Annotated in this window: 63 protein-coding genes and 1 tRNA gene (2 of these 64 running past the window's edge); 24 read left to right on the top strand and 40 right to left on the bottom strand. The window is 69.3% G+C overall.

Features of this window, described 5'->3' with window-relative positions; all coding sequences use genetic code 11:
- Positions 1-104 carry the final stretch of a PhoX family protein gene (locus tag DKG75_RS19645; RefSeq protein ID WP_109922851.1) on the top strand. It extends 1,855 nt beyond the left edge of the window, so 104 of the gene's 1,959 nt are visible here — the last part of the coding sequence; its start codon lies off the left edge, out of view; its stop codon occupies positions 102-104.
- A gap of 67 nt (positions 105-171) precedes the next feature.
- Here DKG75_RS19645 and DKG75_RS19640 read toward each other — a convergent pair whose 3' ends face one another.
- The 6 genes from DKG75_RS19640 to efp form a co-directional block, all read right to left on the bottom strand.
- Positions 172-2,256: a PQQ-dependent dehydrogenase, methanol/ethanol family gene (locus DKG75_RS19640; protein WP_208111896.1), complete on the bottom strand. Its 2,085-nt coding sequence runs from the start codon at positions 2,254-2,256 to the stop codon at positions 172-174.
- A gap of 100 nt (positions 2,257-2,356) precedes the next feature.
- Positions 2,357-3,103: a DUF6065 family protein gene (locus tag DKG75_RS19635; protein WP_109922850.1), complete on the bottom strand. Its 747-nt coding sequence runs from the start codon at positions 3,101-3,103 to the stop codon at positions 2,357-2,359.
- 41 nt (positions 3,104-3,144) lie between these two features.
- Positions 3,145-4,329 carry an MFS transporter gene (locus DKG75_RS19630; protein WP_133636732.1) on the bottom strand — a complete coding sequence of 395 codons (1,185 nt, stop codon included), beginning with the start codon at positions 4,327-4,329 and terminating at the stop codon, positions 3,145-3,147.
- A 6-nt stretch (positions 4,330-4,335) separates the two neighbouring features.
- Positions 4,336-5,490, bottom strand: coding sequence for a serine hydrolase domain-containing protein (locus DKG75_RS19625; RefSeq protein WP_166646283.1), 1,155 nt, complete (start codon positions 5,488-5,490; stop codon positions 4,336-4,338).
- 403 nt (positions 5,491-5,893) lie between these two features.
- The gene (locus DKG75_RS22800) at positions 5,894-6,220 is read right to left on the bottom strand and encodes a hypothetical protein (protein ID WP_133636730.1); all 327 of its coding nucleotides are present in this window, start codon (positions 6,218-6,220) and stop codon (positions 5,894-5,896) included.
- 375 nt (positions 6,221-6,595) lie between these two features.
- A complete protein-coding gene (efp, locus tag DKG75_RS19620; protein WP_109922847.1) occupies positions 6,596-7,165 on the bottom strand; it encodes an elongation factor P in 570 nt (189 codons plus the stop codon).
- Between the two features lie 94 nt (positions 7,166-7,259).
- Here efp and epmA point away from each other — a divergent pair, with 94 nt between their 5' ends.
- Positions 7,260-8,318 (top strand): EF-P lysine aminoacylase EpmA, encoded by a 1,059-nt coding sequence (gene epmA / locus DKG75_RS19615; protein WP_109922846.1) that lies wholly within the window; start codon positions 7,260-7,262, stop codon positions 8,316-8,318.
- On the opposite strand, the gene DKG75_RS19610 is transcribed toward epmA, so the two are convergent.
- The 25 genes from DKG75_RS19610 to DKG75_RS19490 all read right to left on the bottom strand — a co-directional run bounded on the left by DKG75_RS19610 (position 8,315) and on the right by DKG75_RS19490 (position 27,178).
- Complete coding sequence (locus DKG75_RS19610; RefSeq protein WP_133636728.1) at positions 8,315-9,175, bottom strand: lysozyme family protein; 861 nt, start codon at positions 9,173-9,175, stop codon at positions 8,315-8,317. The two genes, epmA and DKG75_RS19610, sit on opposite strands and share 4 nt — an antisense overlap.
- 140 nt (positions 9,176-9,315) lie before the next feature.
- Positions 9,316-9,498, bottom strand: a complete 183-nt coding sequence (locus DKG75_RS19605; protein WP_243746410.1) for a hypothetical protein — start codon at positions 9,496-9,498, stop codon at positions 9,316-9,318.
- A 12-nt stretch (positions 9,499-9,510) separates the two neighbouring features.
- Positions 9,511-9,996, bottom strand: coding sequence for a cell wall hydrolase (locus DKG75_RS19600; RefSeq protein WP_109922844.1), 486 nt, complete (start codon positions 9,994-9,996; stop codon positions 9,511-9,513).
- On the bottom strand, positions 9,993-10,307 hold the full coding sequence (locus tag DKG75_RS19595; RefSeq protein ID WP_133636726.1) for a hypothetical protein: 315 nt from the start codon (positions 10,305-10,307) through the stop codon (positions 9,993-9,995). The genes DKG75_RS19600 and DKG75_RS19595 overlap by 4 nt, the downstream gene beginning before the upstream one ends.
- Positions 10,307-10,588, bottom strand: a complete 282-nt coding sequence (locus DKG75_RS19590; RefSeq protein ID WP_109922842.1) for a hypothetical protein — start codon at positions 10,586-10,588, stop codon at positions 10,307-10,309. The genes DKG75_RS19595 and DKG75_RS19590 overlap by 1 nt, the downstream gene beginning before the upstream one ends.
- Positions 10,589-10,596: 8 nt before the next feature.
- Complete coding sequence (locus tag DKG75_RS19585) at positions 10,597-11,778, bottom strand: DUF2793 domain-containing protein (protein WP_109922841.1); 1,182 nt, start codon at positions 11,776-11,778, stop codon at positions 10,597-10,599.
- 29 nt (positions 11,779-11,807) lie between these two features.
- Positions 11,808-15,797, bottom strand: a complete 3,990-nt coding sequence (locus DKG75_RS19580; RefSeq protein WP_109922840.1) for a baseplate multidomain protein megatron — start codon at positions 15,795-15,797, stop codon at positions 11,808-11,810.
- Between the two features lie 2 nt (positions 15,798-15,799).
- Entirely contained in the window at positions 15,800-16,240 is a 441-nt protein-coding gene (locus tag DKG75_RS19575) for an NlpC/P60 family protein (protein WP_109922839.1), read from the bottom strand.
- Positions 16,218-17,093, bottom strand: coding sequence for a DUF2163 domain-containing protein (locus DKG75_RS19570; protein ID WP_109922838.1), 876 nt, complete (start codon positions 17,091-17,093; stop codon positions 16,218-16,220). Before DKG75_RS19570 ends, DKG75_RS19575 begins: the two co-directional genes overlap by 23 nt.
- Positions 17,090-17,719, bottom strand: coding sequence for a DUF2460 domain-containing protein (locus DKG75_RS19565; protein ID WP_109922837.1), 630 nt, complete (start codon positions 17,717-17,719; stop codon positions 17,090-17,092). Before DKG75_RS19565 ends, DKG75_RS19570 begins: the two co-directional genes overlap by 4 nt.
- An 8-nt stretch (positions 17,720-17,727) precedes the next feature.
- A complete protein-coding gene (locus DKG75_RS19560; protein WP_109922836.1) occupies positions 17,728-18,366 on the bottom strand; it encodes a tail tape measure protein in 639 nt (212 codons plus the stop codon).
- Between the two features lie 82 nt (positions 18,367-18,448).
- Positions 18,449-18,637: a phage tail assembly chaperone gene (locus DKG75_RS19555; protein WP_109922835.1), complete on the bottom strand. Its 189-nt coding sequence runs from the start codon at positions 18,635-18,637 to the stop codon at positions 18,449-18,451.
- Positions 18,638-18,642: 5 nt separating this feature from the next.
- Entirely contained in the window at positions 18,643-18,975 is a 333-nt protein-coding gene (locus tag DKG75_RS19550; protein ID WP_109922834.1) for a gene transfer agent family protein, read from the bottom strand.
- Positions 18,976-18,985: 10 nt separating this feature from the next.
- On the bottom strand, positions 18,986-19,390 hold the full coding sequence (locus tag DKG75_RS19545; protein ID WP_109922833.1) for a phage tail tube protein: 405 nt from the start codon (positions 19,388-19,390) through the stop codon (positions 18,986-18,988).
- An 11-nt stretch (positions 19,391-19,401) separates the two neighbouring features.
- A complete protein-coding gene (locus DKG75_RS19540; protein ID WP_109922832.1) occupies positions 19,402-19,827 on the bottom strand; it encodes a DUF3168 domain-containing protein in 426 nt (141 codons plus the stop codon).
- Complete coding sequence (locus tag DKG75_RS19535) at positions 19,817-20,092, bottom strand: hypothetical protein (RefSeq protein WP_109922831.1); 276 nt, start codon at positions 20,090-20,092, stop codon at positions 19,817-19,819. Before DKG75_RS19535 ends, DKG75_RS19540 begins: the two co-directional genes overlap by 11 nt.
- On the bottom strand, positions 20,089-20,415 hold the full coding sequence (locus DKG75_RS19530; protein ID WP_166646282.1) for a phage head closure protein: 327 nt from the start codon (positions 20,413-20,415) through the stop codon (positions 20,089-20,091). The genes DKG75_RS19535 and DKG75_RS19530 overlap by 4 nt, the downstream gene beginning before the upstream one ends.
- Positions 20,412-20,993 carry a head-tail connector protein gene (locus DKG75_RS19525; protein WP_109922829.1) on the bottom strand — a complete coding sequence of 194 codons (582 nt, stop codon included), beginning with the start codon at positions 20,991-20,993 and terminating at the stop codon, positions 20,412-20,414. The genes DKG75_RS19530 and DKG75_RS19525 overlap by 4 nt, the downstream gene beginning before the upstream one ends.
- A 2-nt stretch (positions 20,994-20,995) precedes the next feature.
- Positions 20,996-21,388, bottom strand: a complete 393-nt coding sequence (locus DKG75_RS19520; protein WP_109922828.1) for a hypothetical protein — start codon at positions 21,386-21,388, stop codon at positions 20,996-20,998.
- A 14-nt stretch (positions 21,389-21,402) separates the two neighbouring features.
- Entirely contained in the window at positions 21,403-22,623 is a 1,221-nt protein-coding gene (locus DKG75_RS19515; protein WP_109922827.1) for a phage major capsid protein, read from the bottom strand.
- A complete protein-coding gene (locus tag DKG75_RS19510) occupies positions 22,620-23,183 on the bottom strand; it encodes an HK97 family phage prohead protease (protein WP_109922826.1) in 564 nt (187 codons plus the stop codon). The genes DKG75_RS19515 and DKG75_RS19510 overlap by 4 nt, the downstream gene beginning before the upstream one ends.
- A gap of 4 nt (positions 23,184-23,187) precedes the next feature.
- Positions 23,188-24,420: a phage portal protein gene (locus tag DKG75_RS19505; RefSeq protein WP_208111895.1), complete on the bottom strand. Its 1,233-nt coding sequence runs from the start codon at positions 24,418-24,420 to the stop codon at positions 23,188-23,190.
- Positions 24,421-24,425: 5 nt separating this feature from the next.
- On the bottom strand, positions 24,426-25,748 hold the full coding sequence (locus DKG75_RS19500) for a DNA-packaging protein (RefSeq protein ID WP_109922825.1): 1,323 nt from the start codon (positions 25,746-25,748) through the stop codon (positions 24,426-24,428).
- The gene (locus tag DKG75_RS19495; RefSeq protein ID WP_109922824.1) at positions 25,651-26,220 is read right to left on the bottom strand and encodes a hypothetical protein; all 570 of its coding nucleotides are present in this window, start codon (positions 26,218-26,220) and stop codon (positions 25,651-25,653) included. Before DKG75_RS19495 ends, DKG75_RS19500 begins: the two co-directional genes overlap by 98 nt.
- Before the next feature lie 61 nt (positions 26,221-26,281).
- Positions 26,282-27,178: an alpha/beta fold hydrolase gene (locus DKG75_RS19490; protein ID WP_166646281.1), complete on the bottom strand. Its 897-nt coding sequence runs from the start codon at positions 27,176-27,178 to the stop codon at positions 26,282-26,284.
- A gap of 129 nt (positions 27,179-27,307) precedes the next feature.
- On the opposite strand from DKG75_RS19490, the gene DKG75_RS19485 reads away from it, so the two are divergent.
- The 6 genes from DKG75_RS19485 to DKG75_RS19460 all read left to right on the top strand — a co-directional run bounded on the left by DKG75_RS19485 (position 27,308) and on the right by DKG75_RS19460 (position 31,450).
- A complete protein-coding gene (locus DKG75_RS19485; RefSeq protein WP_133636722.1) occupies positions 27,308-27,835 on the top strand; it encodes a hypothetical protein in 528 nt (175 codons plus the stop codon).
- Between the two features lie 87 nt (positions 27,836-27,922).
- Positions 27,923-27,997, top strand: a tRNA-Thr gene (locus DKG75_RS19480).
- A gap of 143 nt (positions 27,998-28,140) precedes the next feature.
- Entirely contained in the window at positions 28,141-28,551 is a 411-nt protein-coding gene (locus DKG75_RS19475; protein ID WP_109922821.1) for a DUF4332 domain-containing protein, read from the top strand.
- Positions 28,552-28,567: 16 nt separating this feature from the next.
- Positions 28,568-30,208, top strand: a complete 1,641-nt coding sequence (locus DKG75_RS19470; RefSeq protein ID WP_109922820.1) for a DUF2491 family protein — start codon at positions 28,568-28,570, stop codon at positions 30,206-30,208.
- Between the two features lie 21 nt (positions 30,209-30,229).
- Entirely contained in the window at positions 30,230-30,643 is a 414-nt protein-coding gene (locus tag DKG75_RS19465) for a DUF350 domain-containing protein (protein ID WP_109922819.1), read from the top strand.
- Positions 30,644-30,679: 36 nt separating this feature from the next.
- Entirely contained in the window at positions 30,680-31,450 is a 771-nt protein-coding gene (locus tag DKG75_RS19460) for a hypothetical protein (RefSeq protein WP_109922818.1), read from the top strand.
- Positions 31,451-31,510: 60 nt separating this feature from the next.
- Here DKG75_RS19460 and DKG75_RS19455 read toward each other — a convergent pair whose 3' ends face one another.
- Positions 31,511-31,828 carry a hypothetical protein gene (locus DKG75_RS19455; protein ID WP_109922817.1) on the bottom strand — a complete coding sequence of 106 codons (318 nt, stop codon included), beginning with the start codon at positions 31,826-31,828 and terminating at the stop codon, positions 31,511-31,513.
- Positions 31,829-31,958: 130 nt separating this feature from the next.
- A complete protein-coding gene (ftrA, locus tag DKG75_RS19450; RefSeq protein WP_109922915.1) occupies positions 31,959-32,966 on the bottom strand; it encodes a transcriptional regulator FtrA in 1,008 nt (335 codons plus the stop codon).
- A gap of 83 nt (positions 32,967-33,049) precedes the next feature.
- Between ftrA and DKG75_RS19445 the strand changes: the two genes are divergently transcribed.
- Positions 33,050-33,463, top strand: coding sequence for a rhodanese-like domain-containing protein (locus tag DKG75_RS19445; protein WP_109922816.1), 414 nt, complete (start codon positions 33,050-33,052; stop codon positions 33,461-33,463).
- A 46-nt stretch (positions 33,464-33,509) separates the two neighbouring features.
- Here DKG75_RS19445 and leuA read toward each other — a convergent pair whose 3' ends face one another.
- Positions 33,510-35,216, bottom strand: coding sequence for a 2-isopropylmalate synthase (gene leuA / locus DKG75_RS19440; protein ID WP_109922815.1), 1,707 nt, complete (start codon positions 35,214-35,216; stop codon positions 33,510-33,512).
- 402 nt (positions 35,217-35,618) lie between these two features.
- On the bottom strand, positions 35,619-36,290 hold the full coding sequence (locus DKG75_RS19435) for a hypothetical protein (RefSeq protein WP_109922814.1): 672 nt from the start codon (positions 36,288-36,290) through the stop codon (positions 35,619-35,621).
- Between the two features lie 754 nt (positions 36,291-37,044).
- Between DKG75_RS19435 and DKG75_RS19430 the strand changes: the two genes are divergently transcribed.
- Together DKG75_RS19430 and DKG75_RS19425 are read left to right on the top strand one after the other, a co-directional pair.
- Complete coding sequence (locus DKG75_RS19430) at positions 37,045-38,100, top strand: zinc-binding metallopeptidase family protein (RefSeq protein ID WP_109922813.1); 1,056 nt, start codon at positions 37,045-37,047, stop codon at positions 38,098-38,100.
- 17 nt (positions 38,101-38,117) lie between these two features.
- Positions 38,118-38,276 carry a YqaE/Pmp3 family membrane protein gene (locus tag DKG75_RS19425; RefSeq protein WP_109922812.1) on the top strand — a complete coding sequence of 53 codons (159 nt, stop codon included), beginning with the start codon at positions 38,118-38,120 and terminating at the stop codon, positions 38,274-38,276.
- Between the two features lie 29 nt (positions 38,277-38,305).
- Here the strand turns inward: DKG75_RS19425 and DKG75_RS19420 are convergent, their stop codons facing one another.
- Positions 38,306-39,139, bottom strand: coding sequence for a crotonase/enoyl-CoA hydratase family protein (locus tag DKG75_RS19420; RefSeq protein ID WP_109922811.1), 834 nt, complete (start codon positions 39,137-39,139; stop codon positions 38,306-38,308).
- A gap of 159 nt (positions 39,140-39,298) precedes the next feature.
- On the opposite strand from DKG75_RS19420, the gene DKG75_RS19415 reads away from it, so the two are divergent.
- From DKG75_RS19415 to DKG75_RS19365, 12 genes are all read left to right on the top strand, one after another.
- Positions 39,299-40,429 (top strand): succinylglutamate desuccinylase/aspartoacylase family protein, encoded by a 1,131-nt coding sequence (locus tag DKG75_RS19415; RefSeq protein WP_243746409.1) that lies wholly within the window; start codon positions 39,299-39,301, stop codon positions 40,427-40,429.
- Positions 40,430-40,456: 27 nt separating this feature from the next.
- Entirely contained in the window at positions 40,457-41,311 is an 855-nt protein-coding gene (locus tag DKG75_RS19410; RefSeq protein ID WP_109922810.1) for a MaoC family dehydratase, read from the top strand.
- A gap of 4 nt (positions 41,312-41,315) precedes the next feature.
- Positions 41,316-42,104 carry an NUDIX hydrolase gene (locus tag DKG75_RS19405; protein WP_109922809.1) on the top strand — a complete coding sequence of 263 codons (789 nt, stop codon included), beginning with the start codon at positions 41,316-41,318 and terminating at the stop codon, positions 42,102-42,104.
- A gap of 26 nt (positions 42,105-42,130) precedes the next feature.
- Positions 42,131-43,621, top strand: a complete 1,491-nt coding sequence (locus tag DKG75_RS19400) for an acetyl-CoA acetyltransferase (protein ID WP_109922808.1) — start codon at positions 42,131-42,133, stop codon at positions 43,619-43,621.
- A gap of 7 nt (positions 43,622-43,628) precedes the next feature.
- A complete protein-coding gene (locus DKG75_RS19395; protein ID WP_109922807.1) occupies positions 43,629-44,570 on the top strand; it encodes a CE1 family esterase in 942 nt (313 codons plus the stop codon).
- An 86-nt stretch (positions 44,571-44,656) separates the two neighbouring features.
- Positions 44,657-45,244 (top strand): DUF1989 domain-containing protein, encoded by a 588-nt coding sequence (locus DKG75_RS19390; protein WP_109922806.1) that lies wholly within the window; start codon positions 44,657-44,659, stop codon positions 45,242-45,244.
- A gap of 65 nt (positions 45,245-45,309) precedes the next feature.
- Positions 45,310-45,453, top strand: coding sequence for a hypothetical protein (locus DKG75_RS23070; protein ID WP_166646280.1), 144 nt, complete (start codon positions 45,310-45,312; stop codon positions 45,451-45,453).
- Between the two features lie 145 nt (positions 45,454-45,598).
- The gene (ssuD, locus tag DKG75_RS19385; protein WP_109922805.1) at positions 45,599-46,783 is read left to right on the top strand and encodes an FMNH2-dependent alkanesulfonate monooxygenase; all 1,185 of its coding nucleotides are present in this window, start codon (positions 45,599-45,601) and stop codon (positions 46,781-46,783) included.
- A gap of 146 nt (positions 46,784-46,929) precedes the next feature.
- Positions 46,930-47,919 (top strand): aliphatic sulfonate ABC transporter substrate-binding protein, encoded by a 990-nt coding sequence (locus tag DKG75_RS19380; RefSeq protein WP_109922804.1) that lies wholly within the window; start codon positions 46,930-46,932, stop codon positions 47,917-47,919.
- Positions 47,920-47,930: 11 nt separating this feature from the next.
- Positions 47,931-48,740, top strand: a complete 810-nt coding sequence (locus DKG75_RS19375) for an ABC transporter permease (protein ID WP_109922803.1) — start codon at positions 47,931-47,933, stop codon at positions 48,738-48,740.
- Positions 48,740-49,507 (top strand): ABC transporter ATP-binding protein, encoded by a 768-nt coding sequence (locus DKG75_RS19370; RefSeq protein ID WP_109922802.1) that lies wholly within the window; start codon positions 48,740-48,742, stop codon positions 49,505-49,507. The genes DKG75_RS19375 and DKG75_RS19370 overlap by 1 nt, the downstream gene beginning before the upstream one ends.
- 1 nt (position 49,508) lies before the next feature.
- Positions 49,509-50,921 (top strand): FAD/NAD(P)-binding protein, encoded by a 1,413-nt coding sequence (locus tag DKG75_RS19365; protein ID WP_208111894.1) that lies wholly within the window; start codon positions 49,509-49,511, stop codon positions 50,919-50,921.
- Here DKG75_RS19365 and DKG75_RS19360 read toward each other — a convergent pair.
- The 4 genes from DKG75_RS19360 to DKG75_RS19345 all read right to left on the bottom strand — a co-directional run bounded on the left by DKG75_RS19360 (position 50,891) and on the right by DKG75_RS19345 (position 53,894).
- Positions 50,891-51,355 carry an SRPBCC family protein gene (locus tag DKG75_RS19360; RefSeq protein ID WP_109922800.1) on the bottom strand — a complete coding sequence of 155 codons (465 nt, stop codon included), beginning with the start codon at positions 51,353-51,355 and terminating at the stop codon, positions 50,891-50,893. The genes DKG75_RS19365 and DKG75_RS19360 overlap by 31 nt on opposite strands.
- A gap of 71 nt (positions 51,356-51,426) precedes the next feature.
- Positions 51,427-52,692 (bottom strand): RNA polymerase sigma factor, encoded by a 1,266-nt coding sequence (locus tag DKG75_RS19355; protein ID WP_109922799.1) that lies wholly within the window; start codon positions 52,690-52,692, stop codon positions 51,427-51,429.
- Positions 52,689-53,060, bottom strand: a complete 372-nt coding sequence (locus DKG75_RS19350) for a YciI family protein (RefSeq protein ID WP_109922798.1) — start codon at positions 53,058-53,060, stop codon at positions 52,689-52,691. The genes DKG75_RS19355 and DKG75_RS19350 overlap by 4 nt, the downstream gene beginning before the upstream one ends.
- A gap of 84 nt (positions 53,061-53,144) precedes the next feature.
- Positions 53,145-53,894, bottom strand: a complete 750-nt coding sequence (locus DKG75_RS19345) for a TerB family tellurite resistance protein (protein ID WP_109922797.1) — start codon at positions 53,892-53,894, stop codon at positions 53,145-53,147.
- An 80-nt stretch (positions 53,895-53,974) separates the two neighbouring features.
- Here DKG75_RS19345 and DKG75_RS19340 point away from each other — a divergent pair, with 80 nt between their 5' ends.
- Positions 53,975-54,107, top strand: the 5' portion of a protein-coding gene (locus DKG75_RS19340; protein ID WP_109922796.1) for an SDR family oxidoreductase. It continues 539 nt past the right edge of the window; only the first 133 of its 672 coding nucleotides appear in the window; the start codon lies at positions 53,975-53,977; its stop codon lies off the right edge, out of view.

Below are 54,107 nucleotides of genomic sequence, written 5' to 3'. Positions count from 1 at the left end.
ACGACAAGCCCTCCACCCGCTGGCCCGACTTCAAGGACGGCATGCCGCCGCGCCCCGCGGTCGTGGTCGTGGTCAAGAAGGACGGCGGCGTCATCGGTTCGTAACCGGACATAGGGCACAAGAAAAGGCCGGCCGCGAGGGATCGCGGCCGGCCTTCTCTTTCACTCCGCCTTACTGCGCCTTCGGGGTGCCCGGTACGTCGCCCTCGTTGGCGCGGTGGATGACATAGGCGTGGATGGCGTCGGCATCCGCCTCGGTCAGGACATCGGCGAAGGAGACCATGCCGTTGTCGTTCAGCATGCCGCCGAGCACGATCTCCTTCCACGACTGATGCACAGCCGGCCCGGAATGGCGCAGGTCCGGCAGCACGCCGCCGGAAACCGCACCGGCGCCATGGCAGGCGAGGCAATAGTTGGCGAAGAGCGCGCTGCCCCGGGCCACCACCTCCGCCGGGGCGGTGTTGGGCGGCGGCGGCGGGACGGCGGCGGTCAGGTCGGGCACCGGCAGCTTGGCCTTGCCGCCGATCTTGAAGGTCAGCACCCGGCCGATCACCGGAAATTCGGTCGCCCGCGCCGCCCGCCCGAAGGCCAGGGCGAAGGCGCCGCCGTAACCGACCTCGACCGTGACATATTGCTCGCCGTCGACCGTATAGGTGACGGGCGCCGCCTGGATGCCGGTATAGGCGGGCGCCGACCACAGGCGCTCGCCGGTCTTCGCGTCATAGGCGACGAATTTGCCGTCGCTGGTGCCCTGGAACACCAGGCCCCCGGCGGTCGAGAGCACGCCGCCGTTCCACGGCCCCCAGAGCTTGGCCCGCCAGACTTCCTTCTGCGCCACCGGATCCCAGGCGATCAGGGCGCCGGCGACCAGCGACGGATCGACGTCGGTGATCAGGGCATTGTCGCCGCCCGTATTCCATTGCTTGCGGTGATAGGCGAATTTGCCGTCCGGGGCATAGAGGCCGGCGATTTCCTGGATCGGGATATAGACGAGGCCGGTCTCCGGGCTGAAGGACATGGGCTGCCAGTTGTGGCCGCCGAAGGGCGACGGCATCACCACCTTCGGTTCCTTGTCCCAGAGCGCGTCCGGGTTCTCGATCGGGCGGCCGGTCGCCATGTCGAAGCCGGTGGCCCAGGTGATCGGGATATAGGTCTTGGCCGAGATCAACGCGCCGGTCTCGCGGTCGAGGACGTAGAAGAAGCCGTTCTTCGGCGCCTGCATGATCACCTTGCGCGGCTTGCCGTCGATGGTCAGCTCGGCCAGGATCATGTGCTGGGTCGCGGTGTAATCCCAGGTATCGCCCGGCGTGGTCTGGTAGTGCCACTTCAGGCGCCCGGTGTCGGGATCGACCGCCAGGATCGACGACAGGTAGAGATTGTCGCCGCCGCCCGGGCTGCGGATATGGCGGGCCCAGGGCGAGCCGTTGCCGGTGCCGACGTAAAGCGTGTTCAGCGCGGGATCGAAGGCCATGGAATCCCAGGCCGAGCCGCCGCCGCCCATCTTCCACCATTCGCCGGTCCAGGTCTTGGCCGCGGCTTCCAGTTCCGGGCTTTCGAACGGCTGCGACGGATCGCCGGGGACGGTGTAGAAGCGCCACGATTGCTTGCCGGTCGCGGCGTCATAGGCGGTGAAGTAACCGCGCACGCCGTATTCGGCGCCGCCGTTGCCGATGATCACCTTGCCCTTGATGACGCGGGGCGCGCCCGTGATCGTATAGGGCCAGGGGCCTTCCTTGGTATCGACCGACCAGGCCGGCTTGCCGGTCGCGGCGTCGAGGGCGATCAGGCGGCCGTCCAGGGCGCCGAAGATCACCTTGCCCTCCCAGACCGCGACGCCGCGGTTGACCACGTCGCAGCAGGCGAATTTGCCGTATTCCCGCGGCACTTCCGGATCATAGGTCCAGAGTTCCTTGCCGGTCTTCGCGTCGAGCGCGGTGACGATCGACCACGGCGCCGTCACATACATGGTGCCGTCGACGACGATGGGCGTGGCGTGATGGCCGCGATTGCCCCCGGTCTCGTAGGACCAGGCAAGGCCGAGGTCCTTCACGGTGTCGCGGTCGATCGCCTTCAGCGGGCTGAAACGCTGTTCGCCATAGGTGCGGCCATGGCTCAGCCAGTTGCCGGGCTCCGTGTCGGCGGCGGTGATGCGGGCGCCGTCGACCGTGGCCGGACCTTCGGCGAGCGCGGCGGACGAGAGGCATAGCAGCGCGAGCGCGGCAGCAAGGCCGGCGCGCGGACGGATTCTGGGCAGCAAAGGTTCCCTCCCCAATTGGTAATTCTTATTTGGGTGGGCACAGGCTAACCCCAGGGCGCAGCCCCGTAAATAGTGAACGGGGCGTCAACTTCGTACCGGCTCAGGGCTTCGGCTTCGGCGGCGCGGCGGGGAAGGGCTTCAACTTCAATTTGGTCTGGTGATCGGGCACCGGGGCGGCGCCGTCCGCGGTCCGGCCCTGGAAGTAATTCTTCTGCCAGCCGCGTTTGTTGGCGGCCGAGCCCTTGACCGGCAGGTCGGCCAGGAAGCGGCTCCGCCCCTCGGACCATTCCTTGTAGGCGGCGTCGAGGTCCGGCTCGTCGGAGAGGCGGCGGACCTCGGGTTCCACCGCCTCGACCTGGCCACGCGGCACGGGGAAGAGGAAGGCGAAGGGCTCGCCCTGCTCGAAGGTGACGGGGGTATCGGGCGCGGTGAAGCGCCAGTTCATGGTGAAGGTCGCGGGCGACCAGTCGGTCTCGATGATGCCGGTCAGGGGCGCGATGCCGTGCTTCGCGCTGTTGGGCGAGCCGGTGACGTAAAGGTTCCAGCCGGGATCGGTGACGAACAGGGCCTGGACGTGAAAGGTCAGCACGCCCGAGCCGAAATGGCCGATCGCCGCCTGCCCCGCCCCCGGCCCCGCCACGGTGACCGATTTCGGCGCCACCCCGCCGTCCCAGATCGCGGTCACCCGCGCCGGGCACAGCAATTCCCAGCCATGGGCATTGGCGATATTGAGCGGCAGGCAGCGATAGGCGAAACCCTGGGGCGTCTGGTCCATCCAGTCGCGCGTGGCCGGGGCCACCCGCATCGGCGGGACATAGTCGCCGAAGGTGTAACAGGTCAGACGCATGGCACCGATTCCCCCGCGGACTTCACCGGATTAGAGCGAAATCAGGCCCGGAAGTCGATCAGCCGGCCGTCCCAGCGCCGGTCGAGGGCCAGGCCGAAACCCGCCGAAAGCAGGCAGAACCCGGCCATCACGGCAAAGATCAGCCCGCCGATCGAGGCATAGAGCGGCCCCATGGCAAAGGTCGCCGCCGCCACCGCCACCGAGATCCCGAGGGAGGCATAGAGCCCCTGGGCGGTCGCGGTCATGCCTTCAGGAATGGCGCGGGGAATGAAATGCATGGCACCGAGATGGGCGAAGGCAAAACTTGCCGCATGCAGCCAGTTGACCGCCAGCAGGGCCCAGACATCGGTGGTCGCGGCGATCACACCCCAGCGGATGATGCCGCCGGCCGCCCCGATCAGGATCAGCTGGGTCGGCCGGATGCGGTGGACGAAGCGCGACGAGACGGCGAAGAGCAGGATCTCCGCCAGCACCCCCTCGGACCAGATGATGCCGATGGTCAGGTCGTCGAGCCCGGCCGCCCGCCAGTGCAGGGTGCTGAAGGTATAATAGGCGGCATGGCTGGACTGCACGAAGGCATTGGCGCCGAGGAACAGCAGGAACACCGGATTGGCCAGGAAGCCGCGGATGGTGCCGTGGCGCGACGCGCCCTTGTCCGGGCGGACATCAGGCAGCAGGAAGGCGGTCGCCGCGGTCAGGCCCAGCAGGGCCAGGATCAGCCACAGCACCCCCTCGGGCCCCGCCAGCGGCATGATGCCGCCGACCGCCAGCGTGCCGCCGATGAAGGTGACCGAGCCCCAGAGCCGCACCCTTCCATAGTCGTAACCGCGCTGGTAGGCGGCCAGGACGCCCAGGTTCTCAGTCAGCGCCACCTGGGCGGGGTAGAACAGGCTGGCGATGAAATAGCCGATCAGGATGGCGACAAAACCATCCGCCGGCACCAGCACGAGGAAGGACAGGAAACTGGCGACGGTCAGCCCCATCAGCACGCGGCGCCGCTCGCCCCAGTAGTCCGCCAGCCGGCCGAAGCCGGTATTGCCGAAGATGCGCACCAATTGCCCGGTCGCCAGCACGATCGAGATCTCGACCGCGCTCAGGCCCCGATGGGCCATCCAGACCGGCAGGAAAGGCACGAGCACGCCCAGCCCCGAATAGGAAATGGCGTAGAACAGCGCCATGCGCAGCGCCACCGGCAGGCGCCGGCGCAAGGGTTCGGGGGCGGTCAAGATGGCTCAGCGTTCGAGGGCGGCGTGGACCAGATCGGCATAGCGGCGGTGACGCTCCACCGAGGCCCGTTCCTCCAGCAGCCCGGCCGACAGGAAGAGGTAGGTGAGGTCATGGGCGGGATCGACCCAGAACACATGCGACCCGGCCCCCAGGCCGCCGAAAGTGCCGGGCGAGGCCAGATGACCGAAAGCGCTGGCATGCACGCCCTCGCCGCGCAGCCAGAAGCCGTAGGAAAAATGGGAGGGGGTCGGCCGGCCGGGGGTCAGGTCGAAGAATTCGTTCGGCATGGTGCCGGTACGATCGGCCAGGGCGAAGCGTGCCAGGGCCGGCGACAGCACCTGGCGGTGCAGCCCTTTGCCCCGCAGGCGCCAGCATTCCGCAAAGCGGAAGAGATCGATGGCGGTCACGGTGCAGCCGCCGCCGGGCATTTCGCTGTCCGGCTTCAGGCGGTCGGAGGATTCGAGCACGCCGGGCGGAAACAGGCCCGGGGTCGGATCGCGGACGACGACCGGGACATAGCGCGGGCGCAGGTGGTCGGGAATGCCGAGTGCGGTCTCGGTCATGCCGATCGGCTCGAACACGTCTTCCGCCAGGATGCGGGCGAAACGCCGGCCGCCGCCGTCCAGCCGGCGGACGATCTCCGCCAGCAGGCCATGGGCGAGGACCGGGCTGTACATGACCTTCTCGCCCGGCGGGCACAGCGGCACGGCCCGCGACAGGGCGGCGGCGACCGAGCCGATGTCGGCCGCATTCAGGCTGCGGTCGCCCAGGATGACCGGCGGCAGGCCGCTGGCATGGGTCATCAGGTGGCCGATGGTGATGCTGTCCTTGCCGTGTTCGGCGAATTCGGGGACGACCGCGGCGACCGGGGTGTCGATCGCGATCTCGCCCCGCTCGATCCGTTGCAGCACGCTGAGATTGGTAAACTGCTTCGACAGCGACATGGACATGAAGACATCGTCCAGCGCCATGGCGCGCCCGCTGTCGCGGTGGGCATGGCCGAAAGCCCGGTGCAGGACGATCTTGCCGCCCCGCGCCACGATCACCACCGCGCCATCGATCAGGGCGGCTTCCACATCCGCCTCGATCGCCCGGGGCAGGCGCGCAAAGCGATCGGCATCGAAACCCTGGCTATCGGGGCTGTAGATCGGGGGGGACATGGGTGCGGCTTCTCCCGGCGGCTTGACCGGGCGGGAGTGTGCGCAAAACGCCCGCCGCATTCAACACGGCAACCATGAAAAAGGGGCCCGTAGGCCCCTCAGGCACCGTCTCTTCCGAAACTCAGATCGTTAGACAGTTTACGTTAAGCCGCTTTACGATCTATTTCCGATCGAATTTTATGGTTCCGACCGAACCAAGAAAGAGTCTTGAGACGAGCCCCCATCTCTTCCGCTACCCTAAGGCAAGCGTCGTACACTGCCTTTTTGGCTTCGGCTTCGGTCATGAGTTTCTCCCGCTCGATTGGCTTCTCAATATAATAGATCTCTGGCATCGAAATCATCCGTCCGGATTTCGTATACCAGATTGGCGCATATGCATAGGGCACAAACGCTGAACGGGAGCTTAAAACTCGATGGCTTGATGTCTCGTTAAACGTTCAATTTGAAGCCAATTCCCCGCAATTTTAGCGCTTCCCGCTTGCGACAAATTTTCGAGCGTCGAGGCAACGCCATTGAAAAACTCCCTATCCCCCAAACCACCAAGGTGTATTTTTAGATGATCCGCCTTGAACTCATTTGCCGCGAGATTTTTCGCGCCAAAGACAATCTTTGTAGCCAGTCCCGCAAATTTTGAAGGTGATATATCTCCAAAGTCGTACTCCGGAGAGGTCAATATCCACAAGACTCGCAACGTCACGCCGAATGATTTTGGAAGCTTGGCAGCATTCACGTGCATAATTGATGCGATAGCATCACCCTCCCATAGTGCAAAAATACCGTAATTTTTGTCTTGAGGAACCTCGCAGCAGATTTTGCGTGCATGCTCAATTTGAGGGCTGCATAGTCGCTAAAGCCTTCCCCGTAACGCGCGCACTCATCACTCCATTGCCGCTCCAGGCTCTCGTACCCGCCTTCAGAGCAATCAAGCCGCTTTAGCATTCTTTCCTCACCATATGAACAGAATTTAGTCATTTTAAATGCAAACAATAAATAAATACAATCTCTAATCATCATCTTGGAAATTCAGATTGCCCTCCCCCTCCAATATCCAGCCATGAAAAAGGGGCCCTGAGGCCCCTTTCCAACGCATGGCGCGCGGGGACGGTCAGTCCTTGGCGCGTTCCATGTAGCTGCCGTCGGCGGTGCCGACGACGACGCGGGTGCCCGACTCGATATGGGGCGGCACCAGGATCTTCTGGCCGTTCTCGAGGATCGCCGGCTTGAACGACGAGGACGCGGTCTGGCCCTTCACCACCGGGTCGGCCTCGACGATCTTCAGGGTCACCGTCTGCGGCAGTTCGGCCGCGACCGGCGAACCTTCATAGGTGCGGATATAGCAGACCATGCCTTCCTGGAGCCACACGGCCGGATCGCCGATGACGTCGCCGGAGACGATGATCTGCTCGAAAGTCTCGATATCCATGAAGGCATAATTGTCGCCTTCCGGATAGAGATACTGGTACTCGCGGTCTTCCAGCGAAACGCGCTCGACCTGTTCCGACGAACGGTAGCGTTCCTGGGTCTTCACGCCGTCGCGGATGCCGCGCAGCTCGAACTGGGCGAAAGCGCCGCCCTTGCCGGGCTGCACCATCTGGGTCTTCAGCACCGCGAACAGCTTGCCGTTGATTTCAACGACGTTGCCGACGCGGATGGAGTTCGCGTTTACCTTGGGCATGGGGAATACTCTGTTGCCTGTCCGAATGGCGGCGGACCCTATCAGACACGCCCGCAATGGACAACCTGCGCCTTGACTGATAGGGCCATTCCCCATGAGCCGTGATTCCCTGCCCCCCTGGTGGCGCCCCGACCGCTTCGCCCGCCGGCGCCCCTTCCTGCACCAGCGCGCCGCCGTGATCAGGGCCGTGCGCGCCACCTTCGAAGCCCGCGACTTCATCGAGGTGGAGACCCCGGCACTCCAAGTCAGCCCGGGGATGGAACCCCACCTGATGGCCTTCGCCACCGATCTGGAGCCGGCGGACGGCGGCGCCGCGCGCCGCCTCTATCTGCACACGTCGCCCGAATTCGCCATGAAGAAACTGCTGGTGGCGGGCGAGCCGCGGATCTTCCAGCTGGCGAAGACCTATCGGAACCGCGAGCGCTCCCCCACCCATTCGCCCGAATTCACCATGCTGGAATGGTATCGGGCGGGCGCGGACCTCGACGAGCTGATGGCCGATTGCGAGGCCCTGGTCCGGGCCGCCGCCGCCGCCTGCGGCCGCGACACCCTGTGCGTGAACGGCAGGGACATCCCCATCGACCAGGATTTCGAGCGCCTGTCGGTGGAGGAAGCCTTCCTGATGCATGCCGGCATCGACCTGTTCGCGACGATCGACGATCCCCGCGCCCCGACGCCCGCCAGGCTGCGGGAAGCGGCGACCGAGATCGGCATCGCCACCGGCGACGACGACAGCTGGGAAGACATCTTCTTCAAGATCAGCCTCGACCGGATCGAACCGCACCTGGGCGAGGCCCGGCCGACCTTCCTGACCGACTGGCCGATCTCCATGGCCGCCCTGTCGCGGCCGAACCCGGCGGATCCCCGGGTGGCGGAACGGTTCGAGCTTTATGCGGGCGCGGTCGAACTGGCCAATGCCTTCGGCGAATTGACCGATGCCGCCGAGCAGCGCCGCCGCTTCGAGGCGGATTGCGCCTTGAAGGAGCGGCTCTACGGCTTCCGCTACCCGATCGACGAGGATTTCCTGGCCGCCCTCGCATGGGGCCTGCCGCCCTGCGCCGGGATCGCGCTCGGCATCGACCGGCTGGCGATGGTCGCCGCGGGCGCGGCGACGATCGAGGACGTGCTCTGGGCGCCGGTCGCCGGCGCTTAAGAGCCGGGCTTGCCCTCCGCCTTCTCGCCCGGCATGGGCAGGGCGGCCAGGGCCAGCACGGTATCCGCCGAGAGCCCCGGGCCGAAGGCGCGGCCGATGCTGCCGGCGACCGAGGCAAGACCGCGGCCGATCTGGCTGCCGATGGCGACCGCGGTATCGACCGTCGCCTCGGCCTGGGCGGTGATCACCGCGCTGGCGGTCGCCCCCGCCGCCTCCAGCTTGCCGGCGAAGCGGGCGTAGATATCCTTCACCGAACGGGGCTTGCCCGCCTTGTCGTAGAAGACATTGGGGTTGGAGGCGGCCGCTTCCGGCAGCAGGGCAGCAGCGGACGACGCCGGCGAACGGTCGAGCGCGGCCAGGAAGCGGGAGGCGCCGCCGGCCCCGAGGAAATGCGCCATATAGAGGTCGGTCGAATTCACCGGCCTGGTCAGCCGCCGTTCGAGATAGGCCTTGTTGTCGCTGGCGAATTCCGCCCCCATCAGGGCGGACAGGGTGGGATCGTGGCGGAGATCCAGGATCGTCTTCCGGGTCGCGGCATCCGCCACCTTCATCCGTCCGTCGGCGCCCTTCGTGATGGCGTCGGCAAGATTGCCGACGCCATGTTCGGCGCCATGGTCCTTCACCATCTTCAGCCAGGTCTGCTCGATGAACTGATAGAGCCCCCGGGCGCTGGAGGTCGCGGCCTTGGCCCCCGCGTCATAGCCCGATTCCAGCTTGGCCTGGGCCAGGAGATAGCTGAAATCCATGCCCGTCCGGGCCGACGCGGTCTGGATGCCGGTCAGGATATCGGCCGGCACGCCGGCATAGGTGCGGCGCTGGGCGGTGGCGGTCATCTCGCTCGGCACACTAAGGCTCATCCACGGGTCCTCCCGGCAATCCGGTCCTGGCGATCCGGCAATTCTTGCCGGCCGCCCTGCCCCAAAGCGCCGCGGAACCCCGGATTCCCGTCCGCCCACGCCCTGGGACAGGCCGTAACTGGCAAAAGCCGTGCCAAGTGTCAGGGCCCGCGCCGGGCATTGCCGACATTGAGCGCCAGCACTTCCACCACCCGGCGCAGCAGACGGACGATGCCGTCGTCGACCGGGGTCGGCGTCAGGGCCGCGATGGCCGATGCCGCCGCGATCACGCCGCTGGCCGCGGCCAGCAGGGTGTCGCCGTTGTCGATGATGAATTCGATCATGCTTTGTTCCCCTCAATTGCCGAGCTTGTAGAACAGGTGCCGGCCGATGGCGACGACCGGCCGGCGCCCGCGGGCCCAGGCCGGCAGCACCCCGCGGGCGTGATAATGGTCGGCGCCGAAAGTGGAATCGCCGAGGCGGCCGTCCAGCGCGGCATCGGCGATGGTCCGCGCGGGCAGGAGCACGGCGCCGTCCGCGGCCAGGGCCTCGATCCTGCCGCGGTTGGGATCGCCCAGGTTCCAGCAGGAAAACTGCCACGGCGCCCGGCACACGGAGACGGCGTCGGGCCCGCACCACCACGCGGCCTCGCGCCCCGCCGCGACCAGCCGGGCGCTGGCCAGCATGCGGTTGACGACGACGCCGGCGACCGCCGCCATGCCGGGCACGCCCTCGCCCCTCGCCTCGCCCCAGAGCGTGCGGGCCAGCGTATCGCGGTCCGCCTCGCCCGGGGCCGGCAGGGGCGCCACCCGGGCGGCAAAGGGGGCGCGCGGCGGGCTCATGGGTTGCCCCCCGGCACGGCGCGCTCGATACGGCGCAGGCGGCCTTCGAGATCGGCCAGGCGGCCGTCCAGGCGGCCGAACTCGCGGCGCGCCTCCTCGGCGGCCAGGGCGTCGCGGCCGCCGGCCTTGAGATCGCCGACCTGTTCGCGCAGGCCCTCGATCTGCACCTTCAGCCCGGCGATGACCGCCGTCGTCTCGCTGACGCTGCCCGCCAGCCAGACCACGCCCGCGGTCAGCAGGGCGCCGATGACGATCGCCGCCTGGCGTTCCATCTCACTGCGCCGCGATGGCGCCAGCGATACTGCATCCATTACACACCTCCCTCGTCCCGGTTGCGGTCGGTCGCGGCGTCGCGGGCGGCCACCGCCGCGCGTTCCTGCCGGATGGCGTTGGCGGCGATCTCGCCCAGCACGAGATCGAGGGGGTAACCCGCGGCCTCGGCCTCTTCCGGCGTCAGCGGGCCGCGCAGGATGTACCGGGCCTCGCCGGCGAAATCCGTCGAGGCGCGCAACCAGATCGCGTAACTGTTGCCCGCGGCATGGTCGAGCGGCCGGGTCTGGATTTCGATGCGGTCGAGAGAGATGATCGACATGGCTTTCCTCACGCGATAGCGACGGCGCTGCCGTCGATGTAGGTCCAGGCCGCGCCGTCGCATTTCACGAGGGCCGATTTGCCCGTTTCCGGGTTGGACACCTCGGCCCATCCGACAGTGCCGGCGGAAGGGGTGGGGAGAGTGCCCCTGGTATGGACGCGATAGCGCACCGGGCCGTTGCTCGTCACATTCGACAATGTGACTGAACCTGTTCCTCGATCGATGAATACCGGCGTTCCGAGGTAAGCGCCCGTGTCGGAGAAGCGGTTGATGCCGAAATCGGAACCGACGCTGGCGCCGCTTTCCGCGCCGGCGTTCGCCGAAAAGGACCACCGAAGAACCCCGTCGGTCTGAAGGCCGAAAACACGATTCGTGCCGGGGCCTTTGGAAACATTGATATCGCCTGCCGAGCTGATCTGCCCGCCGTGACCGAACTGGATAATATTCCTGACGTAGGAGCCATTGTCGGCAATCGCCTGAAGGGCCAGAACGCTATTGTTCTGATCGACAACCAGCTTGAACGCGCGCTGATCCGGCGTGCCGCTGACGGTCACCATCATTTTGATTTCAGGATACGCCTCCTTTTTCACGGTCAGCGGGCCGGTGAATTCCGGCTCCTCCGTGACCGCCGCCGCTATCGCCGCCCTGACCGCCGCCGCATCGGCGGCGCCGAGCAGCCCCCTCATGAAACCGCTAAGGTCATAGGTCGCCGGCGCATCGGCACCCGTGAAATAGAGGCCCTTGCCGGCCGCCGTGGCCAGCGCCGCCAATGCCGTCAGCATGGCCCCCGAAGGCTGCTTGCCCGCCAGGGCCGCCGCCAGGCCGGCGACATCGCCGACGGCCGTCCCCGCGGCGGCCGACGTCGGCACCCACCCGGCGCCGTCATGCAGCAGCAGCAGGTGCTCGTCGACGACAAGGATCTGAAACCCCGCCCGCGGCGCCACGAACACCCAGTCGGTGCCGTACCAGCAGGCAAGCTCGCCACCGTGCCCCGCCCAGGCGCCGTCGGCACCGGCCGCTACCAGATGGCAGTCGCCGGCCGCCGGCGCCGCCGGGGCGGCCGTCCTGGTCCGGTCGAGAACCGCGGCCTGCACCAGCATATCCAGCGTGTTCAGTGCCTCGTTATGGGTGATTTCCTTCTGTGCCTGGTACTGGGCGATATAGGGCAGCGCCAGCCGCGGGGTCGTCATGGCAAAAGGGCTCCTTCGACAGAGGCCGATCAGATGGTTGCCGTCGCCGCCAACCCGCGGCCGAACAGGGCTGAAACCTGGTAGACCCGGACCACCACGGCCGCGGGGATCCAGCCGAAATCCGCGACCGCGCTGGCCGCGCCATAGGTGGCGTGCGGCACGGTCGCATTCAGGGTGCGCTTCACCGCCGGACCGGCGCCGTCGAGGATTTCAATGTCGTAACGCTCCTGTTCCTCGGACAGGGGCACATCGGCATGGTCCGACCATTGTCCGCCGATGCGGGTCCGGCGTATCCAGGTGATCTCCAGGTTGCCGGCCGCATCCCGCCGGCCCCGGACATGAACCGGGGCATAGGGACGCAGGCCGATCCCGCGCGCGGTGAAACGCCGCTCTTCCCACGACGGATCGCCATGGCCGGCAGCGGCGGCGGGACCGAAGCGATAGCGCATCTCGACCTGCCGCAAGGACAAGGGCAGCGGCAGGCTGCGCAGCGCCCCGGTCAGGGCCACCACCCGCGCCCCCGCCGCGACCGGCGACCGCATCGCCTGTTCGGTCCCAAGGCGCCCGCGCAGCAGGCCGCGCAGGTCGTAACGCCCGGGCCCGACCGGCGCCGCAGCCGCGAACTGAAGGATTTCCCAGTCGCCGTCCGCATTCTCGATCGCCAGGGCATTGGCGTCGCCCGCCAGCAGCCGGTCCCGCGGCCGGCTGCTCAGGCTGCCGCTGACCAGGGCGACGCCCAGCACATTGCCCTCGTCCCAGAATGCCGTCGGCCCGTTGTAGAGGGGGTGGACGGTAACCCCGAACGTGGCTGCCACCGGCAGCACGGCCCAAGTCTCGTAACTGTCGCCGGTCGCGGAAGCGGCGACGGCGACCTCGACCGCGGGCACGCTGCCCGCCGCCACCCAGGGCCGGTGGGGCGGGACCGTCTCGTCGATCACCGGCAGGTCGAGAAAGGCGAGCGAAAGGCCGGCCGGCACCGGCAGCCGGCCGATCGCCTGCGGCGCGGCAAGGCTGAGCACGGGCCCGTGGGCCGCGGGCTCGACCACCCTGGCCTCGACGTCGCGCCGGCCCGTCTCGCTGATCCGCCCGATGCGCAGCGTCAACCGCCCCGCCGCGGTGACGAGATCGAGCGTATCGCCGGGATCGAAGGCCAGCCGGGACGGCGGCAGGGCGAAGCGAACACTTTCCCGGCCGATCCAGGCCTCGGTCAGCAGCCGCTCGGCCATGCGCAGGGCCTGTTCCTCGTCCAGGGCCAGCGGCAGCGACAGGATATGGCGCCCGACCGCGCCCCCGGCCTGGCGCCGGCTGACCACCGCCGCGGTCCGGTAGTCCCGGGCGAGGTCGGTAAACCTGATGGTCACATCGCCCGGCAGGTCGGTTTCCTGGGCCCGGGTTATGCTCAGGTCGCCCCGTTCCTCCTCGCCGGCGGCGATATCGTCGAGCGTCAGCACCGCCGCCGGGCCGCCACCCTTGGGGCGGAAGCGCAGCCGGCCGTCGCCTTCGGCCGCATCGAAGTCGAAGGCTTCCATCAAGGCTTCGATTTCGCCGCGCGGGCTCAGCACCCGGTCCCTCAGGTAACCCGGAACGATGCCGCGCAGCGCCGAAACATCGATTTCCCCGGGCCCGAGCCCGGCGCGGCCGCAGATCGCGGCCACGAGCCCGCCGAGATCGGCCAGCGCCACCTTGCCGTTCAGCCAATGCCCGGTCGGCCAGAGATCGGTATCGCCCCAGAGATCGGCCCGCGCCGGCCAGGCCGGATAGGGCCGGGCATCCCAGGTCCAGACGGCGATTTCCGTCACCATCCGGCCGCCGTAGACGGGCGAGACCGGATTGGTGGCGGCCGCGGGCCCGAAATGGTCCAGCCAGGCGGCAAGCCCGGCGCGCTGCACCAGATCGTCCCGCGTTCCGGCCGAAAAATGCGGCAGCGCCGATTCCGCCGACTTCGGATCGAAGAAGACATTCGGCTGGTTGCAGCCGCGATCGATGCTCGGGATGCCGAGTTCGGTGAACCAGATCGGCTTGCCGGAAGGCACCCAGGCGGTCGGCGCCGGCTGCTCGATGCCGCCGATCCGCTCCACATGCGCCTCGGCCCACCAGCGCCGCAGGTCCTTCGGCCGATAGACCCAGGGCTTGCCATAGGCGCCGTCGGTGATCGGCGTGCGCCGCTGCTCGCGGCGGTCGGCCGCGCTGGCGTAATACCAGTCGTAATATTCGCCGCCCTCGATATTGGCGCGCAGATAGGCGCCGTCATGCGGCCCGGCCCAGCCCGCCGCGGCATCGAGGTGATCCGTGCCGTCCCGCCAGTCCGCCAGCGGCAGGTAATTGTCGATGCCGACCGCATCGATATGGGCGTCGGCCCACAGCGGGTCGAGGTGATAGCGGAGGTCGCCCGAACCATCCCCCGGCTGGTGGCCGAAATATTCCGACCAGTCGGCGGCATAGGTCAGTTGGACCGCCGCCCCCATCACCGCCCGGCAATCCGCCGCCAGGGCGCGCAGGGCCGCGACGAAGGGATAATGGCCGCCGCCGTCCCGCAATGTGGTCAGCCCGCGCAATTCCGATCCGATGACGAAGGCCGACACGGCCCCCGGCGCGGCGGCATTCACCGCCGCGGCAAGCCGCGCGTAATGCAGCACCAGCCGGCGCAGGGACCATTCCGCCGGACCGGCATAGGAGGACGTTACCGTACCGGTTCCGGCATCGACGGCGGCGCCGAAATGCGCCGGCCCGGCCGTGCCGACGAAGGCGGCGATTTCGGCGGCAACGGCGGCGGTTCCGTCCGGCGAGCCGCCGTATCCCGGTGCGATGCCGGCGGTGATCCGGCCACGCCAGGGATGGGCCGGCTGCCCGGCCGCCGTACCGCCCGCCGAATAGGGGTTCGGCAAGGTGTTGCCCGCCGGAATATCCATGAACAGGAAGGGATAGAGCACGACCTGATAACCGCGCGCCCGCAGTTCCAGGATCGCCCGGACCACCGAGGCATCCGACGGCGTGCCGCCATAGGCCCGGTGGCCGCCGTCGGGCCGCAGGGACACGACCGGCACCTCGCCGCGCGCCAGGCCCTGCACGCTCCAGGCGATCGGCGTCCGGCCCTCGAAGGTCGCCTTCGCCCCGTGTTCCACCCGGGGCTGGATCCGGCATTGCGCGGCCCGCAGGTCGTCGCCGAACCAGCCGACGACGAGTGAGACCCGGCGCACCGCGGGCAGGCTGGCGGCCAGATCGTCAAGCGCGGGCAGCAGGTCGGCGCGGCCGTCGCCGGCGCTTCGGTTCTGCGGCAGCTGCAGGCCGGCGGCCGTCGCCTCGCTGCCCGAGGTGACGACATGGGTATCATAGGCGAATTCGCCGCCGCCGGGGATCAGGGTGATGCCCTCGATCCTGGTCTCCAGCGCCGGCCCGGAGACCGGCCCGACGCGGCGGAAGACCTCGAAAGTCAGTTGCGGCAGCCGGTTGCCGAAGCGCTCCAGCGGCAGATTCTCGAACACGACATAGGCCGTGCCGCGATAGGCGGGGGCGCGGCCCGCCCCTTCGATCGCCTCGATCAGGGGATCCGGGTCCTGGATCCCATCGCCCGGATAGACCCGCATGACGATGCCGCTGAGATCCAAGGGCTTGCCGTCCGCCCAGACCCGCCACAGGCGGTCGATCGCCCCCTCGCACAGGGCGACGGCGAAATTGGCGAAATAGCGGTAGGAGGTCACGCTGGTGGAGCCGCCGCCCCCGCCGCCCTTGCCGCCGCCCGTGGTCTCGGTGGTCGCTTCCTCGCGAAAGCGCGTCGCCCAGATCACCTGGCCGGACAGGCGCAGCCGCCCCGCCATCTCGGGCACCGGCGCACCTTCGGCCGAGGTCTGGACCTGAAGATCGGCAAGGCGCGGCCCTTCCCGTTTCACCGTGCCCGAGAACAGGCGCTGGTCGACGAAGGCGCCCACGGTCGAGGCGGCAAGCGCCGCCGCCGTCGCCGCCCAGGCGGGGGCGCCGGCGGTCAGCGCGGTCGCGGCCACGGTCAGCAGCAAGGTCGCCATGGTCAGAGATCCGTCGGAAAGCGAAAGGCGAAGCGCAGCCGCGCCCGCCACCAGGGCACCAGGGCAACCTCGGCCACCGGGTGCAGGTTATAGGCATGGATCATGCGCGCCGGGCCGGTCTGGACCGCGCAATGTTTCGCCGGCCAGCCCCGCCCGTAGGAGAAGAGCAGGACGTCGCCCGGGCCCGCTTCCCCGGGCGCGATTTCGGTCAGATGGCGGCGGGCCGCGAGCGCCAGGGTCTCGCGGCCGCTCGCCTCCGCCCAGTCGGGACCATAGGCGGGCGGGAGTTCCGGTTCGTGGCCGTAAAGATCGCGGTAGATCCCACGCACGAGACCGAGGCAGTCGCAGCCGACACCGGGCACCGACGCCTGGTGCAGATAGGGCGTGCCCAGCCAGAGGCGCGCCGATGCGACGATCCGTTCAGGCCAGGCTGGCGCCGTCATTGCCATCTCCCTGGTTCGGATAGGACAGGACGAAATCCGCCCCCGGCATATGGGGGAAACCGCCGAAGTTCACCGCATTGCCGAACCGCGCGCCGCAGGTGGCGAAGCGCCGGTCGCAGCCCGCCGTCAGCACGCCCGCGTCGCCGACGGCCGGCATGCCGGGCAGGGGCAGCAGCAGGCGCAGCCGGGCGCCACGCTGTTCCGCGACCTCGATCGCGAGGCCGGCATTGACCCCGGCGGTGAACGACAGGCGGCCGTGGCTGTAGGTGCCGTCCGCGGCATCGTCGATCCCGCCGACCCGAAGGCCGAGACGGCCCTCGACGGCGGCCACGGTCACCGCCGCCCTGAAGGCCGGCGCCGCCAGATCGATGCCGCAGCGGGCATCGCCCAGGGTCCAGGCGCAGCGCCGCTCGAACAGGCGCCCGGCCGGCTGGTCCAGCCGGTGGGCAAGACCGCGCAGTTCCGCGCTATAGCCGCTGCGCCCCCGCGTCACCTCGCCGATATGGCCCCGGCGGAGCAGGACACGCTGCCCCGCATCCTGCCAGTTGACCAGATAGAGCCGGCATTCCGCATCGTCGTAGCGCCCGGCGGCGAGATCCGCCTCGGTGATCGCATCGGAGCGGAGCGCGCCCTCAAGATCGACATTCGAGACGGCGAGGCCCGGCTGGCTTTCGAGGGCGCTGGCGGTGAAGCCGGAATCGGCGTGAAAGGTCACGCCGTCGAAGTCGAGGTCGACATCATGGTCGGTGAAACCGAGGCTGACGCCGTCGCGCCGCTGGATCAGCCAGCAGCGGGCCAGCGTCGTCACCCCGCCCGCCAGATGGGCGGCCAGGGCCGGCGGCAGGGTCTTCACGAGAACACCTCGATCAAGGGAATGGAGGGGACCTGCCCGGCGCGGAAATCCGCCAGCGACAGGGACAATTGCTCGACATCGAAGCGGACGGGAACGTCGAATTCGAAGCCGGCGGTGACGATCGCGCCCGCGGCCGGCGGCGCCGCGAATGTCACCAGGCCGGTATCGTGATCGACGGCGACGTCGAGCGCGGCGACGGCGACGCCGTCGAGCGCCACCTCCACCGTGCCGGCGACCGGCCGGCGGATCAGGCGCCGATAGGATTGCGCCCCCGAGGCATAGAGTTTCGACAGCGGGAAGCCGGTGGTTTCACCGTCGCCGGTGCCGATCGCCTGATCGGTCGCCGCCGGCGGGCGCAGGGGCGGGCAGCTTTTCCAGTCCTGCCAGTCGCGAAAGCGGAACCCGTGCAGCCGGCCGCGCCGGGCCTTGAAGAAGGCGATCAGCTCATGCAGGTCGTCGTCCGAGCGCAGGCCGAGGCCGACGTCATAGCGGTGACGCGGATGGGCCCAGAGCGCGTTGCGTTCCTCGTGCCCGCTGGCCAGGGTCACGACATCGACCCGGAACCCCGGCCCGCCTGCCGACCCGAAGGCGATATCGAGGGGAAAGCGGACGTCATGAAAACTCATGGCTCACCTCAGGAATAGCGCTGCGCGGCGGCAAGCGCGCGGGACATGGCGGCGGCGATCTGCCCCTGGCTGCGGCGGAAGCTGCCGGCATCCGCCGTCGTCACATTGATCGTCACCGAGGGCGCGGGGGTGGTGGCCGCCGCCTGCCGGGGCACGATCTCGCCGGTGCCGTCGGGCACGAACAATTCCGGCCCGGCCTCGCCGACCACATAGGCGCGGTCCGGCCGCACCGGCCCGCCGCCGGCCCGGAAACCGCCGAACAGCGAGCCGAGCAGGCCGGCCAGCCCGCCGCCGGCCGAACCGCCGCTGTCGCCGCCGCCGCCACCGCTCGCCGCCGCCAGGGCGGCATTCAGCGTATCGTCGAGGACGAGATCGGACAGGCGCAGCGCCATGCGCGACAGCACCTCGTTCCATTCCACCTCGGCCCCGGAAACCGCATCGACCAGGGCGCCGCGAATGGCCCGCGCCGCGACCGACGCGCCATCGGAGAGCAGGGCGAAAACCCCCTCTCCCGCCCCCTCGCCGCCGAGAATTTGCGAAAGGTCGGCGACGGCGGTCCCGGCCATCTGTTCCGCCTCGGCAAAGGCCTGGCGCAAGGGGTTGAGATCCGCGGCCAGTTCCACGGCCAGGCGGTCGACGGTCGGCATGTCGGCACCTCTATCCCCGGTCCAGCCGGGCCTTTAGAGTTTCGTAATCGGCCCGGTCCAGCCGGGCCTTCAGGGGGGTTTCTCAATCGGCCCGGTCCAGCCGGGCTTTCAGGGTTTCATAATCGGCCCGGCTCACGGGCGCCGGCTGCAAGGCCCGGCGCAGCGCGACGCGGGCCCCGAGCACGAGCAGGAGATCGCCCGGGGTGGCGGCCCAGGCCGCCGCCGGCGGCCAGCCGGCCAGCGCCATGGCAAGGCCCGCGGCCTTCGCCACCCCGACTAGGGTAAAGGGTTGGGCAGGTCCCCCGCCGGGCGCAGGGCCGCGGTCAGCAGGCGGGCGCAGACGGGGGCAAGCGACAGCAGCCCGCCCCCGATCGGCAGGTCGTCGATCCCCGCCGGCCCACCAGCCCGGCGCAGCGCCGGCAGCAGCACGGCGACGACATCCCGCACGCCATAGGTGCCGTCGAGAAAGCGCCGGGCCAGGGCCAGCAGGGGGCAGCCCGCCATCTCCTCGGTCTCGGCCAGGGCGGCGAAGGTGGGGCGCAGCACGAAAGCCCGGCCGCCGAGGCGCAGCACCACCTCGCCCCGGGCCGGATTGGCGGCAGGTTCCATGATCCGCCCCTCAGGCAAAGGCCGGCGCGCCGGCGGATTCGAGCGTGATCGAGAAGGTTTCCTCGCCGTCGTGCTCGCCCGCATAGTCGAGGGCGGTGACGAGGCAGGGCGCGGTGATGGTCGAACCGTCGCCCCGGGTGATGCGCCAGTTGCGCCGGGTCCGGCCGGTGAACAGGCTGCGCACCGTTTCATGGGCGGCGCCGCTGTCGAACACGCCCGCGCCGGTGAAGGTGAAGGATTGGATGCCGGCGCCGTCCAGCAATTCCCGCTGGCCGCCGGAATCCTTGCTGGTCGTCTCGACCGGGCGCAGGCGGGCGCGAAACCCGGTCGAGCGCAGGCCGGCGACCGTGGCATAGGCGCCGCTGCCCGTGGTATCCACCTTCAGCAGGAACAGGTCCCCGCGTTGCTTGGCCATGCCGTCGCTCCTCAAGTCGTGTGGGGGGTAATCGCTTCGGTCACCACCCGCAGGCGCAGCACGCCATGGGTGGTGACGCCGTCGCCGTCGTCGAGCACGGCGCCATAGGTCACCCTCGCCTGCACGCAGGCATGGGCGCCGCCGAGCACGGGCACCTGGCGGTGCAGGGCCGCGGTCATGGCCGCCAGGATGCGCTTCGCCTCCGCCCGGCCACGATAGCGCGACCAGGCATGCAGGGTCAGGACATGGACCTGGCCGGCCCGGGTGCAACTGTCGTCCGGCAGGCAGCTCGCCTCGCCGATCACGACATGGGGAAAGCCGGCGCCCTCGGGCCGGCGGTCGTGCAGCCGGGGGCCGATCAGCGCACCGAGGCCGCTGTCCGCGGCCAGCAGGGCGAAGACCGCCCCCTGAACCGCGAGGGATGCATCAGGGCTCAAGGCGCAGAGCCTCCGTCAATCGGGTTTCAAGGTCGCTGCGGGTTTCGGCCAGGGCCGCCGCCAGAAACGGCTCCGCCGGCACACGGGCGGTGCCGAATTCACGCGCCGCCGCCCCTTCGTCGCGAAGGGTAAGGCGCCGGAGGCCATCCGCCGTCTCGACGGCCACGCCGCCCTCGACACCGGCATCGAGCGCGGCCACGGCGGCATCCAGCGCCTCCTCGACCTGGGCCGCGATCCGGCCGAGGGCATCGCCGAGCCCGCTCACTGGCCCGCCCCGCTGCGGGCGAGCAGGGTCAGATAGGCCCGGCGCGGCTCGGGCAGGATGCCCAGGATGTCGAGCGGCTGGCCGCGCCAGACGATCCGCCATTCGGCCGACAGGTCGTCGCGGGCCCGGATCGTGACTTGCCACATCACCTGGGCCTGGCGCTGGTCGGCGGCCACGGGCTCGCTGCCCGTCGTCGCGGTGACGGCGGCGAAGACCTCGGGCGTTTCGGCGATCGGCGCCCAGCCGAGAGGGCCGCCGCCCGCGCCGTCGTCGCCGATCACCGGCCGCTCGAAGCGGATGCGTTCGCGCAGCCGGCCGATCACAGCCGCACCACCCGGTAAGGCGACCACAGTGCCTCGACACCCAGCGGCAGGGGGCGGGCACCGCCGCCCGCCCCCGCCTCGCGGCTTTCGAACAGATGGCCGAGCAGCAGGGCCATGCCCCGGCGGACCGGTTCGGGCACATCCGTGCCGGCCGGGCCATAACCGGCGGTGTAATCGACCGCGATCGCATTGGCCGCCCGGCTGCCGACGGGCGGGGCGCTGCCCGCCCTGAGCACCAGGCGCCCTGGCGTCGCCACCAGATCGGCGAGATAGCGGCCGGGCTCGAGCACCGTGGCGAGGCCGTCCTCGTCATAGGTCGTCACCGCTTCGACCGCGGCCAGCGGCGGCCTGGGCAGGTCCAGCGCCCGCCGCCCGGCCGGCCAGGCGTCCAGCCACAGGCGGAACCCCTGGGTGATCAGGGCCCGCCCGAGATGCCGTTCCGCCAATTGCCGCGCGGCGACGATCAGGGCGGCGACGAGGCCGTCCTCCGCCGTATCGTCGAGGCGGAGATGCAGCCGCGCCTCCGCCAGCGACAGCGGCTCGACCGTCGGCGCCAGGATCCGTTCCAGGCCGGCCATGGTTACACCCCGGCCCGCGCCGTGCGGTGGCGCAGGATGGTGATGCCGGCCGCCGCCCCGCCGGTGGCGCCGGCGATGGTCAGCTTGGCGCGGAGATAGCGCGCCGGCCCGGCATAGCCCACCTGCTGCACCGTATTGGCCCCGGCGCCCGACGAAATGGCGGCAAAGGCACCGATCAGGTGCCCCGCCGCCACATCGTCATAGGCGATGCCGTCGGCCGAAGCCTCCAGGCCCGGGGTATGGGTGCCGTCGGTATAGGCGCCGGCATGGACCAGCACGCTGGCGGCATCGAAACCGCGCAGGTCTACGGCGCTGCCGGTGGCGCCGGCGGTCCGCACCGCCGGCGCCAGGCTGTGCGCCGGGTCCAGATTGCTCTTCAGGTCACGCATGGTCATGTTTCGTTCCCCCATCAGGCCGCGAATTTCAGGAGTTTGACGGCGTCGAAATCGAGGACGTCGCCGCCGACCCGCCGGGTGGTGTAGAATTTCACCTGGGGTTTCGCCGTATAGGGATCGCGCAGCGTGCGGATGCCCTGGCGATCGACGACGGCATACCCCTCGCGGAAATTGCCGAAGGCGATGGACAGGCTGCCGGTGGCCGGTGCCGGCATATCCTCCGCCTCGATCACCGGATAGCCGAGCAGGGTGGCCGGCTGGCGGGCGCCGAGGGCGGGCTGCCACAGGTATTGGCCGTCGCCGTCGCCCTTCAGCTTGCGCACTTCGGCGACGGTGGCGCGGGCCATGACGAAGCAGGCCCCCGGCCGGTAGCCGGCTTTCAGGGCATAAGTCAGGGCGATCAGGGCATCGCCGGGGTCGCTGGCGGCGAAAGCGCCGTTGGCCCCGGTCAGGACGTGTTGCAGCGTGCCCCAGGCGCGGCTGCCGTCCGCGGTCGCCGCCGTGCCATAGGTGGTGAAGCCGCGCGGCATGCCGACGCCCGACCCCCCGACGAAAGCGGCATTTTCCGCCCGGCCGAACTTGTCCGCCACCTTCTGCGCCAGCCACGCCTCGACATCGAAGCCGGCATCGTCCAGCAGCTTCTGCGACACGCGCGGTTCCGCATAGAGCTCGTGGGCGGGAATGCGCCAGAGGCCGACCTGGGGCGATGCGGTCTCGCCCCGCCCCTCGGTTTCGGCGACCCAGCCGGCCGCGGGCTCGCCGAGGTCGAGCATGCCCTCGGCGGCATCGGCGGTGATGGTCAGGACCGAGGCGATGGCGCGGATCGGGCTGGCGTCGTGAAGGCGCGAGACGATGCGGTCGGTCACCTCCGCCGCGACCAGATAGCCGCCGTCCGGATCGGAGACGACGCTCATCGCCTTTTTTTCGAGGCCCGGCAGCTCGTGGTCGATACCCTTGCGCAGGAACAGCGAGAAGGCGGCGGCATGGGCGGTTTCAGCCGGGTTGCGCGCCTTGGCCGCGCGGCCGGGGCGGGCGAGCGCGGTTTCCAGGCTCGCCACCGTCTCGTTCAGGCGGCCGACCTCGGCATTCAGGCGGTCGACCTTTTCCGTGGTCAGGACGTCGGCCCGCCCCTTGGTTTCGATCTCGGCGAGGCGCCGGTCGTTCTCCGCGCGGAAACTGCCGAAGACCCGGGCGAGGTCGTCGGTCGCGGATTGCAGGGTGGCAAGATCGGTCATGCAAGGTCCTTTCCAGGGGCAAGCGCATCCGCCGCGCGGCGGAGATTGGCGATGATGGCCGCATTCAGCCCCGTCTCGTCCGGCCGGGCGGCCTTGACCCAGGCGATCCGCGCCGCCTCGTTGGCGGGCAGCGTGACAAGGCTGATTTCATGAAGGTCGAGGCCGGTCAGCAGGCGGGCGCCGTCGCCGTCGATCCGGGCGGCGACGGTCGAATAGCCGATGGAGAGGCCGTTGACGGCGCCGAGGCGCATCAGGGCCTGGGCCTCGCGCCCCCGGACGGTTTCGAGGGCGAGACGCCCCTCGACCCGAAGCCCGCGCTCGTCCTCGGCGACGAGGTCGAAGCGGCCGATCGGTTCCGCCATGTCGTGCTGCCAGAGAAACGGCGGCATCTGGCCGAGGCCGCGCCAGCGCTCCAGGCTGCGGCGAAAGGCGCCGGGGGCGACACGGTCGCCCTGGGCATCGGTCACGCCGAAGACGCTGGCATAGCCGGCGAAAACGCCCTCTGCCCCGGCCCGTTTCAGGGCGATGGCGACCGGCGCGCTTTGCTGCGTGAGGATCATCGCGTTACACCTTGCCTTTCTGGACCTCCAGAGGTCCGTAACCGAGGGCGGCCCGGCGCTCGTCCCGGGTCAGGTCGGCGGCGGCGCGGACCTTGGCCCAGCGCTCCGCCCGGCGCGGTTCGAGCGCCGGGATCTCGTCGAGATCGGGTTCGAGCACGGCAATGCCGAAAGCGGTGCCGAAGGCGCGGGCGAAGGCCCTGGCCACCGCCTGCGCCAGGGGCACCACCGTGTCCTCGTAAAGGGCGAGGCGGGCCTCGGCGTAATTGGCATAGGTCTGGGCATCGGGCACGCCGACCAGTTGCGGTGGCACCCCGAAGGCGAGCGCGATTTCCCGCGCCGCCGCATTCCGCCCCGCGATCCAGTCCATCTCGGCCGGCGACAGGCTGAGCGGCCGCCAGTCCAGCCCGCCGTCGAGCAGGAGGGGACGCCCGGCGTTGCGCGCACCCTCGAATTGTTCGGCGATCTCGGTCTTCAGGCGGTCGAACTGGTCGTCGGCCAGCGCCGCCGGCCCGTCCTTCGGCTGGTAGACCAGGGCGCCGGAAGGGCGGGCGGCATTGTCGAGCAGCGCCTTGTTCCAGGCCCCGGCGGCATTGTGCTGGTCGATCGCCTGGGCCGCCGCCTCCAGGGCGGGCAGGCCGTGCCAGTCGTCCAGCGGGTGGAACGTCTTCAGGTGCAGGACGGCGGAGGCCCCGGTCAGGGCATCGACCGGGATGAAGCGGCCGTCCTCCCCTTCCCGGTGCTCGTAGCCGGCGGGAATTCCGCCCGGGCCGGGGCGCACCGTCACGCGGTCGGGCCGCAACAGGTGCAGTTCCCGCGGGCGCGGCCCCGGCCCCACCGCCTCGACATAGGCATTGCCGGCGATCAGCAGATGCGCCGCCACCGCCTCGCGGAAGGCGCTGCCCTCGTCGCGCGGGTTCGGGCGGCGCATCAGGGCATCGAAGGCCGGCACCCGGATTTCGCTGCCGGCGGCATCGCGCGCGATCCAGGGAATGGCGGCGACGCTGCGGGCGACGAGGCCGACCGCCCGATGGACGACGACATTGCGGACATAGCCCTCGTCCGCCAGCGTGGCATAGCGCCGGGCGGTCCAGCGCGCGCCCGGCGCCTCGCCCCAGGCGACGGCACGGCCGCGGGCCCTGGTCTCGGGTACCCTGGTTTCGGGTGTGGGCCGGACCAGGCGGCGCAGGCGTGCCATCAGGCCCGGCGCCGGCGCCGGCCCGTTCTTGTTTCTGTCCATGGTCCTTAAAGCCTCCGCAGTCTCGGCACGCTGGGCTGGGGCCCCGCCGCCAGATCGGTCAGCACCCAGACGAGGGCATCGACCCGGTCGCACAGACCGTCCGGCCCCTGGGTGGTAAAGCGGCACATCTGGTCTTCGAGGGCGGCAAGGCCGGGCCCGTGAAAGACCTGGCCTTGCTCGTAAAGGGCGGCGACCGGCTCCGCCCGCACCGCCTTGCCCCGGGTCGCGCGCAGCCCGCGATAGGCGACGCCAGGATCGAGCGCGCGGACCAGGGATTCGACCAGATCGCCGCCCTGGTTGACCTCGGCCACCAGCCGGTCGGCCTGATGGCGGTGATAGGCGTCGATCGCGCGCCGGGCCCAGCCGGTGGGCGGCAGGCGGCACGACAGATCCTCGATCACCGCCAGCGTGCCGTCGGCCCGGCGCCCGGCGACGACGATGCCGGTTTCCGCCCCCTCGTCCTCGCCGGTGGTGCCGACCGCGGGATCGACCCCGACGACGATGCGCAGGCACGTCTCCGCCGGCGCCGCCACCCGCTGGCGGTCCAGCAGGGCGCGGGTCCACAGGGCGCCCGGCACGTCGTCGACCACTTCCGCATGCAGTTCCTGGCGGCCGAGGCGCGTGCCCTGATAGCGGCGCACCACCTCGGCCAGGAAGGCCGGCGCCAGATTGGCCCAATTGTCGAAGGTGGAGCCCCGGGTGATCCGCACCTGCGGGTCCTTCAGCAGGTCCTTGATCAGGGGCACCGGGCGCGGCGTCGTCGTCGCCAGCCAGCGCGGCGCGGTGCCCAGGCGCAAGCCCAGCAGAAGCTGGTCCCAGGCATCGGCATCGCGCCATTTGCACAATTCGTCGGCCCAGGCGAGGTCGTGCTGGGGCCCGCGCAACTGCCCCGGCCGCTCCGCCGAAAAGGCCGTGGCGACGGCACCGTTCGGCCAGGTCAGCAGGCGTTTCGACGGTTCCCACAGCGGCCGATGGCCGGGCGGCGAGACGGCGAGAAGGCCGGACTCCCCCTCGATCATCACCTGGCGGGCATCGGCGGCGGTCGCCCCGACCAGGGCGATGCGCCGGGCGCGGCCGGCCTCCACCTCCATGCGCACCCATTCGGCGCCGGCCCTGGTCTTGCCGAAGCCCCGCCCGGCCAGCACCAGCCAGCCCTGCCAGTCGAAGCCCGGGGGCGGCAATTGCTGGGGCCGGGCCCAGAAGGCCCAGTCATGGGCCAGGACCTCGGCCTCAGCCTTGCTCAGCCCCGCCAGGAAGCGGGCCTGGATCGCCGGGGACTGCGAGGCGAGCCAGGCGCTGTTGTAAGCGCTCGCGGATGTCGGCGGCATCGCTGTCGTCATCCGTTCCGCCATCCATCGCGTTTTCAAGACCGAAGGCCTGCCGTTCCAGGCGGATCAGGCGATCGGCGGTGGTGCCCAGCGCCCTGACCAGACCGGCCACGGTTTCCGCCTTGCCGGCAAAGGGCCCCTCGTCCGGCGGGCCGGTCGGGGCCGACAGGTGATCGCGCAGGGATTGCTGGACGAGGCCCAGCGTCTCGCGCAGGCCCGCCAGCAGGCGGCGGTGGGCGCGGGCGACCTCCAGCCCGCGGCGGGCGGCGAGATCGGCCTCGTCCGCGCCGGATGCCGCGCCGGATGCCGTGCCGCGTTCCCAGCCCTCGGCCCGGGCGCGGCGGCGGATGGCGGCTTCACCGACGCCGAAGCCGGCGGCGATCTCCGCCAGGAACAATTGGCCCAGGCGATACTCCCGCTCGATGCCGCGCCAATCGGGCGTATCGCGGGCGGGGGGATCGGGGGTGATCATCGCCGGGCCATTTCGGATCACATCGACTATGTACCCATAATGTGCACATTGCGCACAGAAGTCAAGAGATTGTTCTCAACTTGTTCTCGACGAGCGCATCGATAGCCTGCTCGACCACGGCCGGGAATTCCATCGGGATGAAATGCGTCGATTCAGGCACGCGGGTCACCGCCGCCGCCGGCAGGACCTTGGACAGGCTGGCCGCCCCGCGCCGGCCGAGGGTGGAACCCTTGTCGGCGTAAAGCACGCCGACCGGACAGACGAGCTTGGGTACGCGGCGCCAGAAGCTCAGGCCGATGGTGGCGAAGGTCTGCGCCTCCCAGGCCGGGGCGCAGGCCAGGGCAATGGTGCCGTCGGGTTTGTCGGTGGTGCCGCCTTGGACATAGGCGTCCAGGAATTCCGGCCGCCAGGTCTTGAAGGCGCCGCGCCCGGTATAGGCCTTCAGCATGACCTCCCGGCCCGGCCAGTCGGCCCGGCGCTTTGCCGCCTGTTCCGCCAGGGGAAAGCGGCGCATCAGCCCGGTCACCCGGCCGAAGGCGAGCGCCGGCACGGCCCGCTTCGGCACCACGGCGGGATCGATCAGCAACAGCCCGGCGGCGAGGCCGGGATGCAGGGCCGCCACTTCGGTGCTGATCGCGCCGCCCATGGAATGGCCGACCAGAAAGGCCGGCTGGCCCCAGCCTTCGAGAATGCCGGCGAGATCCCGGGCATAGCGGCTCCACGAGCGCAGCCGGCGCGGATCGGCCGGCACCGTGCTGAAACCGTGGCCGCGCAGGTCGAGGGCGCGCACCGTATAGCGCCGGGCCAGCGCCTCCAGGATCGGCCGATAGGTTTCCGCATTCATGCCCGTGGCATGGGCCAGATGGACCAGGGGCGCGCTGCCGAGCGGCGGGCCGCCGGCGAGGCCGGAGAAAAAACCGCCCTCGGCCGGGATCTCGATGCGAGCAAGCAGGGACACGCGACACTTCCTTATCGTTATGGCGCCATCCTGGGCCAAGCCATGCAGCGCCGTCCATCGACAGCATGTGCTGCGATGCATTAGACTTCGGCCATCTTACCGCCACAAAAATGAAGTCTGGTGCCGGCCATGGTACGCCGCCTTACCGATGAACCCCCGATGATCCGCGGCCTTGGCGCCGACCCGCAGCGCCCCGGCGCGCTCGGCGGGGTGGAGCCCGTCTCGCCGCGCCCGCAGCACCGCCGCGCGGGGCCGGACTGGGGCCTTGCCCTCATCACCGTCGCCTTTCTCGGCGGCGCGGCCGGGCTCTTCTATTTCGGCTACATGAAAAAGAATCAGGATGATTCGCTGGCCGCCGGCGAAACCCGAATCATCACCGCCCGCCCGGAAACCGTGATTCCCGACGGCGGCACGGCCGCGACCCCCGCCGCCTCGACCGGCGGCCAGACCGCCGGCACCGCATCCGGCAGCGGGGCAGCGCGGCCGCCGGCCGGGGGCGGCGGCTATTCCATGGGCGAGCAGGCGACCGGGGGCGACGTCTCGACCCGGCCGGCGGCCCGAACGGCGCCCGAACCCGCGGGTCGCGAGAAGCCGCGCCCGACTTCTTCCGCCCCCGGCGTGCTGCAGGCACCGCCCGGCGTGAAGCCCGTCAAATAGGGCGCCAGGGGCCGCGGCAAAAAAAGCGCAATCGGACGCTTGCACATCGCCCGACCCTGTGGCAGGTTCCGCGCCCTGAACGGAGCCGCTGCCGTAGCTCAGTGGTAGAGCACTCCCTTGGTAAGGGAGAGGTCGACAGTTCAATCCTGTCCGGCAGCACCATCAGCCTCCGTTCCCCATCTTCCCCCGATCCCGTGTTTCACCCGGCAGGTTTTGCCGGTTGCCTTGGCTGTTCCAGGCTGTAACCTCGCCTGCGACGGACGTCGCGGCGCGTGGCCCGCACGGAAACGAGGGGAGAGGGAAGCATGTCGTCCTATCCGATCGAGAAGATCGAGGGCATCGGCCCGGTCTTTGGCGCCAAGCTGAAGGCGGCAGGCATCGATTCGACCGGCGAACTGCTGCAGGCGGCCGCCGGCCCGGCCGGCCGGGACGCCCTGGCCGAAAAGACCGGCCTCACCACCCATCAGATCCTCGAATGGGCCAACCGCTCCGACCTCATGCGCCTCAAGGGTGTGGGCGAGGAATACGGCGACCTGCTCGAAGTCGCCGGCGTCGACACGGTGAAGGAATTGAAGCACCGGGTGCCGGCCAACCTGCACAAGAAGCTGGCCGAGGTGAACGAGGCGAAGAATCTCGTCCGCCGCCTGCCGAGCGAGGCCGATGTCGCCGACTGGATCGAACAGGCCAAGTCCCTGCCGGCCATCCTGACCTATTGAGCCTGCGGGCCCCGCCATGACCAGACCCGCGGTCCCGCCGCGCCGGGGACGGCTGGCGGCCCTGGCCCTTTCCGCCCTGCTGGCGCTGGGACCGGGGGCCGCCCCTCTGTCCCAGTCCCTGTCCCTGGCGCGCCTCGCCACCGGTGGCGCCGTGGTCGCCGCCCTCGTCGCCGGCCCGCCGGCAGCGGCACCGGCGGAGGCGCTCTCGCGCAGCGGCGGCAGCGGCGGCTACAGCCGGCCGGGCAGCAGCCGCACCCCCTCGGTCGGCAGCGGCAGCGGTTCGTCATCCTCCTCGTCCTCCGGCGGCTACGCCCGGCCGCGCAGCGGCGGCAGCGACAGCGGCGGCCGCTCGTCGGGCAGCAGCAGCGGTTCCGACCGCGATGCCTCGCGCGGGGCATCGCGCAGCGCGCTCGACGATTTCCTCAGCCCGCCGCCCAGCCGCACCCCCTCGACCCGGGAGCGCGCCGACTCGGGCAGCGGCCGCAGCGCCGACAGCGTCGCCCCCCGCCGCCCGCGCACCGACCCGGACGATCCGAGCGGCTATTACCGCGATCGCGGCTATCGCATGCCCGATGCCTATGGCGGCCGCTCCAGCTTCGGCATTTTCGACGCCATCACCCTGTGGTTCCTGCTCGACACCCTGACCGACAGCAGCCACGCCGATTTCTTCCGCGACAACCGGGACGATCCCGGCTATCGCGAATGGCGCGCCGAGGCGGAGCGCATGGCGGCAAGCGATCCGGACCTGAAGGCGAAGCTCGCCGCCCTCGACCGGGAACTGGCCGCGGCCCCCGGCGATCCCGGCCGGGCCGGCCAATTGCCGGCGGATGTCCCGGGCGGGGCGGGCGGGGGCGGATCCCTCGGCCTTGTGATCGCCGTCATCCTCGTCGCCGTGGTTCTGTGGTTCTTCATCAGCACCCTGCGCCGGCGTTCGGCCAAGGGCCCGCAAGGCAAGGGAGGCGACGGCGTGGCACGCACCAAGGGCGGCGACGGCACGGCCCTGGGCCAGGCTGCCGCGATCCTGCGCAACAAGATGGCGGGCGCCACCTATACGCCGGATTTCTTCCGCGTCGGCATGCCCATCACCCTCGACCCGGCCCCCTTCGTCCTGGCGGAAGGCCTGACCAAGGTGACGCCGCCCGCCGCCCTGTCCGACAGCGGCACGGTCGGCGTCGACGCGGTGGGCACAGCCGCCGACCGCTCGGGCACCTATCACCGCCTCTATCTCGACGACGAGGCGGCCTTCTTCCAACTGGTGCTGAACGCCGAGGGCTATCCCGCCGAATGCCGCTATTTCCGCCGCATCGACGAGGTGCAGCCGGCCAATCGGGACGAATGGGCCTTCTGGCTCGACAAGGGCGAGGGCATGATCGGCTGGCCCGACTTCGAGACCAAGGACGGCCAGCTCTACCAGCGGGCATGGTCGCCGGGCAGCACCAAGGTCCAGCCCCGGGCGCTGGAGGAAACGGTCGAGACGCTGCGCGGCGAAAGCCGGCGCAAGCTCGCCACCATGCTCTACGCCCGGGCCACCGGGGGGGCCAGCCCGGCGCCCGAAACCGAATACCTGCTGGTGACCGCAGTGCAGGCAGAGGCAGAGGCCTATGTCGAGCTGCATGCCGGCGTCGACATCAATCCGACCGCGCTTTCCCTCAGCTGACGGCAGCATACGGACAGAGACATGAGCCAGATCCTGACCACGCTCGGCACCGGCCTTCCGGTTCTCCTGCCCCAGCTCGGCGTCACCATCGCCCTGCTGATCATCGGCATCCTGATCTATCAGGCGATCACGCCGTTCAATGAGCGCGAATTGGTCGACCAGGGCAATACGGCGGCGGGCATCGTGCTCGGCGGCTCGGTCCTGGCCCTGGCGATCCCCCTCGCGGCGACGCTGGCGACCTCGAACGTGCTGATCGACATCATCGTCTGGGGTGTCGTCGCCCTGGTCATCCAGCTGCTGACCTTCGTGGTCATCACCCTGGTGTTCCGCGGCCTGAAGGCCGGGGTCGAGGCGGGCAATGTCGCCGCCGGCCTCGGCCTCGCCTCGGCCCAGCTGGCGATCGCCCTGCTCAACGCCGGCGCCATGGCCGGCTGATTCCCACCCCCAGCCTTCTGCTTTGACGAGGAAACCATGTTCACCTTCATCAAGAATCTGCTCGGCGTGAAGACGGACCAGGCAGTGCAGTCGGGCCTCGAAGCCCTGGTCCGCTGGGATCCCAAGGCCGCGACCGAGGCGGAACTGCGCACCATGGAACAGCATCTCGACCAGCTCGGCACCGAGGTCGCCCGCGCCCGCGTCTCGCTGACCAAGGAGCGGAAGGAAGCGGACGCCATCAAGGCGCTCAGCGAGCAACGCCTCGCCGCCGCCGAAAACCTGCAGTCCCAGGCGCTGGCCGCCAATGACCCCGACCGCAAGGCCAGCCTGGAGAAGAGCCTGAACCAGCTTCTCAAGCTGCTCGAGGACATGGCGCCGGAAATCGACCGCGAAGTGAAGGACGCGGAAGACGCCCAGACCTTCCTCACCCAGCTCGAGGAAGCCTATAACGCGGCCGGCACCAAGCTGAAGGAAGCGCGCAGCGACCTCGAACGCGCCCAGCGCCAGATGACCCGCGCCGAACAGCAGCGCGACATGGCGGAACGCCAGGCCGATGCGGCCAAGCGCGCCGCCGGCCTTGCCGGCACCACCTCCAGCCTCAATGTCGCGCTGAAGGCGATGCAGGACGCGGCGGAAAAGGATCTGGTCGCGGCCGAGGCCGCCAATGCCAAGGCCAGCCTGCTGAAGCCGACCAAGCCCGAGGAAGACGACGCCAATATCGCCGCCGCCCTGGCCGCCGCCGCCGGCCCGAAGCCGACCACGGTCACCGACCGTCTGGCCGCCCTCAAGGCCAAGATCAAGTCCTGATCGGGGATGAACAGGCGCCGGCGTGAGGCCGGCGCCTGTTGCCCGTTACCTCTGTGCCCGTCACTTCACGGCCGAACTGCCCTCGACCGTGACCGGGCGCCGGGTCGCCGAGGGCGGCACCACTTCCGGCGGATAGTCGCTGAGCGCCTGCGACAGGAAATCGTCATTGCTGCCGGGCTGTGCGGTGCCCGGGGGCAGCGGCGTGCGCCGGGCCGCGGCGGCGGCCCCGGTCGGTGCCGGCGCCGGCGGCGGCGGGGCGGAGAGCAGGGGCGGACGATCATCCTCGGCCGCCGTCTGGGCCGGGCTGACGGCCGGTATCAGTGCCACGGCAAGGCCAAGGGCCGCGCCCAGGGCGGAAACAACGAGATTGCGGGTCATGGATCAGCTCCTCGCGCGGGCGGCCCGGGGCACGCCCTGACGCAGAATCCGGGGGGTATCCTTCAGAGAAGGTAGGACCCCGGCGGCCGCACCGCAAGGCGGGTGGTCGAGAAAGCCCCGCCCTTCCCTCTCAACTGTTGCGCGCCGGCACCGCCACCGGGGCGGCGAAACGCGCCCGATAGGTCGCGGGCGCCACGCCGAAGCGGCGGCGGAAATGATGGCGCAGGCTCGCCGCCGCGCCGAAGCCGCAGGCCGATGCCACCTGCTCCACCCCGGCGCCGCCCTGTTCCAGCAGGTCGCGGGCCCGGCTCAGGCGCTGTTCCAGCAGCCATTCCCCCGGCGCCATGCCGGTCGCCGCCTTGAAGCGGCGGATGAAGCTGCGCAGGCTCATGCCCGCTTGCGCCGCCAGGTCGCCGACCGCATGGGGCCGGTCCAGGCTGGCCAGCACGCGGTCGATCAGGGGGCCGAGGCGCGCCTCGGCCGGCAGCCGCGGCACCGGGCGCTCGATGAACTGGGCCTGCCCGCCGTCGCGATGCGCCGGCAGCACCAGGCGCCGCGCCACCCGGTTCGCCGCCTCCGGCCCGAAATCGCGCCGCACCAGATGCAGGCAGAGATCGAGGCCGGCCGCCGATCCGGCCGAGGTCAGCACCTGCCCCTCGTCGACATAGAGCACATCCGGATCGACCGTCACGGCCGGATAGCGCTCCGCCAGCCGCGCCGCGTGGCGCCAATGGGTGGTCGCCCGCCGCCCGTCGAGAAGACCCGCCGCCGCCAGCACGAAAACGCCGGAACAGATCGACAGCAGCCGCGCGCCCCGGGCCGCCGCCGCCCGCAGCGCCGCGATCAGATCCGCCGGCACCGGGACATCGGCGCCGCGCCAGCCGGGCACGACGACGGTGCCCGCCCGGGCGATCAGGTCGAGGCCGCCATCGACCAGCAGGGCAATGCCGCCGGTCGCGCGCAAGGGGCCCGGCTCGATTCCGGCGACCGCGAACCGATACCAGCCGGCCCCCATTTCCGGCCGGTGCAGGCCGAAGATCTCGACCGCCAGACCGAATTCGAAGGTGCACAGCCCGTCATAGGCCAGGACGACGACCAGCCGGTCGGCCGAAGGATCGGGGGCGTCGTGTTCTGGCATGATCTGCACGATAATTGGCAATCGTGCCAGCTACCAGCCCGATCGCGCATCGCCGATCATGGCGGCGACCAGGAGAGCCCGCCATGCCCAATACCGTTACCAACAGTACCGTTACCGAAATCCCTGCCGCCGCCCCTGCCGAGGCCGAGGTCCATTTCCGCCGGAAACTGGCCTTCGAGACCGATTGCGCCGATGTCCACGCCGCCCTTGCCGCCGGTGCCGCGGATTTCGTGCTGCTCGACGTCCGCGGCCGCAAGGCCTATGCCCACGCCCATGTCCCGGGCGCGGTCAGCCTGCCGCACCGGGACATCGGCGAGAAGCGCCTGGCCGACTATCCGCCGGCCACCGTCTTCGTCGTCTATTGCGCCGGGCCGCATTGCAACGGCGCCGACCGGGCGGCGCTCCGCCTCGCCCAATTGCGCCGTCCGGTCAAATTGATGATCGGCGGCATGACCGGCTGGGCCGACGAAGGCCTGCCCTTCGCCGAAGGGACGTAAGGCGCGGCGGGCCGCAAGGGGTCCCGCCGCGCCCGCGGTCCTTAGCTTACTTCGCCCCGATGCCGGCCTCGGCCCGGGCGGCCGCGGCATGCAGGCGGTTGGCGGCGCTCGCCACCGCCTTCAGCGAGGCGATGGTGACATTGCGGTCGCGGCCGACGCCGAACAGGGTGAGGTTGCCCGCCCCCTTCATCTCGACATAGGTCACCGCCTCGGCATCGGCGCCCTTGCCGACCGCGTGCTGGCTGTAGTCGACGACTTCGAGGGCGATGCCCAATGCCTTGGCCAGGCTGTCGCAGAAAGCGTCGATCGGGCCGGTGCCGATGCCATGGGCTTCCTTCGCCTGGCCGTAGAGCTTCACATGGGTCGTGATCGTGCTGCGCTCGGTCGCATGGGTGTCGGGCAGGGTTACGTGGTCGACGAATTCGAGGGGGTATTTCGCCTCCAGATATTCCTTGCGGAACATCTCGAACAGGTCGCCGGCGGTCACTTCCTTGCCGGTGGTGTCGGTGTGGCCCTGGACCACGCGGCTGAATTCGATCTGCAGCTTGCGCGGCAGGTGCAGGCCGTAGTCCTCCTCCAGCAGATAGGCGACGCCGCCCTTGCCGGACTGGGAATTGACGCGGATCACCGCCTCGTAGCTGCGCCCCAGGTCTTCCGGGTCGATCGGCAGATAGGGCACTTCCCAGATCACGTCGTTCTGCTTGCGCCGGGCCCCCAGCCCCTTCTTGATCGCATCCTGATGGCTGCCCGAGAAGGCGGTGAAGACGAGGTCGCCCGCGTAAGGATGGCGCGGGTGCACCGGCAGCTGGTTGCAATATTCCGCCGTGCGGCGCAGGTCGTCGATGTCCTCGATCTCCAGCTCCGGATCGACGCCCTGAGTGAACATGTTGAGGGCGATATTGACGACGTCGACATTGCCCGTGCGCTCGCCGTTGCCGAACAGCGTGCCTTCCACCCGGTCGGCGCCGGCCATCATGCCCAGTTCGGCGGCGGCGACGCCGGTGCCCCGGTCGTTATGCGGGTGCAGCGACAGGATATAGCGCTCGCGCCACTTCACATTGTTGATGAACCATTCGATCTGGTCGGCATAGATGTTCGGCGTCGCCATCTCCACCGTTGCCGGCAGGTTGATGATGATCGGCTTTTCCGCCGTCGGCTGCCAGACGTCCATCACCGCCTCGCAGACTTCCTTGGCGAAGTCGAGTTCGGTGCCGGTGAAGCTCTCGGGCGAATATTCGAGGACGATCTCGGTCTCGGGGATCGTGTGCACCAGGCTCTTCACCAGTTCGGTGCCCTTCACCGCGATCTCGACGATGCCGGCCCGGTCCAGGCCGAAGACCACCCGGCGCTGCAAGGTCGAGGTCGAATTGTAGAGATGGACAATGGCCCGCTTGGCGCCGCGGATGGCGTCGAAGGTGCGGGTGATCAGTTCCTCGCGCGCCTGGGTCAGCACCTGGATGGTGACATCGCCCGGGATCTCGCCGTTCTCGACCAGGAAGCGGGCGAAGTCGAAATCGGTCTGCGAGGCCGAGGGGAAGCCGATCTCGATTTCCTTGAAGCCCATCTTCACCAGGGTGCGGAACATGCGCAGCTTGCGCTCGTGGCCCATGGGCTCGATCAGGGCCTGGTTGCCGTCGCGCAGATCCACCGAGCACCAGATCGGCGCCTTGGTGATCACTTTCGACGGCCAGCTGCGGTTCGGCAGATCGATCGGCTGGAAGGCGCGGTATTTCTCGATCGGCATGCGGGACATGGGGGTATTCCTTGGAATTTCGTGTCGTTAATCCGGTGTCGTGGTGTCAAGCGCGGGCGACGGCAGCAACCGCCGCCGGCCTAAGTCGCGCCAAGGCGCGCGACACGGCCCCGAGGATGGAGCGAGGCACGGCCAACGATCGGCATGAGAACGATCGACAGGCGCCGGATATACAGGAACAGGACATGGGAGAAACTTCGCGTAGATGGGACCATAGCACGATGTGGAACGAGGCGTTCCGCCCGACGCCGCAAGGCGCCGGTCAAATAAGTCGGCTAAGAAGGGTCCGGATCACGCTGGTCATCATGGCCACACCATGGACGCGCCCGGGGCCAAAGGTCAAGCGCGGATTTGCCGCCGGTCCCTTGACAAGCCGCAGGCGAAAGCCGGCCTCGGCGCTGCTCAATCGTAGAATATCGGTCCGATCCCGATCAACCTCATCCGCCCGTCATGAAAATCAAAACAAACACCATAATGCATCACGCCGACCACGACAGAAATATAATAAAAATAATTCCCATCAATATATGATTCTCCATAGCCCACTTCATAGGCCAAAGCCCTCACGCCATCTTTCCTTAATTCGAAAAAAAACGCATCGACCCACTCTTGATCGTTATGAGCGTAAGAGGCGCTCAAGTATTCTGAATTTTCCCGGCTGATCAGCAAATCGCTCCAAGCCGTGACGACCTCGCGGAAGACCCCGGTCGACACCCCCTCGACACGCAGATAGCCGCGATCCCCCAATGGCGGGCAGGCCCCGTCACGCGCCAGGGCCATCTCGGTGATTCCCCTGCCCAGCACCAAGACTCCCTTCGCGATGTCGACCTCGTCGCCAAGGACGACGCAGACGTCGCCCCGGACGAGTTTAGGCCGCGCCACCACTCGATATCGGGGCGCACCATCCATGATGGGACAACGTTCGACCACCGCCCCCGCGTCTTCGGCAAAGATCCAGGCAATTTCCGGCGGGTGTCGTGCTGCCTCATAATAAAGGCACGAAGCGGCTATGGCAGGCCGCAAAGACCAGACGGCGATCGGCAATAACAGTCCCAGCACCACGCGCTTGAACATTTTCGCCCTTTCGCCCTCCCGCCACTGGATATTGGCAGAATACCGCCACGATCTTACCCACATGCCCCACGGGCATCGAGCACGATTGCGCCTTCCGTCGACATCAAGCCACGGTCGAGGTTTCGCAGCCCGCGAAAGCTACAAGGATATCGGCGGCGATGCGGTCACCGGAAGCACCGCGGGGAATCCCCCTATGAGTTAAGCTCTTCATGAAATCGATATCAGAAGGGGCAGATCATATCCACTCGCCCCCCTGCCCCGGGTGCCGGTGGTGGCCCTATTGAGTCAGCGGCGCGGCTGAAACGGCGGGAGCCGGCACAGCGGGGGCCTGAGCGGCCGGGGCCGGCCCCGGGACCAGGGTGATGCTCACCGGCGAGTCGTATTTATTGTCCGCCCCCGCTCGCCAAGGCGAGGCTGACAACGGAAATTTGTGCGATACGCTTCATTTGTCCCACTATCCCGAATCAAGATCAAAAACATATTCGTTTGATAAATAAATACTCCATATTGACTACTTTTAAGGGAATTTCGGCACGGGCAGGGTCTATGCCGCCTCTTCCGTGGTTGGCAGGGCGGGCGCAGACGAGGACAGATCGACCCCGATCAGGATAAACCCGTCACCAAAAACAGCCGAAGGGTGCAAGAAACAGCCGCATGCAAACAGGAATACTTTGGATCTTGATCTCCAGGCGGTCACACACCACTCTTCCATAGGCCGGGCGGGGCGCAACAACGGCGAAGGACACGAAGAGCCATGAAAATCTTCAAGTGTCAGCAATGTGCCCAGATTCTGTATTTCGAGAATGGAACCTGCGTCGGCTGCCGGCACCGCCTCGGTTATCTTCCCGACCGCGGGCAGATGTCGGCGGTCAGGCCGGACGGCACCGACTGGGTGGCGCTGGCCGCGCCGGAAGGGCGCTATCGCTTCTGCGCCAATTGGGAACTGTCCGCCTGCAACTGGATGGTGCCCGCCGGGGGCGGCGAGACCTATTGTCTCGCCTGCCGGCACAACCGCACCATTCCCGACGTCTCCGACCCGGACAATCACCGCAAATGGCAGCAGATCGAGGAGGCGAAACGCCGCCTGTTCTACAGCCTGATCAAGCTGCGCCTGCCCCGGCCGGTGAGTGGCGACGGGCACCCCGAACCGCTGGTCTTCGATTTCCTGGCCGATCGCCCGGACGGCGGCGAGAAGGTGCTGACCGGCCATGACCAGGGGCAGATCACCCTGGCCCTGAACGAGGCCGACAGCGTCCGGCGCGAACAGATGCGCGCCGGTATGGGCGAGGCCTATCGCACCCTGCTCGGCCATTTCCGCCACGAGATCGGCCACTATTACTGGGACCGGCTGGTGCGCGACGCCGGCAACCTCGAAAGCTGCCGCGCCCTCTTCGGCGACGAGCGCACCGACTACGGCGAAGCCCTGCAACGCCATTACGACAACGGCCCGCCGGCGGACTGGCAGCAGCATTACGTCAGCGCCTATGCCACCATGCACCCGTGGGAGGATTGGGCCGAAAGCTGGGCCCATTACCTCCACATCGTCGACACGCTGGAAATGGCCGGCGCCTTCGGCATCGCCATCGCGCCCGAGGTGGACGACGACGGCACCATGGAAACCAATATCGACTTCGATCCCCACAAGGCCCACAGGATCGCCACGGTGGTCGACGCCTGGCTGCCCCTCACCTTCGCGGTGAACAGCCTCAACCGCTCCATGGGCCAGCCCGATCTCTATCCCTTCGTGCTGCCGCCGGATGCAGTGGCCAAGCTCGGCTATATCCACGACCTGATCCGGCAGGGCCGGTAAGGCGGGAGGAGGGAACGATGGACCTCATCCGCATCCTGCTGGCGATCCTCCTGCCGCCGCTCGGCGTATTCCTTCAGGTCGGGATCGGCCTGCACTTCTGGCTGAACATCCTGCTGACCATCCTCGGCTATATCCCGGGGATCGTTCACGCCGTCTGGGTGATCGCCCGGAAATAGCGGGCGGGGGCGGGCCCCGCCCGCTCCCCTCAGATCAGCTTGGCCGCCGGGGGCGAGAGATTGTCGAAGGCCGGCTGCCGCTTCTGGCTGCGGGCGGCGATCGCTTCCGGCAGGTCGACCGTCAGCAGCATGGCCGAATTCCAGGTCGCGATGTAATTGAGCCCGTCCGCCACCGAATGGTCGCGGCTGTAGTTCAGCATTTCCTTGGTCCCGGCGATGGCCAGCGGGCTGTGGCCGGCGATCTCGGCGGCGATCGCCATCACGCCGTCCAGCATCGCCTCGTGGCTGTCGAACAGCTGGTTGACCAGGCCGACCTGATGGGCGCGTTCCGCCCCCAGGCGCCGGCCGGTGAAGGCCATCTCGCGCACCACCCCTTCGGGCACGATCTTGGGCAGGCGCTGCAGGGTGCCGACATCCGCCGTCATGCCGATATTGATCTCGGCGATATGGAAGAAGGCGTCCCGGGTCGCAAAGCGCATGTCGCAGGCCGAGACGAGATCGACGCCGCCGCCGATGCAGCCGCCCTGGATCGCCGCCAGCACCGGAAAGCGCATGCGCTCGATGATCGAGAAGCACTCCTGAAGGTTCAGGATCTTGCGGCGCAATTCCTCGCGCTTGCGGCCCTCTTCCTCGACGGCGGGGGCAAGGTTGGCGAAGACCGCGAGATCCATGCCGGCGGTGAAATGCTTGCCGGTCGAGGACAGCACCGCCACCCGCACCGCCGGGTCGGCGGCCAGGGCGTCGAAGATGGTCAGGATCTCGGACCAGAAGGCCGGGATCATCGAATTGAACTGCTCCGGCCGCTTCAATTGCAGATGGGCGATATGATTACTGACGGTGACGTCGAAAGCCTGATACGCCATGGTCTCTCCCCTTTGGCTTTTGCCTTGGCCTAGCACGGAACGCGGCGGCCCCAAAGCCCCACGCCAAGCCCCCAGGCTGACGCGACGTCCGCGCCCCCCGCCTTGACACGCCCATCCGAGCGTTGCACGAAAGCACTCGGGCATAGAAGGAACCGAAACGTGAGCGCGCGGCAGACCGACATCATTCCCCTGCTGGAATCGAGCCCGGGCACGCGCCGCCAGTTGACCGTGCACCGCTACGGCACGCCCGGCCGCGGCCCGAAAGCCTATCTCCAGACCGGGCTGCATGCCGACGAATTGCCCGGCCCGGTGGTGGTGCAGCATCTCCTGCCCCTGCTCGACGACGCCGCCACTGCCGGCCGCATCCGGGGCGAGATCGTGGTGGTGCCCCACGCCAATCCGATCGGCCTGTCGCAATATCTGTTCGGCAAGCACGCGGGCCGTTTCGAGTTCGACAGTCTGGGCAATTTCAACCGCCACTACCCGGATCTGGCCGGCCCAGTGGGCGATGCCGTCGCCGAACGCCTGACCGACGATGCCGCCGGCAATATCGACCTGATCCGCGGCGAATGCCGGCGCCTGCTGGCCGCCCGCACCCCGCGCACCGAGGTCGAGCACCTGCGCCTCGAATTGATGAAGCTGGCGGTCGATGCCGATATCGCCCTCGACCTTCACTGCGACGATGTCGCCGCCATGCACCTCTACCTCGGCACGCCGCTCTGGCCCGATGCCGCCGATCTCGCGGCCGAGCTTGGCGCCGTCGCCGTACTGCTTGCCGAAGTATCGGGGGGCGAGCCGTTCGACGAGGCGATGGGCGGCATCTGGTGGCAATTGGCGAACCGCTTCCCCGACCGGCCGGTCCCGCCGGCCTGCCTGTCCGCGACCGTCGAACTGCGCGGCGACCGCGATGTCGGCGACGATCTGGCCGCCCTCGATGCCGCCGCCCTGTTCCGCTTCCTCGAACGGCGCGGCCTGATCGCCGGCGCTCCCGGCCCCCTGCCCCCGGCGCTCTGCGATGCGACACCGCTCGACGGCACCGATATCCTGGCCTGCCCCTGCGGCGGCGTGCTGATCTTCCACCGCCAGGTGGGGGACAGGATCGCGGCGGGCGATACGGTCGCGACCATTCTCGATCCCACCACCGGCGCCCGCACGGCCCTGATCAGCCGGGCCGCGGGCGTGCTCTTCGCCCGCGCCGGCCATCCGCTGGCCCGCCCCGGCCTGCCCGCGGCCAAGGTCGCCGGCCCCCTGCCGCTGGCGCATCGCACCGGCGCCCTGTTGACACAATAAACGGCAAAAGCCCGAGGAGAGAGAGCCATGGCCATCAACTACGACGAGATCATGAAGCTGGAGTCCGGCCCCTGGACCGTGACCTATACCGACCGCGAGACCATGCTCTATGCCCTTGGCCTCGGTCTCGGCCTCGATCCGCTGAACCCGAACGAACTGCCCTTCGTCTATGAGAACGGCCTGAAGGTCCTGCCGACGCAGGCGACCGTGGTCGCCTGGGACAATACGCTGCTGGCGAAATCCGGCGTCAACTTCATCATGGTGGTGCACGGCGAGGAACGCCTGAAGGTCCACGCCCCCCTGCCCAGCGAAGGCACCATCGAATGCCGGGGCAAGGTCACCGGCTGTTACGACAAGGGCGCCGGCAAGGGCGCGCTGCTGCTCGCCGATACCGAGATCCGCGACCAGGCGACCGGCCAATTGCTGATCACCGTCGGCATGACCATCTTCGCCCGCGGCGACGGCGGCTTCGGCGGCCCGGCCGGCGGCGGGCCGGAACCGCACAAGCTGCCCGAGCGGGACGTGGAAAAGGCCATCGCCTACCGGACCCTGGAATCCCAGGCCCTGATCTACCGCCTGTCGGGCGACCGCAACCCCCTGCACGCCGATCCGAACTTCGCCCAGATGGCGGGCTTCCCGCGGCCGATCCTGCACGGGCTCTGCACCTACGGCAACGCCTGCCGCGCGGTGGTCGAGGCCTACTGCGACTTCGACCCGACCCGCATCGTCGAATTCAACGCCCGCTTCTCCGCCCCCGTGTTCCCGGGCGAGACGCTGGAAACCCAGATGTGGCGCGACGGCGACGTGGTCTCCTTCCGCACCCGCATCGTCGAGCGCGACGTGATCGCCATCAACAACGGCAAAGCCGTGATCAAGGGGTAAGACCATGAGTGAAGCCCGCCTGCTGCCGGCCGCCACCGTCCTTCTGCTGCGCGACGGCGCGGGCGGGCTCGAAGTCTTCATGGTCCAGCGCCACTACCAGATCGATTTCGCCGGCGGTGCCCTGGTCTTCCCCGGCGGCAAGGTGGATGCCCGGGATTACGCCCCGGACCTGCGCCCCCGCCTTGCCCCGGCCCCGGCCCTCCGCGACGACCTGATCCCCTTCGCCATCGCCGCCATCCGCGAATCCTTCGAGGAATGCGGCATTCTCCTGGCCCGGCCCGCAGGCTCGGACGCACTGGTCGACGCCGAGCGCCTGACCGCGATCGAGGCGCGCTGGCGCGAGCCGCTGGCCAAGGGCAGCATCGGCATTCTCGACGTCGTCGCGGCCGAGGACCTGACCCTCGCCCTCGACCGCCTCACCCATTATTCCCATTGGGTGACGCCCGGCTTCATGCCGAAACGCTTCGATACCCATTTCTTCCTGGCGGTGGCGCCGGCCGACCAACTGGCCCTGCACGACGGCGGCGAGACGGTGGACAGCATCTGGATCCGCCCGGACGACGCAATCGCCGAGGCGATCGCCGGCAAGCGCTCGGTGATCTTCCCGACGCGCATGAACCTGTCCGTGCTCACCCGCGACGGTGATGCCGCCGGTGCCGTCGCCCGTGCCGCCGGAAAGCCCCCGGTCCGGGTCGAGCCCTGGATCGAGGACCGCGAGGACGGCCAGTTCCTGGTCATCGGGGCGGAGGCCGGCTACGACCGCACCGCCGCCCCGATCTCCGAACTGAAGTAATCAGAAGAATATCGAGGGGAGCCGCCATGTCCGATGAAACCACACCCGTCCTGATCGGCGTCGGCCAGGTCACCCAGAAGGACGTGGACCCGCGCGAGGCCCGCGGCCCGATCGAGATGATGCGCGATGCCGCCCGTCTCGCCGCCGAGGACGCGGGCATCGGCGCCGCCGGCCTCGGCCGGATCGACCGGCTGGCGGTGGTGCGCTTCATGTCGGGCAATTACGCCGATCCGGTCGCCCTGCTGGCGGAGACGCTCGGCGCCCATCCGGTGGATAGGGTGCATACCGCGGTCGGCGGCAATTCGCCCCAGATGCTGGTGAACGAGACGGCGGAAAAGATCGCCCGGGGCGAGACCCGTCTCGCCCTTCTCGCCGGGGCCGAGGTGCTGTCGACCATCACCCGCGCCCAGAAGCAGGGCATCGACACTCCCTTCAGCGCCATCACCCTGACCGAGGAAGACCGCAACGGTTCCCTGCCGGTCGAACTGGCCCACGGCCTGTTTCCGCCGGTCAATGTCTATCCGCTGTTCGAGAATGCGCTGCGCGCCAAGCGCGGCCGCAGCCTGAAGGCGCATCTGAAGAAGATCGGCGATCTCTTCGCCCCCTTCACCAAGGTCGCCGCCGCCAACCCCAATGCCTGGTTCCCGATCGAACGCACGGCCGAGGAACTGGTAACGCCGGGCGCCCGGAACCGCTTCGTCGGCTATCCCTATACCAAGCTGGTCAATGCCATCATCGAGGTCGACCAGTCGGCCGCCGTGCTCATGGCTTCCGTCGCCGAGGCGAAGCGCCTGGGCGTCCCGCGCGAGAACTGGGTTTATCTCCACGGCTGCGCCGACGCCAAGGACCATTGGTACGTGCTGGAGCGGGTGAACTACCACTCCAGCCCGGCGATCCGCACCATGGGCCGCGAGGCTTTCGCCATGGCCGGCAAGACCGTGGCCGACATGGCCTATTTCGACATTTATTCCTGCTTCCCCTCGGCGGTGCAGATCGCCAAGCAGGAATTGGCCCTGCCGGAGGTCGACGAAATCCCCCTGACGGTGACCGGCGGCCTGCCCTATTTCGGCGGGCCCGGGAACAATTACGTCATGCATTCGATCGCGGAAATGGCGCGGCGGCTGCGCGCCGATCCGGGCACCTTCGGGCTGGTCACCGCCAACGGCTGGTATGTGACCAAACATGCCGCCGGCATCTATTCGACCGCGGCGCCGGCGCGGCCCTTCGCCCGCAAGCCCCCCGACCTCTATCAGGCCGAGATCGACGCCGAGCCGAAACCGGCCCTGGCCCTGGAACCGGCGGGCGATGCGCGCATTGAGACCTATACCGTCGTCCATGGCCGCGACGGCGAACCCTTCATGGGCATCGTCATCGGCCGGCTCGGGGACGGCAGCCGTTTCGTCGCCAATACGCCCGCCGACGCCGATGTCTTCGACCTGCTGCTCGACGGCGAGGCGATCGGCCGCAAGGGCAAGGTGACGAGCGACGGCGGCCAGAACAGCTTCGATCCGCGGTAGGGACCCCATGCGCATCGCCAGCCTCGTTCTTTTCCTGATCGGGCTGGCGCTGCCGGCCCGGGCCGGCGATTTCCCCGACAAGGGCGACCCCGCCGAAGCCACCCGCCGCACCCTGGCGACGGCGGATGGCCCCCGCGACTATCTGGTCCAGCCCCTGCCCGGCCGGGGCCCCCGGCCCGTGGTCATCCTCCTGCACGGCGGCACCCAGGAGGCGCGGCAGATCTGGAAGCAGACCAGCCTCGCGACCATCGCCCGGCGCGAGGGCTTCATCCTGGTCGCCCCCAACGGTCTCGACCGCCACTGGAACGACGGCCGGGGCGCCACCATCGCCGCCGGGCCGCCCTCGACGGCGGACGACATCGGCTTTCTGCTTGCCGTGATCGACGACGTCGCCCGCCGCGACGGCGGCGATCCCCGGACCGTGTTCATGGCCGGGGTTTCCAACGGCGGCTTCATGGCCATGGCTTTCGCCTGTTCCGGCCGCTTCCAGTTGAAGGCCGGCGCCAATCTGATCTCGAACCTGCCGGCGGCCGCGGTCGGTGCCTGCAAGGCCGCGCCCACGCCCTGGCTGTCGCTGAACGGCACCAGCGATTCCGTCATCCCCTTCGCCGGCCAGCCGGCGGGAACGGTCCGCCGGGGCGAGGAACAGCCGGCCCTGCTGTCGGCGGACGAGACCTTCCTGTTCTTCGCCGCCCGGGCCGGCTGCGCCCGCGAAACGCTGCGCGACCGCCTGCCCGACCTCGACCCCGGCGACGGTTCCTGGGTCGAGCGCAAGACCCACCCCTGCCCGGGCGCGCGCAGCGCCGTCCAATACATCGTCCACAACGGCGGGCATGTGACGCCGGGCCTCGCCCTCGGCCCGGTGCTCGGGCGCATGCTCGGCGGGGTCAACATGGATGTCGATACCGGCAGCCTGCTCTGGTCCTTCTTCGGCGACCAGCGGCGCTGATGGTGTAAAACCACGCTTTGAAACTTCGGAAAGCACCGCGCCCCGCCCTCGCCTAGCCTTTTCCGGCAACGGATGGGAGGGCGGCGATGATCGCAGGCGTGGTTCCGGCCCGGCAGGGCCTGGCGGTGCGGCTGAAGCGCGGCGAGGTGCTGAAGGTGATCAATACCCACGGCAACCAGGTGGTCGATTTCTGGGCCTTCGCCGAGGCCGACCCGCGCGAATTCATGTCCATGGAACATTGCCACACCCGCCTGCTGCGCCTGATCCCGCGGCCCGGCGATCTTCTGGTCACCAACCGGCGCCGCCCCATCCTCGCCTTCGTCGAGGATACCTCGCCCGGCATCCACGATACGGTGATCGCCGCCTGCGACAGCCATCGCTACCGGGAATTGGGCTGCACCGGCCCCCACGACAATTGCACCGACAATCTGTTCGACGCCCTGCGCCGCGCCGGGGCGGAGGCGCCGGAATGCCCCGCCCCCTTCAACCTGTTCATGAATGTGCCGGTCGGGCCCGACGGCAGCCTCGCCTTCGTCGCCCCCGTCTCGCGGCCCGGCGACCATGTCGCCTTCAGGGCCGAGATGGACTGTATCGCCGTCATGTCCGCCTGCCCCATGGACATCACGCCGGTGAACGGCATGGCCCCGACAGAGGTCCATTACGCCGTCGTCTGAGACGGCTGGAACCCGGGCCGCTTCGCCGTATTCTCTTCATGGTCACAACAAAAGAGGAGAGCGGCATGTCCCGCGGTGTCCTGATCGGCATCATCATCGTGCTCGCCGGCGTCGGCGGCTTCTTTGCCTATAAGACCTACGAGAAGGACCAGAACACCCTCTCGATCGAGATCGGGTCCGAGGGGGTGAAGGTCGAAACCCCGAAGTAAGGCCCTGCCCCGGCTCCGGCCGGGGCATTCCCTTGCCCATAATCAACACAATAAATATGTATTCCAAGATCTTGATTCACACCAAATTGTGAAACAACTATGGACAACGGAAATATTCTGCAATTCCCGTGGGGAGATTGTATAAATGAGTAAGGTCGCACCCCAGGACCAGGCCAACGTCTTCTGGTTCCTGCCGACCCATGGCGACGGCCGCTACCTTGGCACCGGCAAGGGTGGGCGGGCCGTCGATCTCGACTATCTGACCCAGATCGCCCAGGCGGCGGACCGGCTCGGCTATTACGGCGTCCTGATCCCCACCGGCAAGAGCTGCGAGGACAGCTGGCTGGTCGCCTCTGCCATGGTGCCGGTGACGAAGCGCCTGCGCTATCTGGTCGCCGTCCGTCCCGGGCTGCAGCCGCCGACCCTGGCCGCCCGCATGACCGCGACGCTGGACCGCCTGTCCAGCGGCCGCGCCCTGATCAATGTGGTGACCGGCGGCGACCCGGTCGAGAACAAGGGCGACGGCATTTTCCTGTCCCATGCCGAACGCTATGAAGTGACGCGCGAATTCCTGAACGTCTACAAGCGCCTGCTGGCGGGCGAGACGGTGGATTTCCACGGCAAGCACATCCAGGTCGAAGGGGCGCAGCTCCTGTTCCCGCCGGTCCAGGCCGGCGGTCCCCCGCTCTATTTCGGCGGCTCCTCGCCCGAGGCCAACCAGGTGGCGGCGGAAACCGTCGACAAATATCTGACCTGGGGCGAACCGCCCGCCGCCGTCGCGGAAAAGATCAGCACGGTGAAGGCGCTGGCCGATGCCGAGGGGCGCAAGGTCAGCTTCGGCATCCGCCTCCACGTCATCGTGCGCGAAACCACGGCGGAAGCCTGGGCGGCGGCGGACCAGCTGATTTCCCATGTCGACGAAGCCACCATCGCCTCGGCCCAGAAGATTTTCTCGCGCATGGATTCCGAAGGCCAGCGCCGCATGTCGGCGCTGCACGGCGGCCAGCGCGACAAGCTCGAAGTCAGCCCCAACCTCTGGGCCGGGGTCGGCCTGGTGCGCGGCGGCGCCGGCACCGCCCTGGTCGGCGATCCGGAAACCGTGGCCGCGCGCATCAAGGAATATATGGCGATCGGCATCGACAGTTTCGTCCTCTCCGGCTACCCGCACCTCGAGGAAGCCTATCGTTTCGCCGAACTGGTGTTCCCCCTGCTGCCGCTGGCCCATGATGCGCCGGCGACCGGCAGCGCCGGCGTCAACACCGGCCCCTTCGGCGAAACCATCGCCAACGATATCCGCCCGCAGGAAGTCCGCCGGGCGTCGCAGTCGTGACCATGCCCGCGCCGTTCCGCCGCCGGCGATGTAGCTGATCCGGGCGGGTCCCCCTCCCCGGGGGGAACCCACCCCATCCCATGACCGAAACACCGCCACGCGGGCACAACCCGCGAATACCTGACTATTGCCGATCGAGGGCCGCCATGACCAAACGCATTCACGCCAACCGCCGCCAGCTGCTCGCCGGGATCGCCGCCGGCGCCCTGGCCGTTCCCTTCGTCCGCGGCGCCCGCGCCGCCGGGCTGGACGAGATCCGCATCGATTTCGCGACCTATAACCCGGTCAGCCTCCTGCTCAAGGATAAGGGCTGGCTGGAAGAGGAATTCAAGGCCGACGGCACCAACATCCGCTGGGTGCAGTCGCTCGGCTCCAACAAGGCGCTGGAATTCCTCAATGCCGGTTCGCTGCATTTCGGCTCCTCCGCCGGGGCCGCCGCCCTGATCGCCCGCATCAACGGCAATCCGGTGAAATCGGTCTATGTCTATTCCAAGCCGGAATGGACCGCGCTCGTCACCCGCAAGGACACGGGCATCGCCGCGCCGGCCGACCTCAAGGGCAAGCGGGTCGCCGTCACCCGCGGCACCGATCCCCATATCTTCCTGATCCGGGCGCTGGCCGAGGCCGGCCTCAAGGAAGCGGACGTGAAGCTCGTCCTGCTCCAGCACGGCGACGGCAAGGCGGCGCTGATCCGCGGCGATGTCGATGCCTGGGCCGGCCTCGACCCGATCATGGCCGCGGCCGAGGTCGACGACGGCGCCACCCTGTTCTTCCGCAAGCCCGACTGGAACACCTATGGTGTCCTCAACACGCCGGAGACCTTCGCCGCCGAACAGCCGGCGATCGTCCGCCGCGTCCTCGCCGTCTACGAGAAGGCCCGGCAATATGCGATCGCCAACCCGGCGGAAGTGACCGCGGCCCTGGTCGCCGTCGCCAAGCTGCCCGAGCCGGTGATCGCCCGCCAGCTCGGCGAACGCACCGACCTCTCGAACAGCCGCATCGGCCAGGCCCAGCGCGACACCATCCTGGCCGCCGGCCTCGCCCTTCAGGAAGCGGGCGTGGTCAAGGCCGATGTCGACGTAAAGGCCGTGACCGGCGCCCTGCTGGTCGAGGACTTCAACACCGCCGCCGGCTGAGGACCGCGACCATGGCCAGCCTCGACCTGCCGCTTCCCGCCCCGCCCCGGCGCCTGGCCGTAACCCCCTGGGTTCTGGCGCTGGCGCTGCCGCTCCTCCTCGGCGCGGGGTGGGAGGCGGCGGTGGCGGCCGGCCTCGCCTCCGGGCGGCTGCTGCCGCCGCCCAGCCGCATCGCCGCCACCCTGTGGGACCTGGCGGCGAGCGGCGAATTGTCGGCCCATGTCCTCGCCACCCTCGGCCGGGTCGCGGCCGGTTTCGCCCTGGGAGCGGCGGCCGGCATCGCAATCGGCGCCGCGGCCGGCTATTCCCGCCTGTTCCGGTACTTGGTCGATCCCTCGTTGCAGGGCTTGCGCGCCATTCCGTCGCTGGCCTGGGTGCCGCTGTTCATCCTCTGGCTCGGCATCTTCGAGGAATCGAAGATCGCGCTGATCGCCATCGGCGTGCTCTTTCCGGTCTATCTGGGCGTCTCCGGCGCCATCCTCTCGGTCGATCGCCGCATCGTCGAAGTCGGCCGCGTGTTCCGCCTGAAGGGGCTGGAACTGGTCGGCCGGGTGCTGCTGCCGGCGATCTTGCCCGCCACCATCCTGGCGCTGCGCACCGGCCTCGGCCTCGGCTGGATGTTCGTGGTCGCGGCCGAGATCATGGGGGCGTCGGAGGGGCTTGGCTATCTGCTGGTCGATGGGCAACAATTGGGCAAGCCCGACCAGATCCTGGCCGCCATCATCGTCTTCGCCCTGCTCGGCAAGCTGACGGACGGTCTGGTGGTGGCGGTGACCGCGCCCTTCCTGCGCTGGCAGGATGCTTTTGGTGGAGTTGCGTAATGCTGACCCTGTCCGGCCTCGGCAAGACCTATCCCGACGGCACCGAAGCGCTGCGGGGGATCGACCTTTCGATCGCCGAGGGCGAGATCGTCGCCGTCCTCGGCGGCTCGGGCTGCGGCAAGAGCACCTTGCTGCGCCTCGTCGCCGGCCTGGACCGGCCGAGTGCCGGCGATGCCATCCTGGACGGCACGCCGATCACCCGCCCGCATGAGGCGGTGGGCGTGGTCTTCCAGGAACCCCGCCTGTTCCCCTGGGCCCGGGTCGCGGACAATGTCGGCTTCGGCCTTCGCCACCTGCCCAAGGCCGAGCGCGCCCGGCTGGTCGAGGCGGAACTGGCCCGCGTCGGCCTGGCCGGCGCCGGCCACCGCTGGCCGCGCGAATTGTCCGGCGGCATGGCGCAGCGCGTCTCGCTGGCCCGCTCGCTGATCGCCAATCCCCGGGTGCTGCTGCTGGACGAACCCTTCTCCGCCCTCGACGCCCTGACCCGCGCCGGCTTGCAGGACCATCTGGCCACGCTCTGGTCCTATCACCGCCCGACCCTGATCCTGGTCACCCACGACATCGAGGAAACCCTGGTCCTGGCCGACCGGGTGGTCGTGCTGCGTCCGCGCCCCGGCCGCATCGACACCGTGATCGACATCGACCTCGCCCGCCCGCGCGACCGCGACTCCGCGGCTTTCGAACAGGTGAAGCGCGGCCTGCGCCGCGCCCTCGACCAGTCGCTGGGCGTCACCCACGACGATGCCCGCGCCGAGGCGGCGGAGTAACATGAGCCATTTCCAAACGCCCCGCGTCGCCGTGATCGGCGGCGGCTTCACCGGCGCCGCCTTCGCCGCCCAGCTTGCCGGCAAGGCCCGGGGGCCCGTCGCCATCGATATCGTCGAGCCCCGCACCGACCTCGGCCGCGGCGTCGCCTATGGCACCGCCGACCCGGCCCATCGCATCAACGTCCCCTCGACGCGCATGTCGGTCTATCCCGACCAGGAAGACCATTTCGACCGCTGGCTGCAACGCCAGGCCGATGTCGATGCCGATGCCGCCCTGCCGGACGGCCGCGTCTTCCCGCGCCGCGAATTGTTCGGCCGCTATGTCGGCGAAACCCTGGCGGCAGCGCTGGCCGCCCGCCCCGACATCGCCTTCCGCCACCACCGCGACCGGGCGCTCGCGATCGCCGAGGCCGGCGGCACCTATCGCATCACGCTCGGCAGCGGCGACATCGTGACGGCCGATCTCATCGTCCTTGCCGCCAGCCATCCGCCGCCGGCCCCGCCGGCGCTCCTCGCCGCCCTCGACGGCGCGCCCGGCTATGTCGCCGATCCGTGGGCGCCGGCGGCGCTGGCCGCCATCCCGCCCGAAGCCGCGGTGCTGATCGTCGGCACCGGCCTGACCATGGCGGATATCGTCGCCTCGCTGGAACTCCAGGGCCACCGCGGGCCGATCACCGCCGTCTCGCGCCGGGGCCTGCTGTCGCGCGGCCATGTCGCACGCCCGGTGGAACGCTTCGGCCAGTTCACGGCGCCGCCCTCGCACAGCGCCCTGCACCTGCTGCGCCGGATCCGCGCCACCGTCCGCGCCGCCGCGGCCGAGGACCAGCCCTGGCAGGCCGTGCTCGATGCCGTGCGCAGCGATGCGCAGGAGATCTGGCAGCACCTGCCCCTGGCCGAACAGGGCCGGCTGCTGCGCTTCCTACGTCCCTTCTGGGATGTCCACCGCTACCGCGTCGCCCCCCAGGCCGAGGCGGCGATCGAGCGCGCCCGGGCCGCCGGGCGCTTCCGCCTCGTCACCGGCCATCTGGCGGCGGCGCGGCCCGGGATCGAACTCGAGGTGGCGCGCGGCAACGGGCGCCTGTCCCTGAAGGGCGACGCCCTGGTGGTCGCCACCGGGCCCGGCCACGGCAGCGTGATCGCCACCAGTCCCGCGCTGCAAAGCCTTGCCGACGCCGGGCTGATCGCCGGCGACGCCCTGGGCCTCGGCCTCGCCACCGACCGGGACGACCGCGCCCTCGATGCCCGGGGCCGGCCCAACGCCCGCCTTCTGGTCGCGGGGCCGCTCGCCCGCGCCGCCTGGGGCGAATTGATGGGCCTGCCCCAGGTCTCGCTCCATGCCGCCCGCGTCGCCGACCATGTCGCCGCCTGGGCCGCCACCGGCACTCAAAGGCTGGCGGCCAGCGCCTCCAGCTGATCGGTCGCCTTGCCCCAGCCCGCGTGGAAGCCCATGTCCTCGTGCATCTTGCGGTCTTCCACGGTCCAATGGCTGACCCTTGCAATGTAGCGGGTCCCGCCCGCCTCGTCGGCCAGGGTGAGGGTCACGGTCATGAACGGCTTTTCCGCCGGTTCCCAGGCGCTGACATAGGCGTCGGTGAAGACCAGGCGCTCGTTCCGCACCACTTCGAGATAGACGCCCCGGTTGGGCGGCAGGGGCGTGCCGTCCGGATCGGCCATGATCACCAGGTTGGCGCCGCCTGGGGCGACGTCCAGTTCGGCATGGATGGTCGAATAGGGCGCCGGCGTGAACCAGCGCTTCAGCAGCTCCGGTTCGGTCCAGGCGCGATAGATATTTTCCCGCCGCGCCTTCAGCAGGCGGCTGAGCACCAGATCCCGGTCACCGGTCGCCATCGTCTTCACCTTTCTCGATTGCCTGTCCCAGGCACGCAACGGCACGCCCCGATCCGACAGGCAGCGCAAAATCACCGGGGCGCCGCCGCCCCCGCCATCAGCCGGTCCAGGTTGCGGCGGATATGCGCCGCCTCGGCGGCACTATGGGCAAGGGCGATCGCCTTGTCGAAGGCGGTCTTCGCCTCGTTCCCCCGGCCCAGTTGCCAGAGCAGCGCCCCCCGCAGCCCGTGAAAGTGGAAATAGCCGGCAAGCGAGGCGCCCAGCGGCTCGACCATGGCCAGGGCGGCCGCCGGCCCCCGCGCCTTCGAGACCGCCACCGCCCGGTTGAGGGTCACCACCGGCGACGGCTGCACCCGTTCGAGCACGGCATAGAGCAGGTCGATCCGGGCCCAGTCGGTGTCTTCCGGCCGCGCGGCCCGGGCATGCAGGGCCGCGATCGCCGCCTGCAGCTGATAGGGCCCGGGGGCGCGGTGGCGCAGGGCTTTCTCGACCAGGGCCAGCCCCTCGGCGATCAGCTTCGGGTCCCAGCGGGTGCGCTCCTGTTCGTCGAGCAGGACGACCTCGCCCGCGGCATCGAAGCGGGCGGCATGCCGCGAATGCTGCAACAGCATCAGGGCGACCAGCCCCATCACTTCCGCCTCGGCCGGGAACAGGCGCAGCAGCAGGCGCCCGAGGCGGATGGCATCGGCGCACAGGCGCTGGCGGTAATCGCCGTCGCTTGCCGAATAGCCCTCGTTGAAGATCAGGTAGATCATGGTGCCGACGGCGAACAGCCGCGCCGCGCGCTCGTTGGCGTCGGGCGCCGCGAAGGGGATGTTCGCCCGCCCGACCCGCGCCTTCGCCCGGGTGATGCGCTGTTCCATCGCCGCCTCGGACACCAGGAAGGCGCGGGCGATCTGCGGCACGGTGAGACCGGCGACGATGCGCAATGCCAGCGCCACCTGCTGGGTATTCGGCAAGTCCTTGTGGCAGCAGATGAAGAGCAGGCGCAGCACGTCGTCCCGGTATTGGGACTCGTCCAGCCGCTCGGCCAGCGGCGCCTCGGCATCGTCGAGGTCGGAAAGCACCTCTTCCGGCGGCAGGGGCTGCTGGCGGGCGCGCCGGCGCAAGCCGTCGAGGGCGGCATTGCGCCCGACCAGGATCAGCCAGGCGGCGGGATCGCGCGGCGGCCCTTTCGCCGGCCAGGTCTTCAAGGCGCGCAGGCAGGCGTCCTGATAGGCTTCCTCGGCAAGGTCCAGATCGCGGAAATAGCGCAGCAAGGCGCCCACCGCCCGGGGCCGGGCCGCCAGCAGGGCGCCCTCGATCCAGGCGCCGTCGAGACCGCCGACCTCGCTCATGCCCCCCGCCGGTCGGGATTGTAGAGGCCGATCGGCCGCAGTTCATAGGCCCCGCCCGGATTGGCCGAGGCGAGATCGCGGGCGATCGCCAGGGCCTCCTTCAGGTCCTCGACCTCGATCACGTAGAAGCCGAGCAATTGTTCCTTGGTCTCGGCGAAGGGCCCGTCCATGACCAGGGCCGGCTCCTGGCTCTTCCTCAGCGTGGTCGCCGCCGTCGTCGGCAGCAGGCGAAGCGAGGGCCCCATCTTGCCCGCGGCGATCAGCGGCCCCTGGACCTCGGCCAGGCGGGCCATGACCGCCTCGTCCTGTTCCTTGCTCCAGGACCAGACGACGTCTTCCTCGTGATAGCAGAGAATGGCATAGAGCATGGCGGCAACTCCTTCCGGTCCGAGGACGGCGCAGTATGCCGGATGCCGACAGGAGGCCGGAAAAAATCCGTCAGGCGAAATCCGTCAGGTCAGGCCGCGCTCCCGGGCGATCCGGTCCCAGGCGGCATTGATCCGGGCCAGGCGCTCGGTCGCCACCGCGATGAATTCCTCCGGCATGCCCTTGGCGACCAGCAGGTCCGGGTGATGCTCGCGCACCAGCTTCCGGTAGGCGGCCTTGAGGGCGGCCACCTCCATGTCGCGGCTGACGCCGAGGACCGTATAGGGATCGCTGCGGTCGGGGCCCAGATGGGCGGCGCGGATCGAGGCGAAGGCCGCCTCGGAAAAGCCGAAGATGTGCGCGACGTCCTCGATGAAGGTGATTTCCGCCTGATGGATGACCGCGTCCGCCTTGGCGATGTGGAACAGCCCGTCCAAAAGTTCTTCGAGCACCACCATGTCGTCGCCCATCACCGCCTTGATCTGGGCGGCATAGGGCTCGAAACCGGCGGCATCCTCCTTCGCCTTGTCGAAGATGCGGGCGACATGGCTGATCTCGCTTTCCGGCACGTGGAAGACTTCGCGGAAGGCGCGGATCTCGTCCTGGGTGACACGGCCGTCCGCCTTGGCCATCTTGGCCCCGAGCACGATGACGCCGACGACGAAGGCGACCCGCCGGGTCTGGGCATTGGCGTCGCCGTCGCGCCGGGGGACGGCCTGGCCGGCCTCGGCGATAGTGTCGACCGCATGGCCGGCGAGACCGCCCAAGAGTGCCCCGATCGGCCCGCCGAGCGCGAAGCCCGCCGCGCTGCCGATGATCTTGCCCCAGATGGCCATGCCTTGCCGATTGCCCCGTTTGCGATAAGTCTGTGCATTAGATGGTGTCGGGCGGGGCTGCCGCAACGCAAGAGGACAAGATGACCGGAGTTATGCTGATCACCGGCGCCAGCCGGGGCCTCGGCCGCGGCTTCGCCGAACATTATGCCGCCGCCGGCTGGCGCGTCCATGCGGTGACCCGGAACGGCGCCGCGCTGGCCGGCCTTGCCGGCG

The organism is Zavarzinia compransoris (assembly GCF_003173055.1).
GTDB classification, from domain to species: domain Bacteria; phylum Pseudomonadota; class Alphaproteobacteria; order Zavarziniales; family Zavarziniaceae; genus Zavarzinia; species Zavarzinia compransoris.
The sequence above is the reverse complement of the archived record's forward strand: the minus strand, read 5'-3'. Positions and strand labels throughout refer to the sequence as shown.

What these genes read in the sequence shown, in the direction of transcription:
- DKG75_RS19565 (WP_109922837.1), bottom strand. Translation starts at nt 17,719, where the DNA reads ATGAGTTTTCATGACGTCCGCTTTCCCCTCGATATCGCCTTCGGGTCG.
- DKG75_RS19600 (WP_109922844.1), bottom strand. Translation starts at nt 9,996, where the DNA reads ATGAGCCCGCCGCGCGCCCCCTTTGCCGCCCGGGTGGCGCCCCTGCCG.
- DKG75_RS19405 (WP_109922809.1), top strand. Translation starts at nt 41,316, where the DNA reads ATGAGTGAAGCCCGCCTGCTGCCGGCCGCCACCGTCCTTCTGCTGCGC.
- DKG75_RS19375 (WP_109922803.1), top strand. Translation starts at nt 47,931, where the DNA reads ATGGCCAGCCTCGACCTGCCGCTTCCCGCCCCGCCCCGGCGCCTGGCC.
- ftrA (WP_109922915.1), bottom strand. Translation starts at nt 32,966, where the DNA reads ATGCCAGAACACGACGCCCCCGATCCTTCGGCCGACCGGCTGGTCGTC.
- DKG75_RS19460 (WP_109922818.1), top strand. Translation starts at nt 30,680, where the DNA reads ATGTTCACCTTCATCAAGAATCTGCTCGGCGTGAAGACGGACCAGGCA.
- DKG75_RS19470 (WP_109922820.1), top strand. Translation starts at nt 28,568, where the DNA reads ATGACCAGACCCGCGGTCCCGCCGCGCCGGGGACGGCTGGCGGCCCTG.
- DKG75_RS23070 (WP_166646280.1), top strand. Translation starts at nt 45,310, where the DNA reads ATGTCCCGCGGTGTCCTGATCGGCATCATCATCGTGCTCGCCGGCGTC.
- DKG75_RS19500 (WP_109922825.1), bottom strand. Translation starts at nt 25,748, where the DNA reads ATGCCGCCGACATCCGCGAGCGCTTACAACAGCGCCTGGCTCGCCTCG.
- DKG75_RS19575 (WP_109922839.1), bottom strand. Translation starts at nt 16,240, where the DNA reads ATGACGGCGCCAGCCTGGCCTGAACGGATCGTCGCATCGGCGCGCCTC.
- efp (WP_109922847.1), bottom strand. Translation starts at nt 7,165, where the DNA reads ATGCCCAAGGTAAACGCGAACTCCATCCGCGTCGGCAACGTCGTTGAA.
- DKG75_RS19635 (WP_109922850.1), bottom strand. Translation starts at nt 3,103, where the DNA reads ATGCGTCTGACCTGTTACACCTTCGGCGACTATGTCCCGCCGATGCGG.
- DKG75_RS19605 (WP_243746410.1), bottom strand. Translation starts at nt 9,498, where the DNA reads ATGATCGAATTCATCATCGACAACGGCGACACCCTGCTGGCCGCGGCC.
- DKG75_RS19545 (WP_109922833.1), bottom strand. Translation starts at nt 19,390, where the DNA reads ATGGCCAAGCAACGCGGGGACCTGTTCCTGCTGAAGGTGGATACCACG.
- DKG75_RS19610 (WP_133636728.1), bottom strand. Translation starts at nt 9,175, where the DNA reads ATGAGCCTTAGTGTGCCGAGCGAGATGACCGCCACCGCCCAGCGCCGC.
- DKG75_RS19485 (WP_133636722.1), top strand. Translation starts at nt 27,308, where the DNA reads ATGGTACGCCGCCTTACCGATGAACCCCCGATGATCCGCGGCCTTGGC.
- DKG75_RS19345 (WP_109922797.1), bottom strand. Translation starts at nt 53,894, where the DNA reads ATGGCCATCTGGGGCAAGATCATCGGCAGCGCGGCGGGCTTCGCGCTC.
- DKG75_RS19445 (WP_109922816.1), top strand. Translation starts at nt 33,050, where the DNA reads ATGCCCAATACCGTTACCAACAGTACCGTTACCGAAATCCCTGCCGCC.
- leuA (WP_109922815.1), bottom strand. Translation starts at nt 35,216, where the DNA reads ATGTCCCGCATGCCGATCGAGAAATACCGCGCCTTCCAGCCGATCGAT.
- DKG75_RS19365 (WP_208111894.1), top strand. Translation starts at nt 49,509, where the DNA reads ATGAGCCATTTCCAAACGCCCCGCGTCGCCGTGATCGGCGGCGGCTTC.
- DKG75_RS19580 (WP_109922840.1), bottom strand. Translation starts at nt 15,797, where the DNA reads ATGGCGACCTTGCTGCTGACCGTGGCCGCGACCGCGCTGACCGCCGGC.
- DKG75_RS19590 (WP_109922842.1), bottom strand. Translation starts at nt 10,588, where the DNA reads ATGTCGATCATCTCTCTCGACCGCATCGAAATCCAGACCCGGCCGCTC.
- DKG75_RS19355 (WP_109922799.1), bottom strand. Translation starts at nt 52,692, where the DNA reads ATGAGCGAGGTCGGCGGTCTCGACGGCGCCTGGATCGAGGGCGCCCTG.
- DKG75_RS19410 (WP_109922810.1), top strand. Translation starts at nt 40,457, where the DNA reads ATGGCCATCAACTACGACGAGATCATGAAGCTGGAGTCCGGCCCCTGG.
- DKG75_RS19520 (WP_109922828.1), bottom strand. Translation starts at nt 21,388, where the DNA reads ATGACCATGCGTGACCTGAAGAGCAATCTGGACCCGGCGCACAGCCTG.
- DKG75_RS19585 (WP_109922841.1), bottom strand. Translation starts at nt 11,778, where the DNA reads ATGACGACCCCGCGGCTGGCGCTGCCCTATATCGCCCAGTACCAGGCA.
- DKG75_RS19455 (WP_109922817.1), bottom strand. Translation starts at nt 31,828, where the DNA reads ATGACCCGCAATCTCGTTGTTTCCGCCCTGGGCGCGGCCCTTGGCCTT.
- DKG75_RS19360 (WP_109922800.1), bottom strand. Translation starts at nt 51,355, where the DNA reads ATGGCGACCGGTGACCGGGATCTGGTGCTCAGCCGCCTGCTGAAGGCG.
- DKG75_RS19370 (WP_109922802.1), top strand. Translation starts at nt 48,740, where the DNA reads ATGCTGACCCTGTCCGGCCTCGGCAAGACCTATCCCGACGGCACCGAA.
- DKG75_RS19420 (WP_109922811.1), bottom strand. Translation starts at nt 39,139, where the DNA reads ATGGCGTATCAGGCTTTCGACGTCACCGTCAGTAATCATATCGCCCAT.
- DKG75_RS19475 (WP_109922821.1), top strand. Translation starts at nt 28,141, where the DNA reads ATGTCGTCCTATCCGATCGAGAAGATCGAGGGCATCGGCCCGGTCTTT.
- DKG75_RS19550 (WP_109922834.1), bottom strand. Translation starts at nt 18,975, where the DNA reads ATGGAACCTGCCGCCAATCCGGCCCGGGGCGAGGTGGTGCTGCGCCTC.
- DKG75_RS19380 (WP_109922804.1), top strand. Translation starts at nt 46,930, where the DNA reads ATGACCAAACGCATTCACGCCAACCGCCGCCAGCTGCTCGCCGGGATC.
- epmA (WP_109922846.1), top strand. Translation starts at nt 7,260, where the DNA reads ATGAGCCGTGATTCCCTGCCCCCCTGGTGGCGCCCCGACCGCTTCGCC.
- DKG75_RS19510 (WP_109922826.1), bottom strand. Translation starts at nt 23,183, where the DNA reads ATGATCCTCACGCAGCAAAGCGCGCCGGTCGCCATCGCCCTGAAACGG.
- DKG75_RS19390 (WP_109922806.1), top strand. Translation starts at nt 44,657, where the DNA reads ATGATCGCAGGCGTGGTTCCGGCCCGGCAGGGCCTGGCGGTGCGGCTG.
- DKG75_RS19495 (WP_109922824.1), bottom strand. Translation starts at nt 26,220, where the DNA reads ATGATCACCCCCGATCCCCCCGCCCGCGATACGCCCGATTGGCGCGGC.
- DKG75_RS19625 (WP_166646283.1), bottom strand. Translation starts at nt 5,490, where the DNA reads ATGTCCCCCCCGATCTACAGCCCCGATAGCCAGGGTTTCGATGCCGAT.
- DKG75_RS19425 (WP_109922812.1), top strand. Translation starts at nt 38,118, where the DNA reads ATGGACCTCATCCGCATCCTGCTGGCGATCCTCCTGCCGCCGCTCGGC.
- DKG75_RS19595 (WP_133636726.1), bottom strand. Translation starts at nt 10,307, where the DNA reads ATGGATGCAGTATCGCTGGCGCCATCGCGGCGCAGTGAGATGGAACGC.
- ssuD (WP_109922805.1), top strand. Translation starts at nt 45,599, where the DNA reads ATGAGTAAGGTCGCACCCCAGGACCAGGCCAACGTCTTCTGGTTCCTG.
- DKG75_RS19400 (WP_109922808.1), top strand. Translation starts at nt 42,131, where the DNA reads ATGTCCGATGAAACCACACCCGTCCTGATCGGCGTCGGCCAGGTCACC.
- DKG75_RS19465 (WP_109922819.1), top strand. Translation starts at nt 30,230, where the DNA reads ATGAGCCAGATCCTGACCACGCTCGGCACCGGCCTTCCGGTTCTCCTG.
- DKG75_RS19505 (WP_208111895.1), bottom strand. Translation starts at nt 24,420, where the DNA reads ATGGACAGAAACAAGAACGGGCCGGCGCCGGCGCCGGGCCTGATGGCA.
- DKG75_RS19560 (WP_109922836.1), bottom strand. Translation starts at nt 18,366, where the DNA reads ATGCCGACCGTCGACCGCCTGGCCGTGGAACTGGCCGCGGATCTCAAC.
- DKG75_RS19525 (WP_109922829.1), bottom strand. Translation starts at nt 20,993, where the DNA reads ATGGCCGGCCTGGAACGGATCCTGGCGCCGACGGTCGAGCCGCTGTCG.
- DKG75_RS19350 (WP_109922798.1), bottom strand. Translation starts at nt 53,060, where the DNA reads ATGCTCTATGCCATTCTCTGCTATCACGAGGAAGACGTCGTCTGGTCC.
- DKG75_RS19435 (WP_109922814.1), bottom strand. Translation starts at nt 36,290, where the DNA reads ATGTTCAAGCGCGTGGTGCTGGGACTGTTATTGCCGATCGCCGTCTGG.
- DKG75_RS19430 (WP_109922813.1), top strand. Translation starts at nt 37,045, where the DNA reads ATGAAAATCTTCAAGTGTCAGCAATGTGCCCAGATTCTGTATTTCGAG.
- DKG75_RS19395 (WP_109922807.1), top strand. Translation starts at nt 43,629, where the DNA reads ATGCGCATCGCCAGCCTCGTTCTTTTCCTGATCGGGCTGGCGCTGCCG.
- DKG75_RS19515 (WP_109922827.1), bottom strand. Translation starts at nt 22,623, where the DNA reads ATGACCGATCTTGCCACCCTGCAATCCGCGACCGACGACCTCGCCCGG.